Annotated in this window: 51 protein-coding genes, 3 pseudogenes and 1 riboswitch (1 of these 55 cut by a window edge); of the genes and pseudogenes, 31 read left to right on the forward strand and 23 right to left on the reverse strand. The window is 62.5% G+C overall.

Annotated features, from left to right (window positions below):
* A partial coding sequence (locus ACF8FG_RS18500; protein ID WP_064491417.1) for an acetolactate synthase large subunit occupies positions 1-1,244 on the reverse strand: 1,244 nt, incomplete at its 3' end.
* Positions 1,245-1,429: 185 nt separating this feature from the next.
* Between ACF8FG_RS18500 and ACF8FG_RS18505 the strand changes: the two genes are divergently transcribed.
* Positions 1,430-2,311, forward strand: coding sequence for a LysR family transcriptional regulator (locus ACF8FG_RS18505; protein WP_004374921.1), 882 nt, complete (start codon positions 1,430-1,432; stop codon positions 2,309-2,311).
* Here the strand turns inward: ACF8FG_RS18505 and ACF8FG_RS18510 are convergent.
* Complete coding sequence (locus ACF8FG_RS18510) at positions 2,296-2,955, reverse strand: alpha/beta hydrolase (RefSeq protein WP_014590870.1); 660 nt, start codon at positions 2,953-2,955, stop codon at positions 2,296-2,298. The two genes, ACF8FG_RS18505 and ACF8FG_RS18510, sit on opposite strands and share 16 nt — an antisense overlap.
* 263 nt (positions 2,956-3,218) lie before the next feature.
* Between ACF8FG_RS18510 and ACF8FG_RS18515 the strand changes: the two genes are divergently transcribed.
* From ACF8FG_RS18515 to ACF8FG_RS18525, 3 genes are all read left to right on the forward strand, one after another.
* Complete coding sequence (locus tag ACF8FG_RS18515; RefSeq protein ID WP_318080677.1) at positions 3,219-4,403, forward strand: MFS transporter; 1,185 nt, start codon at positions 3,219-3,221, stop codon at positions 4,401-4,403.
* Positions 4,404-4,465: 62 nt separating this feature from the next.
* Complete coding sequence (locus ACF8FG_RS18520; RefSeq protein WP_004374928.1) at positions 4,466-5,317, forward strand: LysR family transcriptional regulator; 852 nt, start codon at positions 4,466-4,468, stop codon at positions 5,315-5,317.
* 96 nt (positions 5,318-5,413) lie between these two features.
* A complete protein-coding gene (locus ACF8FG_RS18525; protein ID WP_318080676.1) occupies positions 5,414-6,409 on the forward strand; it encodes an aldo/keto reductase in 996 nt (331 codons plus the stop codon).
* On the opposite strand, the gene ACF8FG_RS18530 is transcribed toward ACF8FG_RS18525, so the two are convergent.
* Together ACF8FG_RS18530 and ACF8FG_RS18535 are read right to left on the reverse strand one after the other, a co-directional pair.
* Complete coding sequence (locus ACF8FG_RS18530; protein ID WP_318080675.1) at positions 6,402-7,673, reverse strand: ATP-binding protein; 1,272 nt, start codon at positions 7,671-7,673, stop codon at positions 6,402-6,404. The two genes, ACF8FG_RS18525 and ACF8FG_RS18530, sit on opposite strands and share 8 nt — an antisense overlap.
* On the reverse strand, positions 7,670-8,371 hold the full coding sequence (locus tag ACF8FG_RS18535) for a response regulator transcription factor (RefSeq protein ID WP_190869196.1): 702 nt from the start codon (positions 8,369-8,371) through the stop codon (positions 7,670-7,672). Before ACF8FG_RS18535 ends, ACF8FG_RS18530 begins: the two co-directional genes overlap by 4 nt.
* 197 nt (positions 8,372-8,568) lie before the next feature.
* On the opposite strand from ACF8FG_RS18535, the gene bamA reads away from it, so the two are divergent.
* The 3 genes from bamA (at position 8,569) to ACF8FG_RS18550 (ending at position 12,423) form a co-directional block, all read left to right on the forward strand.
* Positions 8,569-10,932, forward strand: coding sequence for an outer membrane protein assembly factor BamA (gene bamA, locus ACF8FG_RS18540; RefSeq protein ID WP_392519111.1), 2,364 nt, complete (start codon positions 8,569-8,571; stop codon positions 10,930-10,932).
* Positions 10,933-11,059: 127 nt separating this feature from the next.
* The gene (locus ACF8FG_RS18545; RefSeq protein ID WP_014590863.1) at positions 11,060-11,443 is read left to right on the forward strand and encodes a hypothetical protein; all 384 of its coding nucleotides are present in this window, start codon (positions 11,060-11,062) and stop codon (positions 11,441-11,443) included.
* A gap of 14 nt (positions 11,444-11,457) precedes the next feature.
* Complete coding sequence (locus ACF8FG_RS18550; RefSeq protein ID WP_014590862.1) at positions 11,458-12,423, forward strand: endonuclease; 966 nt, start codon at positions 11,458-11,460, stop codon at positions 12,421-12,423.
* A gap of 42 nt (positions 12,424-12,465) precedes the next feature.
* Here ACF8FG_RS18550 and ACF8FG_RS18555 read toward each other — a convergent pair whose 3' ends face one another.
* From ACF8FG_RS18555 to ACF8FG_RS18590, 8 genes are all read right to left on the reverse strand, one after another.
* Positions 12,466-13,428 (reverse strand): D-glycerate dehydrogenase, encoded by a 963-nt coding sequence (locus tag ACF8FG_RS18555; protein ID WP_014590861.1) that lies wholly within the window; start codon positions 13,426-13,428, stop codon positions 12,466-12,468.
* Between the two features lie 10 nt (positions 13,429-13,438).
* The gene (locus tag ACF8FG_RS18560; protein WP_010954250.1) at positions 13,439-14,731 is read right to left on the reverse strand and encodes an MFS transporter; all 1,293 of its coding nucleotides are present in this window, start codon (positions 14,729-14,731) and stop codon (positions 13,439-13,441) included.
* A gap of 55 nt (positions 14,732-14,786) precedes the next feature.
* Positions 14,787-15,737 carry a sugar kinase gene (locus tag ACF8FG_RS18565; protein WP_019437542.1) on the reverse strand — a complete coding sequence of 317 codons (951 nt, stop codon included), beginning with the start codon at positions 15,735-15,737 and terminating at the stop codon, positions 14,787-14,789.
* Complete coding sequence (locus tag ACF8FG_RS18570) at positions 15,730-16,509, reverse strand: sugar phosphate isomerase/epimerase (RefSeq protein WP_014590859.1); 780 nt, start codon at positions 16,507-16,509, stop codon at positions 15,730-15,732. The genes ACF8FG_RS18565 and ACF8FG_RS18570 overlap by 8 nt, the downstream gene beginning before the upstream one ends.
* A gap of 64 nt (positions 16,510-16,573) precedes the next feature.
* Positions 16,574-17,593 carry a transcriptional regulator PtxS gene (gene ptxS / locus ACF8FG_RS18575; RefSeq protein WP_014590858.1) on the reverse strand — a complete coding sequence of 340 codons (1,020 nt, stop codon included), beginning with the start codon at positions 17,591-17,593 and terminating at the stop codon, positions 16,574-16,576.
* 265 nt (positions 17,594-17,858) lie between these two features.
* Positions 17,859-19,106, reverse strand: coding sequence for a cytochrome c (locus ACF8FG_RS18580; protein ID WP_019437540.1), 1,248 nt, complete (start codon positions 19,104-19,106; stop codon positions 17,859-17,861).
* A 12-nt stretch (positions 19,107-19,118) separates the two neighbouring features.
* A complete protein-coding gene (locus ACF8FG_RS18585; protein ID WP_041166960.1) occupies positions 19,119-20,903 on the reverse strand; it encodes a GMC family oxidoreductase in 1,785 nt (594 codons plus the stop codon).
* Positions 20,904-20,906: 3 nt separating this feature from the next.
* Positions 20,907-21,647 (reverse strand): gluconate 2-dehydrogenase subunit 3 family protein, encoded by a 741-nt coding sequence (locus tag ACF8FG_RS18590; RefSeq protein WP_318077750.1) that lies wholly within the window; start codon positions 21,645-21,647, stop codon positions 20,907-20,909.
* Between the two features lie 258 nt (positions 21,648-21,905).
* Between ACF8FG_RS18590 and ACF8FG_RS18595 the strand changes: the two are divergent.
* The 9 genes and pseudogenes from ACF8FG_RS18595 to ACF8FG_RS18635 all read left to right on the forward strand — a co-directional run.
* A pseudogene (locus ACF8FG_RS18595) lies at positions 21,906-22,106 on the forward strand (histidine phosphatase family protein); the annotation flags it as partial.
* A gap of 2 nt (positions 22,107-22,108) precedes the next feature.
* Positions 22,109-22,684, forward strand: a pseudogene (locus ACF8FG_RS18600) (PAP2 family protein); the annotation flags it as partial.
* 226 nt (positions 22,685-22,910) lie between these two features.
* Positions 22,911-24,239 carry a hypothetical protein gene (locus ACF8FG_RS18605; RefSeq protein ID WP_318077751.1) on the forward strand — a complete coding sequence of 443 codons (1,329 nt, stop codon included), beginning with the start codon at positions 22,911-22,913 and terminating at the stop codon, positions 24,237-24,239.
* A gap of 32 nt (positions 24,240-24,271) precedes the next feature.
* Entirely contained in the window at positions 24,272-26,503 is a 2,232-nt protein-coding gene (locus tag ACF8FG_RS18610) for an Ig-like domain-containing protein (RefSeq protein ID WP_318077752.1), read from the forward strand.
* A gap of 15 nt (positions 26,504-26,518) precedes the next feature.
* The gene (locus ACF8FG_RS18615) at positions 26,519-26,992 is read left to right on the forward strand and encodes a curlin (RefSeq protein ID WP_019437535.1); all 474 of its coding nucleotides are present in this window, start codon (positions 26,519-26,521) and stop codon (positions 26,990-26,992) included.
* Between the two features lie 16 nt (positions 26,993-27,008).
* The gene (locus ACF8FG_RS18620; protein ID WP_019437534.1) at positions 27,009-28,454 is read left to right on the forward strand and encodes a curlin; all 1,446 of its coding nucleotides are present in this window, start codon (positions 27,009-27,011) and stop codon (positions 28,452-28,454) included.
* Between the two features lie 146 nt (positions 28,455-28,600).
* Positions 28,601-29,260 (forward strand): DNA oxidative demethylase AlkB, encoded by a 660-nt coding sequence (gene alkB, locus ACF8FG_RS18625; RefSeq protein ID WP_019437533.1) that lies wholly within the window; start codon positions 28,601-28,603, stop codon positions 29,258-29,260.
* Positions 29,261-29,429: 169 nt separating this feature from the next.
* A complete protein-coding gene (locus ACF8FG_RS18630; protein WP_003253801.1) occupies positions 29,430-29,717 on the forward strand; it encodes a hypothetical protein in 288 nt (95 codons plus the stop codon).
* An 85-nt stretch (positions 29,718-29,802) separates the two neighbouring features.
* Entirely contained in the window at positions 29,803-30,417 is a 615-nt protein-coding gene (locus tag ACF8FG_RS18635; RefSeq protein WP_318077759.1) for a Yip1 family protein, read from the forward strand.
* A gap of 20 nt (positions 30,418-30,437) precedes the next feature.
* Here ACF8FG_RS18635 and ACF8FG_RS18640 read toward each other — a convergent pair whose 3' ends face one another.
* From ACF8FG_RS18640 to ACF8FG_RS18655, 4 genes are all read right to left on the reverse strand, one after another.
* Positions 30,438-30,698 carry a DUF1652 domain-containing protein gene (locus ACF8FG_RS18640; protein WP_012052201.1) on the reverse strand — a complete coding sequence of 87 codons (261 nt, stop codon included), beginning with the start codon at positions 30,696-30,698 and terminating at the stop codon, positions 30,438-30,440.
* 297 nt (positions 30,699-30,995) lie between these two features.
* Positions 30,996-31,883, reverse strand: a complete 888-nt coding sequence (locus ACF8FG_RS18645) for a pirin family protein (RefSeq protein ID WP_014590845.1) — start codon at positions 31,881-31,883, stop codon at positions 30,996-30,998.
* Positions 31,884-31,979: 96 nt separating this feature from the next.
* Positions 31,980-32,852, reverse strand: coding sequence for an alpha/beta fold hydrolase (locus tag ACF8FG_RS18650; protein WP_014590844.1), 873 nt, complete (start codon positions 32,850-32,852; stop codon positions 31,980-31,982).
* Positions 32,853-32,873: 21 nt separating this feature from the next.
* Positions 32,874-33,503 carry a LysE family translocator gene (locus ACF8FG_RS18655; RefSeq protein WP_392519116.1) on the reverse strand — a complete coding sequence of 210 codons (630 nt, stop codon included), beginning with the start codon at positions 33,501-33,503 and terminating at the stop codon, positions 32,874-32,876.
* Positions 33,504-33,627: 124 nt separating this feature from the next.
* On the opposite strand from ACF8FG_RS18655, the gene ACF8FG_RS18660 reads away from it, so the two are divergent.
* The 8 genes from ACF8FG_RS18660 (at position 33,628) to ACF8FG_RS18695 (ending at position 41,041) form a co-directional block, all read left to right on the forward strand.
* On the forward strand, positions 33,628-34,107 hold the full coding sequence (locus ACF8FG_RS18660) for a GNAT family N-acetyltransferase (protein ID WP_014590843.1): 480 nt from the start codon (positions 33,628-33,630) through the stop codon (positions 34,105-34,107).
* Between the two features lie 121 nt (positions 34,108-34,228).
* Positions 34,229-34,452, forward strand: a riboswitch (cobalamin riboswitch).
* 92 nt (positions 34,453-34,544) lie between these two features.
* Positions 34,545-34,733, forward strand: coding sequence for a CbtB domain-containing protein (locus tag ACF8FG_RS18665; RefSeq protein WP_014590842.1), 189 nt, complete (start codon positions 34,545-34,547; stop codon positions 34,731-34,733).
* Between the two features lie 9 nt (positions 34,734-34,742).
* On the forward strand, positions 34,743-35,429 hold the full coding sequence (locus ACF8FG_RS18670) for a CbtA family protein (protein WP_014590841.1): 687 nt from the start codon (positions 34,743-34,745) through the stop codon (positions 35,427-35,429).
* Positions 35,429-35,815: a cobalamin biosynthesis protein gene (locus tag ACF8FG_RS18675; RefSeq protein WP_019437529.1), complete on the forward strand. Its 387-nt coding sequence runs from the start codon at positions 35,429-35,431 to the stop codon at positions 35,813-35,815. The genes ACF8FG_RS18670 and ACF8FG_RS18675 overlap by 1 nt, the downstream gene beginning before the upstream one ends.
* Positions 35,816-35,849: 34 nt before the next feature.
* Positions 35,850-36,602 carry a precorrin-4 C(11)-methyltransferase gene (gene cobM / locus ACF8FG_RS18680; RefSeq protein ID WP_076403122.1) on the forward strand — a complete coding sequence of 251 codons (753 nt, stop codon included), beginning with the start codon at positions 35,850-35,852 and terminating at the stop codon, positions 36,600-36,602.
* Between the two features lie 66 nt (positions 36,603-36,668).
* Positions 36,669-36,911: a DUF1272 domain-containing protein gene (locus ACF8FG_RS18685; protein WP_019437528.1), complete on the forward strand. Its 243-nt coding sequence runs from the start codon at positions 36,669-36,671 to the stop codon at positions 36,909-36,911.
* A 220-nt stretch (positions 36,912-37,131) separates the two neighbouring features.
* Positions 37,132-37,746, forward strand: coding sequence for a response regulator transcription factor (locus tag ACF8FG_RS18690; protein ID WP_014590838.1), 615 nt, complete (start codon positions 37,132-37,134; stop codon positions 37,744-37,746).
* Between the two features lie 13 nt (positions 37,747-37,759).
* Complete coding sequence (locus tag ACF8FG_RS18695) at positions 37,760-41,041, forward strand: transporter substrate-binding domain-containing protein (RefSeq protein WP_392519119.1); 3,282 nt, start codon at positions 37,760-37,762, stop codon at positions 41,039-41,041.
* Here the strand turns inward: ACF8FG_RS18695 and ACF8FG_RS18700 are convergent.
* The 3 genes and pseudogenes from ACF8FG_RS18700 to ACF8FG_RS18710 all read right to left on the reverse strand — a co-directional run bounded on the left by ACF8FG_RS18700 (position 41,007) and on the right by ACF8FG_RS18710 (position 43,582).
* Positions 41,007-41,501: a methyl-accepting chemotaxis protein gene (locus tag ACF8FG_RS18700; RefSeq protein ID WP_371923980.1), complete on the reverse strand. Its 495-nt coding sequence runs from the start codon at positions 41,499-41,501 to the stop codon at positions 41,007-41,009. The genes ACF8FG_RS18695 and ACF8FG_RS18700 overlap by 35 nt on opposite strands.
* Before the next feature lie 42 nt (positions 41,502-41,543).
* Positions 41,544-42,326: pseudogene (locus ACF8FG_RS18705) on the reverse strand (PAS domain-containing protein); the annotation flags it as partial.
* Between the two features lie 236 nt (positions 42,327-42,562).
* Positions 42,563-43,582 carry a LacI family DNA-binding transcriptional regulator gene (locus tag ACF8FG_RS18710; RefSeq protein WP_014590835.1) on the reverse strand — a complete coding sequence of 340 codons (1,020 nt, stop codon included), beginning with the start codon at positions 43,580-43,582 and terminating at the stop codon, positions 42,563-42,565.
* Positions 43,583-43,788: 206 nt separating this feature from the next.
* On the opposite strand from ACF8FG_RS18710, the gene ACF8FG_RS18715 reads away from it, so the two are divergent.
* The 3 genes from ACF8FG_RS18715 (at position 43,789) to ACF8FG_RS18725 (ending at position 46,182) form a co-directional block, all read left to right on the forward strand.
* Positions 43,789-44,328, forward strand: a complete 540-nt coding sequence (locus ACF8FG_RS18715; protein WP_076403124.1) for a gluconokinase — start codon at positions 43,789-43,791, stop codon at positions 44,326-44,328.
* Positions 44,329-44,439: 111 nt separating this feature from the next.
* Positions 44,440-45,792, forward strand: coding sequence for a GntP family permease (locus ACF8FG_RS18720; protein WP_318077765.1), 1,353 nt, complete (start codon positions 44,440-44,442; stop codon positions 45,790-45,792).
* Positions 45,793-45,879: 87 nt separating this feature from the next.
* Positions 45,880-46,182 (forward strand): hypothetical protein, encoded by a 303-nt coding sequence (locus ACF8FG_RS18725; protein ID WP_014590832.1) that lies wholly within the window; start codon positions 45,880-45,882, stop codon positions 46,180-46,182.
* Positions 46,183-46,196: 14 nt separating this feature from the next.
* On the opposite strand, the gene ACF8FG_RS18730 is transcribed toward ACF8FG_RS18725, so the two are convergent.
* The 4 genes from ACF8FG_RS18730 to ACF8FG_RS18745 all read right to left on the reverse strand — a co-directional run bounded on the left by ACF8FG_RS18730 (position 46,197) and on the right by ACF8FG_RS18745 (position 51,612).
* Entirely contained in the window at positions 46,197-47,624 is a 1,428-nt protein-coding gene (locus tag ACF8FG_RS18730) for a sigma-54 dependent transcriptional regulator (RefSeq protein WP_014590831.1), read from the reverse strand.
* Positions 47,593-49,086 carry a HAMP domain-containing sensor histidine kinase gene (locus ACF8FG_RS18735; protein ID WP_318077769.1) on the reverse strand — a complete coding sequence of 498 codons (1,494 nt, stop codon included), beginning with the start codon at positions 49,084-49,086 and terminating at the stop codon, positions 47,593-47,595. The genes ACF8FG_RS18730 and ACF8FG_RS18735 overlap by 32 nt, the downstream gene beginning before the upstream one ends.
* A gap of 306 nt (positions 49,087-49,392) precedes the next feature.
* Positions 49,393-50,844, reverse strand: a complete 1,452-nt coding sequence (locus tag ACF8FG_RS18740) for a HAMP domain-containing sensor histidine kinase (RefSeq protein WP_014590829.1) — start codon at positions 50,842-50,844, stop codon at positions 49,393-49,395.
* Positions 50,845-51,018: 174 nt separating this feature from the next.
* Entirely contained in the window at positions 51,019-51,612 is a 594-nt protein-coding gene (locus tag ACF8FG_RS18745; RefSeq protein ID WP_014590828.1) for a lytic transglycosylase domain-containing protein, read from the reverse strand.
* A 185-nt stretch (positions 51,613-51,797) separates the two neighbouring features.
* Between ACF8FG_RS18745 and gspG the strand changes: the two genes are divergently transcribed.
* The 4 genes from gspG to ACF8FG_RS18765 all read left to right on the forward strand — a co-directional run.
* Positions 51,798-52,223, forward strand: coding sequence for a type II secretion system major pseudopilin GspG (gene gspG / locus ACF8FG_RS18750; protein WP_003253843.1), 426 nt, complete (start codon positions 51,798-51,800; stop codon positions 52,221-52,223).
* Positions 52,224-52,234: 11 nt separating this feature from the next.
* Positions 52,235-53,425 carry a type II secretion system F family protein gene (locus ACF8FG_RS18755; protein ID WP_019437524.1) on the forward strand — a complete coding sequence of 397 codons (1,191 nt, stop codon included), beginning with the start codon at positions 52,235-52,237 and terminating at the stop codon, positions 53,423-53,425.
* A 191-nt stretch (positions 53,426-53,616) separates the two neighbouring features.
* A complete protein-coding gene (gene mexE, locus ACF8FG_RS18760) occupies positions 53,617-54,858 on the forward strand; it encodes a multidrug efflux RND transporter periplasmic adaptor subunit MexE (protein ID WP_003253847.1) in 1,242 nt (413 codons plus the stop codon).
* A gap of 12 nt (positions 54,859-54,870) precedes the next feature.
* Positions 54,871-56,203, forward strand: the start of a protein-coding gene (locus ACF8FG_RS18765; RefSeq protein WP_003253849.1) for an efflux RND transporter permease subunit. Its footprint extends 1,847 nt past the window's final position; the window shows 1,333 of its 3,180 coding nt (coding positions 1-1,333); its start codon is at positions 54,871-54,873; its stop codon lies off the right edge, out of view.

A 56,203-nucleotide genomic window follows, 5' to 3' on the forward strand; every position in this document is an offset into this window, starting at 1 on the left:
GCCGATGGCAGGCCGGCGCCCATGGTCGCCAGGGCGTTGTCCAGCAGCACGGTGTTTGGCTTGTGCGCTTTGTAGTTGCGGGCGAACCAGATCTTGTAGATGCCGTTGTCCAGGGCGACGATGCCTTCGGACGGCAGTACACGACGGATGTCAGCCACCATGCGCTGTGGGTAGACCGGGAAGCGGTCGTCGTCGGCGCCTTCGGCGATCTGTGCTTCGTTGGCTTCACGGATGGCCATCAGGCGGGTGAAGTCCCAGTGCGACGTGTCGTTCAGCGCTTCACTGATCTGCCATACGGCGTTGGCGATGTCGCCGATCACTTCTACTTGCGGGAAGTACACGGCATCGACTTCGGCAGAGCGGAAGTTGATGTGGATGACTTCGGTGCCGCCACGGACCATGAAGAACGGTGGCTTCTCGATCACATCGTGGCCGATGTTGATGATCAGGTCAGCGGCTTCGACGGCGCGGTGAACGAAGTCGCCCGACGACAGCGCAGCGTTGCCGAGGAAGCGCGGGTGGCGCTCGTCGACCACGCCTTTACCCATTTGGGTGGTGATGAACGGGATGCCGGTCTTGTCGATCAGTTGCTTGAGGACCTTGGCGGTCATCTTGCGGTTGGCACCGGCACCGATCACCAGAATCGGGTTACGCGCGTTCTGCAGTTTCTCGACGGCAGCTTCGATGGCCACATGCTCGGCCAGCGGGCGGCGGTGCAGGCTGCGCGGGATCGGCAGCGCGTCGGTCTGCTCGGCGGCGATGTCTTCCGGCAGCTCCAGGTGCACCGCACCCGGCTTTTCTTCTTCGGCCAGGCGGAAGGCTTCGCGCATGCGCGCCGGGATGTTGTCGGCCGAGGCGAACTGGTGGGTGTACTTGGTGATGGGGTCCATCATGCCGCACACGTCAATGATCTGGAAGCGACCCTGCTTGGACTTCTTGATCGGCTTCTGCCCGGTGATCATCATCATCGGCATGCCGCCCAGGTAGGCGTAGGCACTGGCAGTCACCAGGTTGGTGGCACCAGGGCCGAGGGTCGACAGGCTGACGCCGGTCTTGCCGGTCAGACGACCGTAGGTGGCAGCCATGAAACCTGCAGACTGCTCGTGACGGGTCAGTACCAGCTTGATCTTCGACTTGCGCAGGGATTCGAGCAGGTCGAGGTTTTCCTCACCGGGAATGCCGAATACATACTCGACACCTTCGTTTTCCAGGCATTGCACAACGACATCGGCGGCCTTGGCCATTTGGGGTACTACCTCAAAATCTTTGTGGGATTGCAGATTTATTAAGCTGCGTGACTGAGATGTTGCAGGATGTCTCAGTGGCGCGCATCGTAGGCCCTCTGGTTAATAATAATAAATATATTGTTATGATGCTTAGCATCACAGTTCGTTATGAATGCATCTCGCATGAAAGGTAGCACCCCTCAATGAACCTCAAGGCATTGCGCTGCTGTGTCGAAATCGTCCGCCAAGGCAGCTTCACCAAGGCCGCGCAGCACCTGCACATCGCCCAGCCCGCGCTGAGCATGGCCGTTACCCGGCTGGAAGAAGAACTGGGGGTAACCCTGTTCAACCGCACCACGCGCAAAGTGATCCTCACGGCAGAAGGCGAGCAGTTCTTGCCGCGCATTGCCTCAGCCCTGCGCGAAATGGACGTTGCCCGGCAAGAGCTGCGCGACATGGCCGACCTCAAGCGCGGTGAAGTGCGCCTGGGTATCCCGCCGATGTTCGGCCTGCACTACGTCCCCGGGTTGATGAACGCCTTCCGCAAGTCGTACCCGGGCATTGCCATGACCGTGTTCGAAGGCAGTGCCGAAGACATTGGTCATCGCCTGGAGCAACGGGAAATCGACCTGGCGCTGCTGGAGTCCCGGCGTGTACCGCCCGACAAGGAGTCGATCCTGCTGGGCAGCGACGAGATGCTGGCGTGCATGCACCCTGATCACCCCTATGCCGGCAAGGCCTACCTCACCGCCGAAGACCTGCGCAATACCGACATGGTGGTGTTCGATCGCACCTTCGTTCAACGCCATCTTCTGGATGCGTTCTTCGCCGAACATGGCATCACTTACCAAGTGGCGCTACAGAGCAACTTCGTCTCGCTGGTAGTGCAGGCCGCGCTGGACAACATGGGGGTGGCGACCCTGCTGCGCTCGGTGCAGCAACGCACGCCAGGCATCGTCGGAGTGCCGTTCCGGCCAGCACAACAGATGAGTTTCCGCTTGTGCTGGCGCTCGGGGGAATACCTGTCGCTGGCCAGCAAGCGGTTCATCGACTTTGCTGCACAGACGCATTACCTGGAGCGGTGAGGGCCAGTCTTCTGGGCGAGATGAGCAATCACCTGCTCCGCGGCACGCCCCAGGCAGCCTTTGAAAAAGTGATTGGCACCGGCGTATACCGACACTGCCCGTTGTTCAGGGCCAGCCCATTGCAGCAGGTTGGCCAGCGGTGCCATTTCATCCTGTTCACCCTGCAGTAACAGGCAATCCCCAGGCAGCGGCAATGGCTCGTAATAGCGCCCTCCCGGTACATCCCCCACCGGCAGCCCCATCAATGCGACTGCCTGCAACTGCCCTTCCAGCGCACAGGCAACCCGGGCGAACACGTAGGCCCCAAAGGAAAACCCGACCAGGGCTACCGGCAGCTCGGGCTGTTGCTGGTTGAAGTGACGGATGACCGTGATGCAGTCCTCGGCTTCACCGATGCCCTGGTCGTGCGCGCCTTGGGTCTGCCCCACCCCACGAAAGCTCGGCCGTACCACTTGCCAGCCGGCTGCACGTAGCTGCCGTGCCAGGGTCAGCGGCACGATATGCCGTGGGCTACCGCCCAGCAGCGGTTGCGGATGGCTGACCAGCACCAACCCTTTGGGTGGTCCGTCGGGGTAGTCGATCAACAGCTCGATCTGGCCGACGGCCCCATCGATAAGCAGCGGGTTGCGCGGGGTATCTGACATTGCAGTTGTCCTTGTGAACCGAGTGTGTGGCGCGTGTACACCGTTTGCCGAGCGTTGGCGCGTCACCGCCCGCAGTCTAAAAGAGCAGGCATACCCGCTGCCACAGGATCCAGCCACTTCCGCCAGGGCGTAGCAAGAGCGCCCGCACTGAGCAGGAAACGGGCTGACAGGCGAGGAAGCCGGGGCAGCATCCTCGACGTTGCAGCCATCGATTGACTATTATCCCGCCTTGAACGTTTCAGCATGTTTCAATAGGGATACAGATGTCAGTCCAGGAACGCCCCCCGCTACCCAGTAAAAACACCGTCGCCAAGATGGAAGCCGCCATGGCACTGGGCAGCTTTGCCATCGGCACCGGCGAATTCGCCATCATGGGCCTGATGCCCGACATTGCCAGCAATTTGCAGTTGAGCGAACCACAGGTGGGCCATGCCATCAGCGCGTATGCGCTGGGGGTAATGGTTGGCGCCCCGACACTGGCCATTCTCGGTGCCAAACTGCTGCGCAAGCACATGCTGCTGCTGTTGATGCTGCTGTATGCCGTGGGCAACCTGGCCACTGCCTTTGCTCCCTCATTCGGTGGCCTGGTCGCATTTCGTTTCATCAGCGGCCTGCCCCACGGCGCCTACTTCGGCATTGCCGCAGTGGTGGCCTCGAGCATGGTGGCCAAGGATCAGCGCGCGGGGGCCGTTGCCCGGGTGATGATGGGCCTGACCTTGGCCATGTTGCTCGGCAACCCGGTTGCCACCTTCCTGGGCCAGTACTTCGGCTGGCGTTCGGCATTCGTGCTGGTCGGCGCGATCGCCCTGTGCACCATCGCCCTGGTCTGGCGTTTCGTGCCCCAGCGCCACGACGAAACACGCAGCGACCCGCGCAAGGAGCTCCAGGCCTTTGCCCTCCCACAGGTATGGATGGCGCTGGCCATCGCTTCGATCGGTTTTGCCGGCATGTTCTGCGTGTTCAGCTACCTGGCACCGACCATGCTGCAAGTGACCCAGGTGTCGCCACAGTGGATTCCGTTCGGTCTGGCGGCGTTCGGCGTGGGCGGTATCGTCGGCAACATCGCTGGCGGCAAGCTGTTCGACCGCCTGCAGTTCCGCGCCGTGGGCTTGGTACTGATGTGGTCGGTCGCCGTGCTGCTGTTCTTTACCTTCGCCGCCCAGGCGCTGTGGAGCCTGCTGCTGGGCATCGGCCTGGTGGGCACCATGATCGCCCTGGCGGCACCGCTACAGATTCGCCTCATGGACATTGCCCATGAGGCACCTAGCCTGGCAGCGGCGTCGAACCATGCGGCGTTCAACCTGGCCAATGCCCTGGGGCCATGTCTGGGAGGCATGGCGATCACTGCAGGCATGGGCTGGACCAGCACCGGGTACATTGGCGCCGCGACTGCGCTGGTTGGTTTGGGCATTTACCTGGTGGCGCGGCGGATGAAAGGCGGGCATTGAAGCCGGCATGGTCATAAAGGGTTACCCTACCCCTTCATGCACCCGCCACTGCCGAGTCATTCATGTTCGATTGGGAAGACCTGCGCCATTTCTCCGCCTTCAGCTCGGCCGGCTCGCTGTCGGCCGCTGCCAAGACCCTGGGTGTCGACCACGCCACCGTGGCCCGGCGCATCGCCTCGCTCGAAGCTTCGCTCAAGCTCAAGCTGGTCGACCGACGTCCCCGCGCCTATGCCCTCACCCACGAAGGCCAACGCGTTGCAGAACTCGCCGAGCAGATGGCCATGTCCTCTTTTGCCCTGGCGCATTTCGCCAGCGCCGGCCAACAGACAGTGGAAGGCGAAGTGGTGCTCTCGGCACCACCGGCGCTGCTGGGCAGCATCGTCGCCCGGCGCCTGGGCGAGCTGTACCAGCGCTACCCACAGCTGCGCCTGAAGCTGGTGGGCAGCAAATCCAAGGCATCCTTGGTCCGCCGCGAAGCTGACATCAGCATCGCCCTGGCCAGGCCGACAGAGCCAACTCTGGTGGTCAGCCTGCTGGGACACCTGGATTACCGGCTGTATGCCTCGCCCGGTTACCTGGCCAGCGCAACGGTCAGGCGCTACATCGGCTACGACGAGTCTCAGGCCCGTTCCCCACAACAGCAATGGCTCAACCTCCAGGCCGGCCAGCAGCCGTTCGCATTGCACAGCAATGACCTGCGCATCCAGGCCCAAGCCTGTGCCGGCGGCATCGGCATCGCCTGCCTGCCCGCGTTCATGGCACAGGAACACGGTCTGAAAGAGGCAGGCAGCGCCCAACAGACAATGAGCATCGAAATCTGGCTGGCCGTGCATGAAGACGTGCGCGCCACACCGCGGATCAAGGCGGTTACCGACTTCCTTCAGCAACAGGTGCGGCCGCTGCTACGCTTGTGAATTTTTGCAGATGGCGCATGCATCAATACGGAATTTTCGCACAACCCTGCCCGCGTTAGGCTAACTCCATCACTCACGCCCTTGAAGGAGACGACGATGCAGTACGTAAAGCTGGGTAGCACTGGGCTGGACATTTCAAGGCTGTGCCTGGGCTGCATGACCTTCGGTGCCCCCGACGCCGGCACTCATCCCTGGACCTTGGGCGAAGACGCCAGCCGGCCGATCATCCGCCATGCCGTCGAGCAAGGCATCAACTTCTTCGACACTGCCAACAGCTATTCCGCCGGCACCTCGGAAATCATCCTCGGCAAACTCCTGAGGGAGTTTACCCGCCGCGAAGAAACCGTGATCGCCACCAAGGTGTTCTTCCCTGCCAACATGTGGGAAGGCGCCAGCCGGCCCAATGAGCAAGGCTTGTCACGCAAGGCGATCATGGCCAACATCGACGCCAGCCTCAGCCGCCTGGGCACAGACTACGTCGACCTTTACCAGATCCACCGCTGGGACTACCACACCCCCATCGAGGAAACCATGGAAGCTCTGCATGATGTGGTCAAGGCCGGCAAGGCGCGCTACATCGGTGCATCGTCGATGTATGCCTGGCAGTTCGCCAAGGCGCAGCAGGTAGCCGCCAGCCATGGCTGGAGCCGCTTCGTGTCGATGCAAAACTACCTCAACCTGATCTACCGCGAAGAAGAGCGAGAGATGATCCCGCTGTGCCTGGATCAAGGCGTCGGCCTGATGCCCTGGAGCCCGATGGCGCGGGGCCGCCTGACACGACCGCAGGGGCAGCAAACCCAACGCACGCGCACCGATGTGTCCGGGCAGTCGTTCTATGAAAAGACCGAGGTGGAGGACGGCCGGGTAATCGATGTGGTCGAGCAGATCGCCAGCGAACGGGGGGTGCCGATGGCCCAGGTTGCGCTGGCCTGGGTGCTGGGTAGGGCCGGCGTTAGCGCCCCTATCGTCGGCGCCTCGAAGCCCGCCCACCTGGACGATGCCCTGGGCGCACTGTCACTGCAGCTGAGCGAGGACGAGGTGGCGCGCTTGCAGGCCCCTTACGTTCCCCACGCGGTCACCGGCTTCAAGTAGCAATGGCTTGCGGCAGTTCGATGTGCACCCGCAAGCCCCCTGTGGCGGCGGCCAGCGCGGTGATGCTGCCACCGTGCAAGGCGATGGCACGCTGGGCGATCGCCAGCCCCAGGCCGAAGCCGTCGCTGCTGTCGCTGCTGTCGCTGCCACGGTCGAACGGTTCGAAGATGCGCTGCAGGCGCGCCGGGTCGACGCCCGGGCCATGGTCGCTGACGCACACCTGCAACCATTGCCCACCTGGTGCCGGTGCGGCCTCCACCAATACCGCCGTGCCGGGCTTGGTGTAGCGCACGGCATTGCGGATGACGTTCTCGAAGGCCCGGTACAGGAGTTCTTCATGGCCATGCATGAGAAACGCACCCTGAGCCAGCAAGGACACTTGGCACTGCTTCATGCCTGCCTCGAAACGGGCATCCTCGACGATCTGCGCCAGCAGTTCGACCACATCCACGCTGGCGAAGTCATTGTTGCCTTGACGGGACTGGGCACGGGCCAGGGTCAGCAGTTGCTCGATCAGGTCGTCCATGCGCCGCGACTCGCGCTCGACCCGCTCCAGCATGTCGGGCCGGTCGGGTTGCTGGCGCATCAGGCCAATGGCGGCATGCATGCGGGTAAGCGGTGAGCGCAGCTCATGGGAAATATCATGCAGCAGGTTCTGCTGGGCCTGCACCAGGGCCTTGAGCTGGCCGGCCATGCGGTCACAGTCCTCGGCCAGGTCGACGATTTCGTCACGGCGCTTGCCCAGCCGCGGCCTGACCCGCACATCGAAACGGCCTTGGGCAACCTGGCCCATGGCCTCGCGCAGCCAGGTCAGCGGCCGGGTCAGGTAAAAGCTGCACAACAGCGCGAACAGCGCGCTCATCACCGCCCCGGTCACGAACGGGCCAAGGTTGCGTGGGCGCGGTGCCATACCGACACGGGTGGCCACCGAAGCGCGCAGCACCAGCGGGCGGCCGTCACGGTCGAGCAGTGCCTGCTCGAAACGCGCCACGTGCACCGTTTGGCCAGCCAGCAAGCGGCCTTGATCGTCGTAAAGGCCTACTTGCACATCCTGCGGCTGTGGCGACACGTCCAGCAACTGGCGGCCGGCCCGCTCGCCATGCCGTTCGAGCAATTGCAGCTCGGTGGCCAGCAGCGAACGCAGCCCGGGGGTATCGCCGCGCAGTTCATTGAGCATGAAGGCCCCCGCCCCCACCAGGAAGGTCAGGGTGTTGGCCAGCCAGAACGCCAGGAACAGCTTCCAGAACAGACGCCGGCGCATCATTCGACGATCAGCATGTAGCCCATGCCGCGCACGCTCTGGATCCAGCTGCTGCCATCGGCACGCGGGCCAAGTTTTTGCCGGATGCTGCTGACGTGCACGTCGATGCGTCGGTCATAACGGGTCAGCGGCCGGCCCAGGGCATTGAGCGACAGGTCCTGCTTGCTGACCAGCTGACCGGCCTGGCGCGCCAGGGCTTCGAGCAGGCTGAACTCGGAGCCGGTCAGTTCCAGCGTGGCTGCGCCCCAGCGTGCCTCGCGCCGCCCCGGCCACATTTTCAATGCGCCGCTGCGTACCTGTTCAGGTACCTCAGGCGCACTGGTATCACCCATCAGGTGTGGCTTCACGCGGCGCAGTATCGCCCGCAGGCGCGCCACCAGCTCGCCAGGAGAGCTGGGCTTGGGTACATAGTCGTCGGCACCCAGCTCCAGGCCGGCGATGCGGTCGATGTTGTCGCCACGGGCAGTCAGCAGCAGTACCGGCACCTGGCTGCGCGCGCGCACGCGGCGTAACACTTCGATGCCCGAAATGCCGGGCAGCATGACGTCCAGTACCACCACCTGGAAGTTACCGGACAACGCCTGGGTCTCGCCTTCTTCGCCGGTGTCCACGGCCATTGCCTGGAAGCCTTCGCGCGCCAGGTACAAAGAGAGCATTTCGGTCAGTTCGCGGTCGTCGTCGACCAGCAGCACAGGGATCATCAGGGCCAGATATCGCAATTGCAGGGGGGGTAATGATCGCCCTACGCGCCGGCACTGTCACCGCCGGCCGGTCGGACTTTACACATCTTTACCCTCGGCTAACCGCGCCGTACACAGCCCGCCCGTATCCTCATCGCCCGCTGCTTGCGGGTTGCCCGCGCTCGCCTCCCTCCAAATCCGCTTGTCTGGAACCCCCGATGAACTACCCGCGCCTGTTGCTCTCCATCCTGCTGCTGAAAGCCACGCTGGCCCAGGCCTCACCGTTCAGGATCGCCGACATTCGCGTCAACGGCCTGCAGCGGGTTTCCGCTGGCAGTGTGTTCGGTGCCTTGCCGCTGAACGTTGGCGACCAGGCCGACGACCGCCGCCTGGTGGACTCGACGCGTTCCTTGTTCAAGACCGGGTTCTTCCAGGACATCCAGTTGAGCCGCGATGGCAATGTGCTGATCATCAACGTGGTCGAGCGCCCGTCGGTGTCGAGCATCGAGATTGAAGGCAACAAGGCGATCAGCACCGAAGACCTGATGAAGGGCCTGAAACAATCGGGCCTGGCCGAAGGCGAGATCTTCCAGCGTGCCACCCTCGAAGGTGTGCGTAACGAGCTGCAGCGCCAGTACGTGGCCCAGGGGCGCTACTCGGCCGAGGTCGACGCCGAAGTGGTGCCGCAGCCGCGCAACCGTGTGGCGCTGAAGATCAAGATCAACGAAGGCACCGTCGCCGCCATCCAGCACATCAACATCGTTGGCAACAACGTAATCGATGACGAGACCCTGGGGCAGCTTTTCGAACTGAAGACCACCAACTGGTTGTCGTTCTTCAAGAACGACGACAAGTACGCCCGTGAAAAACTCTCCGGTGACCTGGAGCGCCTGCGTTCCTACTACCTGGACCGCGGCTACATCAACATGGACATCGCCTCCACCCAGGTGTCCATCACGCCGGACAAGAAGCACGTCTACATCACCGTCAACATCAACGAAGGCGAGAAATACACCGTTCGCGACGTGAAGCTGTCCGGTGACCTCAAGGTGCCGGAAGACCAGGTCAAGTCGCTGCTGCTGGTGCAGCCGGGGCAGGTATTCTCGCGCAAGGTGATGACCACCACGTCCGAGCTGATCACCCGCCGCCTGGGTAACGAAGGCTACACCTTCGCCAACGTCAACGGCGTGCCGCAACCAAACGACCAGGACCACACCGTCGACATCATGTTCGTGGTCGACCCGGGCAAGCGTGCCTACGTCAACCGCATCAACTACCGCGGCAACACCAAGACCGAAGACGAAGTGCTGCGTCGCGAAATGCGCCAGATGGAAGGTGGCTGGGCGTCGACCTACCTGATCGACCAGTCCAAGACCCGCCTGGAGCGCCTGGGCTTCTTCAAGGAAGTCAACGTCGAGACCCCGCAGGTGCCTGGCACCGACGACCAGGTCGACGTCAACTACAGCGTCGAAGAGCAGGCCTCGGGTTCGATCACCGCCAGCGTCGGTTTCGCCCAGAGCGCCGGCCTGATCCTGGGGGGGTCGATCAGCCAGAGCAACTTCCTCGGCACCGGTAACAAGGTGTCCATCGGCCTGACCCGTTCGGAATACCAGACCAAGTACAACTTCGGCTTCGTCGACCCCTACTTCACCGCCGACGGCGTGAGCCTGGGCTACAACCTGTTCTACAACAGCACCGACTACAGCGATTACTACGACGATGGGGTTTCGTATTATGCAATCAACAGCTACGGCGCCGGGGTCAGCTTCGGCTACCCGATCAACGAAACCTCGCGCCTGACCTACGGCCTGACCCTGCAGCACGACGACATTTCGCCCGGCACCTACAGCGCTGACGAGATCTACGATTTCATCTCCCGCGAAGGCAAAAGCTTCAACAACCTCAAGGCGTCGATCGGTTGGTCGGAATCTACCCTCAACAAAGGCGTGCTAGCCACCCGGGGCCACTCGCAGAGCCTGACGCTGATGGCCACCACCCCTGGCAGCGACCTGTCGTTCTACAAGCTTGACTACAACGGCCAGGCTTTCCTGCCGGTCACCAGCAACACCACGCTGCGCCTGCACACCAACCTGGGCTACGGCAACGGCTATGGCTCCACCGACGGCTTGCCGTTCTATGAAAGCTACAACGCCGGTGGGCAGGGGTCGGTACGCGGGTTCAAGGACGGCACCCTCGGCCCGCGCAGCACGCCGGCTACCGGGGCCTATTCCAGCGCTGGGCAGGCTTACTATTCCGACCGCGACACCGATGTGCTGGGGGGTAATATCCTGATTACCGGCGGTGCCGAGTACCTGTTCCCGCTGCCCTTCGTGCAGGACCAGAGCCAGCTGCGCAGCTCGGTGTTTGTCGATGCCGGCAACGTATATGCCGACACCTGCTACCTGTCCACCACTCAAGGCTGCGGCAGCGTCGACCTGGCGCAGATGGCTGTGTCGCTGGGGGTTGGCGTGACCTGGTACAGCCCGATGGGGCCGCTGAGTTTCAGCCTGGCGGTGCCATTGAAGAAGCCGGATAACGCCGAAACCCAAGTGTTCCAGTTCTCGTTGGGGCAGACCTTCTGAGGCTGCTCTTGAAATGAACCGCGCAGCGGGGCTGAGCATTACCCGCTTTTACCCCCGCTTTACCCAAGTTGACAGTCACCTTGCCTAAGCTGGCCAGCACTCGAACCCCGCCCAGCAGGACACCCTCATGCCTCCGTTCACACCCTGTTTCCCTACATCACTGCGCGAAAATGAAATACCCCTCGCCCTGCTCGATCTGGTGCGGGAACGCCTGGCCGCCCTGCTTGGCCCACGCTTCACGGTGGTACTGGGCGGTAGCGGCAACGGCGATGGTGTCAGTCATTACCACCTCGCAATCCAGCACAACCAGAGCGGGGTATCCCTGGAGGACTACGGTGACATCGGTGCCGGTTTCGTCGAGCACCTGCTGCGCATGGGCACCCAAGTGCGGGACATGCTCGACTCAGCCACATTCAGCCGTATGGGCAGCGACGACCCTGGCCGACCATTGGTATGGCTCCGTGAGCTGGTCAGCCCCGGGGAAACCATTACAATGCCCGGCCCAACCTGAAATATGTTTTCCCCATGAAATCACTGCTTTACGCCATAACCTTATTATTTTCCTTTACCCTCCCCGCTCTGGCCAATCCGCCGGCCACCTTCACCGAAGCCAAGGTGGTGGCCAAGCAGAAGGTCTACCTGGACCAGGCCAGCAGTGCCATGGGCGACTTGTACTGCGGTTGCAAATGGACCTGGGTGGGCAAGTCTGGCGGACGCATCGATGCCGCCTCGTGTGGTTACCAGACGCGCAAGCAGCAGAACCGTGCCGAACGCACCGAGTGGGAACACATCGTGCCCGCCCACACCTTCGGCAACCAGCGCCAGTGCTGGAAGAACGGCGGCCGTGAGCACTGCGTGGACAACGACCCGGTGTTCCGCGCCATGGAGGCCGACCTGTTCAACCTTTACCCGGCCGTGGGTGAGGTCAACGGTGACCGCAGTAACTTCAACTACGGCATGGTCACTGGCAATGCCGGCGAATACGGCCAATGCACCACCAAGGTCGATTTCGTCCAGCGCACCGCCGAACCGCGTGACGAAGTCAAAGGGCTGGTGGCCCGCACCACGTTCTACATGTTCGACCGCTACAAGCTGAACATGTCGCGCCAACAGCAACAGCTGCTGATGGCCTGGGACAAGCAACACCCGGTGTCGGCCTGGGAGAAAGAACGCGACCGGCGCATTGCCGCGATCATGGGCCATGCCAACCCGTTCGTAAGCGGCGAACGCAAGTGGACCGCCGGCTACAAGCCGGTTGGCAGCGGCGTGGTACAGGCGGTGCCGGTAAAAGCGGCCAAGCCAGAGGCCAAACCAAGCCTTGCCAGTGCCGGTTCGGTCGGCGCCGTGCTTGGCAACCGCAACAGCCACGTCTATCACTTGTCAGTCGGCTGCCCGGGCTACAACCAGGTTGCAGCGAAGAACCAGGTTACCTTCGCAAACGAAGGTGAAGCGCAGGCAGCGGGGTATCGCAAGGCAGGCAACTGCCGCTGATCGTTTCAAAGGCTGCGCGGCCCCTGTGGGAACGGGGGCGCGTCAGCCGTTGACCAGGTTTACCGGCCGTTCACCGGCCAGCGCGCTGAGCAGGTTGTCCACCGCGCAACGCGCCATGGCCTGGCGGGTTTCCTCGGTCGCCGAGCCGATATGCGGGGTCGCTACCACGTTATCCAGCTGCAACAGCGGCGAATCGGTCGGCAGCGGCTCGTGCACGAACACGTCCAGCCCCGCACCTCGGATGCGCCTGGCCCGCAGCGCTTCGATCAGCGCCTGCTCATCCACCACACGCCCGCGTGAGATGTTCACCAGGATTGCCTCAGGCTTCATCAACGCGAGTTCCCGTGCGCCTATCAGGCCTTCGGTGCTGGCGCTCAATGGCACCGTCAGGCAAACGAAATCTGCCTGCTGCAACAGCTCATCCAGGCTGCACTGGCATGCGGCATAGCGTGCTTCCACCTCGGGCTTGGCACGCTGGCTGTGATACAGCACGCGCATGCCAAAACCAGCGGCCGCGCGCCGGGCCAGGGCCTCGCCAATGCGGCCCATGCCGACGATGCCTAGCGTCTTGCCGTGCACATCACTGCCAAAATGCGCCGGCCCCAGGTTGGCCTGCCAACGGCCGTCACGCACCCAGTTCGCCAGCTCCACCACCCGCCTGGCGGTAGCCAGGATCAAGGCAAAGCCTGTGTCGGCCGTAGTTTCGGTCAACACGTCGGGCGTGTTGGTGAGCATCACACCACGCCTGCTGAGTTCAGCAATGTCGTAGTTGTCCACGCCTACCGAAACGCTCGACACCACTTCCAGTTGCGGGGCAAGGTCGAGCAGGCTGGCATCCAGGCGCAGGCTGGCCCCCAGTAACCCATGCGCCCCCGGTAATGCATCGCGCAGGCGGGCCAGGCCATCGGGCTGGGTGGTATCCACCCAGGTCACCTCGACGCGATCTTGCAGGCGTGCCATCAGGTCTTCGGACAGGCGTTTATACAGGACGATTCGCTTCTTCATTGCAGGTTTCCTAATGGTTCATGGCCAGGCGCGAACTATCGCGCTTTGCCCGGCCAGAGGTCTGGGAAGTATTGAGCGCAGCGGTAAGCGCCACTGCCGTCAGCAGCGCACCGCACATGAACAGATAAGAGGCGCCGGGCCCGCCCGTAGCCCCATTGAGGTAGCCCACCAGCCACGAACCGCCAAACGAGCCCAGCGCCCCCATGCTGTTGATCAGCGCCATGGCGCCGCCTGCGACGTTGGCCGGCAGGATCTCGGGCACGATCGCGAAGAATGGGCCATAGGGTGCGTACATACAGGCGCCAGCAACCACCAGCAATGCATACGACAGCCAGAAATGCTCGCTGCCCAAGGCGTAGGAACCATAGAACGCCAACGCGGCAATCAGCAGCGGCGGCCAGACGAAGCGCTTGCGCTTTTGCAGGCGGTCGGACGCCCAGGACACGCCCACCATCGCCAGCACCGCCGCCAGGTAGGGCACCGAGGCCAGCCAGCCGGCCTGCACGATATCGACATTCGCCGCCTGCTTGAGGATCGACGGCAGCCACAGCACGAAGCCATACACGCCGATGCTCCAGCAGAAGTACTGCAGCGCCAGGATGATCACTTGCGGCGAGCGGAACGCTTCGCGGTAGTTCTTTACAGGCTTGATACCCTGCTGCTCGGCAGCCAGTGCCTGCGCCAAGGCGGCCTTTTCCTGCTCGCTCAGCCAAGCCACCTGGGCCGGGCGGTCATCCACCAGGCGCCACCAGAAGAACGCCCAGATCACGGCGGGCAGGCCTTCGATGATGAACATCCAGCGCCAGTCGTAATGCTTGATCAGGTAACCGGACACCACCGACATCCACAGAATGGTCACCGGGTTGCCCAGCATCAGGAATGTATTGGCGCGCGAACGCTCGGCCCGGGTGAACCAATGGCACAGGTACACCAGCATGGCCGGCATGACCGCAGCCTCCACCACCCCGAGCAGGAAGCGGATACCGATCAGCATGTAGACGTTGCTGACCATGCCGGTAAGCGTGGCAAGGCCGCCCCACAGGATCAGGCAGACGAAGATGAGCTTCTTCACGCTGCGCTTTTCAGCGTAGATGGCGCCGGGCACCTGGAAGAAGAAGTAACCGAGAAAGAACAGCGCACCCAACAACGAAGACAGCACCGGGGTGATGTGCAGGTCTTCGGCCATGCCGGAGGCGGCGGCGAAGCCGTAGTTGGCGCGGTCCAGGTACGCCAGGCTGTAGGTGACGAACACAATCGGGATGATGTACCACCAGCGGCGAGGTGCCAGGCTTTGGCTTTGCATGGATTGTTTCTCCTGAGCTTGTTGTTTTTGTTGCAACAGGTGATTCGGGATCGGCTCATGCGCTTCTGCGCAGGTCGTAGGCCTCCAGTTCATCGCGCAGCGGCAGCCCTTCCATGTCGCCCCGCGACTGCACGGCACGGCTGCCGCACCAGTTGCCGCGCGCTACCGCCTCGGCTACCGGACGGCCCTCCAGTAGCGCGCTGAGCACACCGACGGCAAAGGCATCACCTGCACCGACGGTGTCCACCACGCGGCTGACTGGCACGGGGGCTACCTGCCCTTCGCCCTTGGCGCTGCGGAAGTAGGCGCCAGCGTCGCCCAGCTTGATCACCACCAGTTCCACCCCTTGGTCCAGGTAGAACGCGGCGATATCGGCCGGGGTGTGCTGACCAGTCAGCAACCGCCCCTCTTCCAACCCCGGTAAAACCCAGTCGGCCTTGGCCGCCAGGGCATTGATTTCACGCACCATGCTGCTTTGATCGGGCCACAGCGAGGGGCGCAGGTTAGGGTCGAACGATATGCTGCGCCCGGCTGCGCGCATTGCATCCAGCAGCGTGTGGGACAGCGCCCGCGAGCTGTCCGACAGCGCCAGCGGAATACCGGTAGCGTGCACGTGCCGAGCCTGCAGCCAAACGGGGCTCACCATCGCAGGTGACAGCCTGCTGGCCGCCGAACCGCGGCGAAAGTACTCCACTGCCGGGTCGCTGCCATCATCGCTGCGGGCCTTGAGCTGAAAACCCGTCGGGTAGTTGGCATCCACCTCGACGCCGGAACAGTCAAGGCCTTCGCCGCGCAAGCTGTCGAGAACGAAACGGCCCAGCGAATCGTCACCTACCCGGCTCAGCCAGCGCACCTTGAAACCCAGCCGCGCCAGGCCAATCGCCACGTTGCTGTCGGCGCCGGCGATGCGTTTGCCGAACTGTCCGACACCGGCCAGGTCACCGGCTTGCTCTGCAACGAACATGGCCATGGTCTCGCCGAAACACAGCACGTCATGTTCATGCATGGTCCAGCTCCTGCGCCGCGCCCAGTGCAGAAAGGTGACGCACCTGGGCCCGCGTCAGCGCCAACAGGTCTTCGCCCACCAGGGGGTACTCGACGGCGCGCACCACGCCCGGTGCGAACTCGGCCATCAGCGCTGCCCACTCCTGCAGGTCCGCAGCCTGCGGCGGTATGGCCACCAGACGGCCATCGGCCCGGCGCTGCACAGCCTTGCAATGCACATAGCGCACCCAACGGCCTAGCTGCCTTGCAGCTTGCCGCGCAGGCTCGCCTTGCCACTGCCAGTTACCGATATCGAACGTCATGCCCAGGCGCAGCCCAAGCGGGTCGACACGCTGGAAAAACTGCAGCATCGGTTCGATCCTGCCACCTTGTGCGGTCTGATCGTTTTCCACCAGCAACAGAGGCCCCTGCGCAGGCAGCAGCGACGCCAGGGCCGTCACATCGCAGTGCTCATCGAAGTGCCCCAAGGAAACCTTCAGCGCCACCGCGCCAAGCGCCCGGGCAATTTCCAGCTTCTGCACCAGCAGCGGGTCGGGCACGCCTTGAGCGGTCCACAGTTCAAGGGGGGTGGAGTACAGGCATTCCAGGCGCAGCGCGGCAATGACCCTACCGAGCGCAGCTGCGTCCGGTGCGCTGGCGAACAATTCTTCGCGCAATTCGACGCGGCTGACGCCAGCGGCTGCCAGCAGGTCCAGAAACTGCTCCTGGCCACGTTGGCGCACAAAGTCGGCGCCGTAGCTGGAGAGACTGATGGAAACGGGGTTCGCTTGCATTGTTCTTGTCCTTATGAAACCGGTTTCATTTTTGATCAGCAGCAGGCACAAGCCTGCCGTTTTCTTACTGGGGTTGGGTTGAACCGCGGATGATCAGGTTGGCTTTGAAGTCGATGCGCCGGGCTGCGCCGCTGTCGCCGCGCAAACGACCGAGCAGGCTTTCGAATGCCGCCACGCCGATACGCTCGGTGGGCTGGGCCAGTGCGGTGATGCCTTTGCCGACCAAGGGGTACCAGTCGAGGTCGTCAAGGGCGATCAGCCCGACATCGGCAACCAGGTTGCGCCCGGCCTCGAGCAGGGCCCGGGTCACCGCCAAGGTGGCAACGCCGTTGAAGGTGAAGATGGCTTGCGGACCATGACCTCTGTGGGCAAGAAACGAAGCCAATTGGCCCTGCAGCCCGGCGCCGATTTCGAGTACCTGCTGACGCATGCCTGGCCGACGGCTGATCGATGCGCCGAACGCCTGCACCCGCTCCAGGCGTGAACTGGTGCCATCGAGGGGTTCGCTGACCGCCAGGATGTCGCGGTAGCCCTGGGCCTGCAGGTGGTCCAGGGCCTGCTCGACTGCATCAGCATTGTCCAGGCCGACAAGGTCCACATTCAGCTCGGGCAATTGGCGGTCGACCAGCACCATGGGGATGTCACGCTGCAGGTTGAGCAGTTCGCCGGGGTGGTGACCGAGCGTGTTCACGATCAACCCTTCGACGTTGTAGCTCTGCAGGGCCACCAGGTGGTGACGCTCCTGCTCGTCGTCGCGGTTGGTGTTGCAAACTACCAGGCTGTAACCATGCTGACGGCAGGCGGTTTCCACGCCGTGCATCACGGCCACTGAATAGGGGTTGAGGATATCGGCCACCAGCATGCCGATCAGTCGCGTCTGGCCGCGCTTGAGGCCGCGAGCCATCTGGTTGGGACGATAACCAAGGCGTTCGATGACCTCTTCCAGCCGCTTGGCCGTGGCTTCGGCCAGCAATTGGCGGTCGCCACCGATGTAACGGGAGACGGTGGCTTTGGAAACGCCAGCAACACGCGCCACTTCGCTGATGGTGACCCGTTCGCGGGTATGGGCAGGCGCGTCGGTCATGGGTTTTCCTTATGATTGTTTTAATAGTGATGAAACCGGTTTCAATACAGCAAAAATGCGCGGGTTCGTCAACAGGCCGTTGGTCGGACACGGAGACATAAAATGTTAAATCGCATTAAGAATATTGCATAGATAATTGATATTAATAGATTTATATCTGTCGGCAGGGCTTGTCCTGGAATCTGATTACGTTAGGGGATGGCACGGGCTTCGCCCGTGTTCGCGGGTAAACCCGCTCCTACGGGCGAGGGCGCAGAAATACATGTCAGCGAAGCGACTTCACATCACCGGCCGTGACCGCACTGCCCTGGTTACCCCAGCTGCTGCGAATGAAATTCACCACCTCGGCAACCTCCTGGTCACTCAGACGCCAGCCGAAAGCCGGCATGGTGAAGTTCGACGGCGCACTGTGCGTTGCCGGTACCGTGCCACCGGCGAGCACCACATGGATCAGCGACGTGGCATCCGCAGTCTGCACCACCGGGTTGCCGGCCAAGGCCGGGAACACGCGGGTGTAACCCTGCCCGTCGGTGCGGTGGCAGGCCGCGCAGTTGTCGATGTACACCGCCGCCCCAGGCTTGCTGTCGTCACCCTTCCATAGCGCATCCGCGACCTGCTTGTCGTATACATGCGGCTGGTCATCCGGATTACTTGGCGGCAGGGTTTTCAGGTAGCGGGCGATAGCGGTCAAGTCAGCATCACTCATGTGCTGCATGCTGTGCTCGACCACATCGCTCATGCCGCCGAACACGGCGCTGCGATCACTGCGCCCAGTCTTGAGGAACTGCACCAACTGCGCTTCGCTCCAGCTGCCCAGGCCGTCTTTGTGATCGCCACGCAGGTTCTTGGCAATCCAGCCTTCCAGCGGCGCGCTGCCGGCCAGAAACTGCTCGCCATCAGCAGCGCTCAGGGCCTTTTCCTGCATGGTCAGCGCCCGCGGCGTATGACAAGCGCCACAATGCCCAAGGCCCTCGACCAGGTACGCACCGCGGTTCACCACAGGGTCAGCTGTCGCCGATGCCTGCCAGGGCTTGGCCTCTGGTGCGAACAGGCCGCGCCAGATTGCCAGTGGCCAGCGCATGCTCAGCGGCCAAGGAATGTCAGAGGCCTTGTTCGCCTGCTCGACAGGCGCCACGCCCTTCATGAAATAGGCGTACAGCGCCTGCATGTCCTGCTCGCTGACCCGCGCATACGACGGGTATGGCATGGCCGGATAGAGCGTACTGCCGTCCTTGCCGATACCCCTGCGCACGGCCTGGTCGAAGTCTTCGAAGCTGTACTGGCCAATGCCACTGGCCGCCGGGGTGATGTTGGTGGAGTACACCGTGCCAATCGGCGTTTCCATCGGCAACCCACCGGCAAAGGGTTTGCCGTCTTTGGCGGTATGGCAGGCCACGCAGTCACCGGCGCGGGCCAGGTACTCGCCCAGGCGTACCTGCGCATCGTCATTCGCTACGGCCTGTGCAGCCGCGCCGGCACCCAGCACCAAGGTTGCGATCAACAGTGTCTTCATGCTCATCGCTCCTCAAGCCTGGACCAACGGACCGGGGTTTTTCAGGTACTGCTCACGGATGGCGCGAGCCGACCAGTACGTGAGTGCGGCCACCAGCCCGGTCGGGTTGTAACCCAGCCCCTGCGGGAACGCCGAAGCCCCCGGAACGAACACGTTGTGTACGTCCCAGCTTTGCAGGTAGCGGTTCAGTGCACTGGTCTTGGGGTCGGTGCCCATGATCGCCCCGCCGTTCAGGTGGGTGGTCTGGTAACTGGTAGTGTTGAAGTGGTCCTTGACCTGCTTGCCCAGCACAGCAATGGCCTTGGGGTTCATCGCCTGGGCGATCTTGCTCAGCTTGTCGACCATGAACTGGTTCATCTTGATGTCGTTTTCCTGCCAGTCGAACGTCATGCGCAGCAGCGGCTGACCGTAGGCATCGCGGTAGGTGGGGTCCAGGTCCAGGTAATTGCCACGGTAGGACTGATGGGCGCCGTGGGCGTCCATCGACACCTGGTGGGTGTAGTAGTCGGCCGTGGCTTTTTTCCAGGCACTGCCCCAGGCCGGTGTGCCCGGCGGGTTGGAGGTACCGGCAATCGGCCGGCTGCCGGCCTGGTTCACCCACATTGGCGAACCGCCGACGAAGCCGTGCGGGCCATGGTCGAAGTTGTCGGCGTTGAAATCGTCGATGGCAATGCCATTGCCACCTGCGCCGATGAAGTTGTTGGTGTAGGTGTCCTTGTCGAAGAACGCCTTGACTGTCCCCATGTTCTGATAGGCGAAGTTACGCCCGACCACACCCTCGTTCTTCACCGGATCGTAAGGTTTGCCAATGCCGGAAAGCAGCATCAGACGCACGTTGTTGAACTGGAAAGCCGCCAGAATCACCAGCTCTGCCGGCTGCTCCACCTCGCGCCCCTGGGCATCGATGTAGGTCACGCCGGTGGCCTTGCGCTTGCTGTCGTCCAGGTTCACCCGCAGTACATGGGCATTGGGCCGCAACTCGAAGTTGGGCACCTGGCGCAGCGCCGGCAGGATATTCACGTTGGGCGAGGCTTTGGAGTACATGTAACACACGTAGCCGCTGCAGAAACCGCAGAAGTTGCACGGCCCCATCTGCGCCCCGTAGGGGTTGGTGTATGGCCCCGAGGTGTTGGCCGACGGCAGGTTGTAAGGTTTGTAGCCCAGGCTGGTGGCAGCCTTTTCGAACAGCCTTGCCGATACAACGTTCTTCTGCGCAGGCAGCGGGAACGGGTTGGAACGGTCCGGCGCATAGGGGTTGCCGCCCTTCCCTTCACCGACCACCTGGCCTTTGACGGTCCAGGCCTGGCCTGAAGTGCCAAAGACCTTTTCGGCAAAGTCGAAATAGGGCTCCAGCTCTTCGTAACTGACGCCGAAGTCCTGGATGGTCATGCCTTCGGGAATGAACGTGCGCCCGTAGCGCTCTTCATAGTGGCTGCGCAGGCGCAACTCGACGGGGTCGACCCGGAAGTGCACACCCGACCAGTGCAGGCCCGCGCCCCCCACGCCCTTGCCCGGCAGGAATGCGCCCAACTGGCGATTGGGCAATGCCACATCATTCACGCTATGGCGGACAGTGACGGTTTCTTTCGATACATCGACGAACAGCTTCTTGCGCACGCTGTAGGTCAGCTCATCAATCACCTGTGGGTAGCTGCCTTCGGGGTAGGTATCCTGCATCGGCCCCCGCTCCAGGGCTACCACGTGCAGCCCGGCCTCGGTCAGCTCTTTGGCCATGATCGCACCGGCCCAGCCGAAGCCGACGATCACCGCATCCACTTTGTTCAACACAGTCGCCATGCCTCAGGCCCTCTCACCACGGATCGATACAGCCGGGAACGGGTAAGGCTCATTGCGCTCGACCCAGTCCATGAAGTCGGCGCGGGCGCCGGGGAAGCCGATCTGGGTCCAGCCGACCATGCCTTTGTTGCCGCCATGAATCGGGTCGCAGAAGAACCCTTCACGCGTGTTTTGCACCAGCAGGCTGAAGACCACCTTGGCCGGAACGGTGTCGAAAACCAGCTCTCCTGCCTCCAACTTGCTGAGAATGAGGTCCCGGGTAGCGCTATCTTGCGCAGCAAAAACCTGTCCGCTATTGGCCTTGCACCAGCCGTCCACGGCAGCGATGCCCAGGCGGTAGATTTGTTGCGGGCTGAGCTGCAGCTGGTAGCCCAGCTCGGGCGCGGCGTCGGCGTTGAACGGCCCTTGCATGTACCACTGTGCGCCAGTCGCGTACGGGGTGTTCATTTGCCGGTCGATAAATTCGGCAGCGCCAGCTTCGAGTGCCCCTGGGCCAAGCTCATCGGCCGGGATGATGCGCGACACGGCGGCTTGTACAAAAGCCCATTCTTCGGCGCTGAAGAATGTCGGTTGATAATTGCCCGCAGGTGGCGTGGCGGGCACGTTCGGTGGCTGTTGCGGGGCCGCAAGCAGCTGGCTGGCGCCAGCGCCAAGCCCCGTGCTGGCCACGGTAACGACAGGGATCAGGGTCAAGGTCTTGCGCAGAAAATCCCTGCGCGGGTTGTCTGGGGCATGCTCAGGCATTGCGAATCCTCATCGGCTGTGGGGGTGGCCTTGATAAGCGCCATCTGATTTTCAATTGAGAGGTGATCTTGATAGGCCACCAAGAAGACAGCCGAATAATCTAGCGCGTTCAGACATGTTTTGAAACCGGTTTCATTTCTGCCTTCTTACCTGGCTTGACCTCCACTGCACGCCTAACGGCCAAGGCTTTTTCCATACCAGCCTCACCCTCTGCCTGCGCCATGCCGAACGCTGCGACCGCTCCAGTGATGCCTGCCTGAAGGCCACACCCTCGTGCTGGTCAGCCACAGTGGCTGCATGGAACAACTGGAGCAGGCGCTCAAAGCGCCTTCTAGCGCAACAGCGAACAGCTATGCCAGCGCCCTGTTCATTACGCGTGGCAACGATGGCAAGACGAAGGTGCTCGGCCAGATGGCGGCCAATGAATGGCACACACTCATTGATGCCAAGGAACTCTGAGCATTCCCTCCCGCGCCACCTTCTACCGCAACAACCTGCTGCTGCCGCTATTGCTGGCCGCCATTGTGTTCATGGCCTTCGACCTCACAGACTTCGATCGCTGGATCAGCAACCTGCTGCTTGACCCGGCCACTGGCCAGTTCCCGCTGCTGCACAACCCGTTATTCGAGAGAATCACCCACAAATGGCCACGCATCCTGCCGAACTGGACCGGTGAACTGGCCGTCATAGGCAGTTTGCTGTCGTTCATCTGGCCGCGCTTGGCCAACCGCCTCCAATTGGGCCTTGCCCAGGCGCTGGAAAAGGTCCGTATTGCACCGGTACTGCGCTTTGCCACCCAACACCGACGCGACCTGTTGTTCGTGGTGGTAGCGTTCGCACTGAGCACCACCGTGATTCACTACCTGAAAAGCCATACCAGCGTGTATTGCCCTGTGGAAACCACGTTGTATGGCGGTTCGCAGCCCCGGGTCGAATGGTTCGAAAACTTCTCTTTATGGAGCAAGCCCGGCGATGGCCGTTGCTGGCCGGGTGGCCATGCATCCAGCGGGTTTACGCTGCTGGCGCTGTATTTCGTTCAGAACTCGGCTCTGCATCGAAAACCGGGTTGAAATTACCGGCCCCCAATCCCCAACCTTGGGGGAACGCTGCCCACCGCCAGCCGCTGGCATAAAGCCCTACTGAAAATCTGAACCCCCTGCCCCACAAGGCCTGCACAGCATTTTTCAGGGTTTGGCACAGGTCTTGCCGATCTCCTCCCAGACGCCCCAAGTCCATGGGCCCGTTTGCAGGAGGAATTGACTCATGCACCGACCGATACCCCACCCGCTGGCAGTGGCGATTTTCGCCGGCATTCTCCAGCTTCCCGCGCAGGCCGCCTTGAACGCTGTCGATCCAGGCGCTTACGTCCCAGCCAATGGCGGCTTCCCCGCCTGGTACCAGGACAGCCACGGTCGTACCCTCGACCTGTGCCTGACCAAGGCGGTCAGCTCCCGGGTCGCCGGCGCGCCCGGCGCACCTTCATACATGTGCACGCTGCTGCCCACGCCTGGTGTGTTCGACGATACCCAACCCATCGTCTTCCCCACCAACTTCCCTGACGAAGCGTTCTGGTTCACTGCTGACGCTGCCATCGTCGACGCCGCCAGTGGCATCGACCTCAGCTACGGTACCGCGATCGAAGCGGCATTCGCCGCCGAAGAACCTGTCGAGGGTGACCAAGTCAGCTTCGCCCGGGTCCGTATCCGGGTCGACGTACCCACCGCGGGCACCTACGTGGTCACCCACCCCTATGGTGTTGAAGTGTTCGATGTGCCCGTTGCAGGGCGCCGGGCGATCAACATGACCCGCGACATCGGCATCGCCGGCGCAGGCGACTTCACCGGCGCACTCAAGGGCGATGTCGGGCCGTTCCTGCGCAGTGTCAACGGCCCCTACACCGAAGGCAACGAGCGCTTCATCGGTGACCCGAACCTGGAAGAACGGGTGACGGGCAGCCCATTCAACACAAACTACGTACGCATCGAAGGCCCTGGTGGCATCGACCTGCGCACCGAGCTCTTCGCTGTCTCGGGCAAGCTTTCCGAAGTGGCCCTGCCCACCCCGCTGATGCCACAACGCAGCACTTACTCACGCCATACCGAGAACGGCGACCTGATCGCCCAGCAAGACATCTTCGTGTTGGCCCCGCCGCCACCGGCAAGCGTCACCCTGACCAGCCAGACCCCCAACCTGAGCCTCACCGAGGCCAACGGCACCGGCGCCTGGTACGCCCAGTCAGCCCTCAACCCGGCGGCCGGAACCATCGTGACACTGTCCGCTGACAACAGCGTGGCAATCCCGACCAGCAGCCTGACCACCAGCAACGTTCCCCTGACCGACCTGGTCACCATCACGCAAGCCCAGTACCGCCTGTCCACCGGCGAGCTGACCCTGGTGGCCAGCACCAGTGACGAAACAACACCTCCAGTACTTACCGCACATACCGGCAACGGCACACTGATCGGCAACCTGGGCGGTACCGGCGCCGTGAAGACGTTGAGCATGACCCTCTCGCCCATTCCGCCGGCCAAGGTGCAGGTCACCAGCGCCAACGGTGGTAGCGACACCGAAGACGTGGTGCTGGTGCCATGAACAGACAAAGGCTCAGCCTTCAAGGAGGCAGCATGAACACTTGGTCGCGCCGTGCGCTGTTGGCCGCCGGTTTCTCTCTTACCGTTACCAGCGCCGCGTTCGCCGCGCTGTCTGATGTCGATCCGGGGCCCTACACTTTCGCCACAGGTGGCTATCCGATGTGGTACAAGGACAGCCTCGACCAATCCCTGGAGCTGTGCCAGTCGCGTGCCACCAGCACCCGTGCGCCAGGCGCACCAGGGGCGCCCGCCTACATGTGCACCTTGTTGCCCGAGCCCGGGGTCTATGACGATGCCCTGCCGCTGGTATTTCCAGATAACTGGCCACCCGAGATGTTCTGGTTCCTGGCCGAAACCTCGATACCACAAGTGGGTAACAGCGGATATGAACTGGAGGTCTACGTTGCCGGTATAGAGGCAGCCTTCGCTGCTGAAAACCCGGTAGACGGTGATCAGCAAAGTTTCGCCCGCATCCGTATCCGCGCATCGGTCCCACGCACCGGTACCTACACCATCACGCACCCTTATGGGGTGGAGACGGTCAACGTCACCACGGCAGGTCGTCGCGCGATCAACATCACCCGGGACATCGGTATCGGTGCTCCGGGCAACTTCCAGGGGGCGCTGGGGGGGGCGATCGGCCCTTGGCTGAAGGGGGTTGGCGGGCCATATACCGAGGTCAATCCTGACACGGGCACCACCGAAACCTACATCGGCGACCCCAATATCACCGAAGCGGTCACGGGTAGCCCCTTCAATACCAACTTCGTGCGCATCGAAGGGCCCGCGGGCGCCATTCAGACCAACACGTTCACCGTGTCTGGCAAGGTGCTGGACCAGCGAGCACAAACCCCGGTCACCCTGGAGCGCGCCACCTATTCGCGCAACGGCAGCGGCACCCGCGTGGAAGTGTTCGCCAAGGCCCCGAGTGAGGCCAGCTTGTGCATGCGCAATGGCCTGGCACTGATCGGCACGCCGCCTTCGCCTTGTCAGTTCACCCTGACTTCGGACAACAACGGTTTGTTCTTCAGCCAGCAGTTCAACCAGTCGGTGCCGCCAGCGGTGGTGGTTGTCACCGCCAGCAACGCAGTCGGCGGCACCCAGCCGACTGCGCTCTCGAGCAAGCTCAGCGACGTGGTCAAAGTCAGCACCGCACGCTATGACTGGGCCAACAAACGTCTGTTGATCGAGGCCAGCTCCAGCGACGAAGTAACGGTCCCCGACCTGCTCGCCCAAGGCTACGGCCGCATGTCGAAATCGGGCACGCTGCAAAGCATCACGGTCAACGATTTGGCTCAACCGCCCGCTACCGTTACGGTCAAGTCTGCCCATGGCGGTAGTGATGTGGAGCCGGTGATCGTGGTTGGCAGCGCCCCGGTCGAGGCCGCCAACCAGCCACCGCTGGCCCAGGCCGATGTCGGCAGCACCAGTGTCGGTGTACCGATCACACTCAACCTGTTGCTGAACGACAGCGACCCGGATGGCGACGTGCCGCTGACCATCAGCGACCTGACCCAACCCGGGACCGGCCTTGGCGGCGTCGTGCTGAACGGCACCACCTCGGTTACCTACACACCGCCGACCGGGGCCACACAACCGCTGGTAGCCAACTTCAGCTACCGGGCGGTGGATGCCAAGGGCGTGAAGTCGGAACCGGCCACGGTCACCATCAACGTCGCACCTAACCAGGCACCGACTGCCAACCCGGAAACCGTCGCCACCTTGGGCGTGCCATTGACCATCAACGTGCTGGCCAACGACACCGATCCAGAAGGCAACGTACCGCTGAGTGTGGCCAACATCACCCAGCCGGCCGCCGGCCGTGGCACGGTCAGCACCGACGGCACAACCGTGACCTATACCCCACCGGCCACTGTAACCACAGCCTTCACCACCACCTTCACCTACCAGGCACGTGACTCGCTGGGGGGGCTGTCCACCCCAAGTACGGTCACCGTCAACGTGTCGCCTCGGCCTGCCGCTGAAACCTTCGCCGTCACGACAGCCACGGTCACGGCGCGCTCCAACAACCGTTACAACTGGGACATCAGTGGCACCTCGTCGGTGACCACCGGCAATACCGTAACCGTGCAGGTAACCACTACCACGGGCGTCCAGACCTTGGGGACGGCCACGGTAGCGCTGACCGGCCGCTGGCGCCTGGTGGTAAGCAATAGCACCACGATCATCCCGACTGCGGCACCGACGGCGACGATCACCACCAGCCAAGGCACCACGCGCACCGTCAACGTAGTCGTGCAGTAAAAGCCGGAGGCTTCGATGAAACGGCTGTACTCCCTGTTGCTCTGCCTGGCCCTGGTGGGCCAGGCCTGCTGGGCAGAGGACCTGATGGACAATGCCGACCTTGCACCCGGCAACGACCTCGGTGAACCAGTGATCATCCGCCTGCTGCCGGCCGGTGCCGGCCAGGCTGCGGTGATCGAGCAGCAAGGGTCAGGCAACCGCGCCGCCCTCGACCAGAACGGACAGGCCCTGCTGGGCCGTATCGTCCAGTCCGGCGGTGCCCAGGAAGCGCACATCTTGCAGGAAGGCAGTGACCTGATGGCCATCATCAGCCAACAGGGAAATGGCAACAGTGCGTCGATTCGCCAGAGCGGCAGCAGCAACAACGCCGCCATCGAGCAGATCGGCAACGACAACAGCGCCAGCATCGTGCAGTCCGGCTCAGGGCTCAACAGCTCCGTGACCCAGGCTGGCAATGGCCAGCATGTTCAGATCACCCAATACCGATAGACCTGGAGGCACCACCATGTACAAGCTCGCTCCGTTAAGTGCCGCTATCGTCCTGGCCCTCGCAGGTCAGGCCATGGCTGCTGACAGCACCTCGTCCCAGACCCAGGACGGCAAGGAAAACATCGCCGAGGTCTCTCAGACCCAGGCATCCTTCGCCTCGGCCACCCAGAACCAGACTGGCAAGGGCCACAACCACCTCGCCGTGCAGGCCGAAAGCACCAGCGATATACACCAGAGTGCCACCGGCCAGTACAACGCTGGCTACGCTGAGCAACTGTTCGAGAACGGCAGCCAGATCACCCAGCAGGCGGGAGGCAGCTACAACGATGCCTTCGCCAGCCAGTCGATAGGGTCGAATAACGAATCGCTGCAAACCCAACAAGGCGTCGGCAATAAATCCACCGTGTGGCAGGACAGCCAGGAAGGCAGCAAAGCCACCAGCTTGCAATCCGGCCAGCGCAACGAGGCGTTCATCGAACAGACCTTCGGTGGCAGCAACAATCGCAGCACCGTCAACCAGACCGGCCAGGACAACTACGCCACCGCCGAGCACCTGAACCAGGTCGATGGCGATATCCAGGTCTATCAGGATGGCCACGGCAACTGGGCCTATGGCGACCAGCGCGAAGGCACAGGTGGCACCATTGCCATTGGCCAGTACGGGGGCGGCAACTCCGTGGAAGTGTGGCAGGACACACAGATCGGTAGCCAGGCCTCCGTGGTCCAGACCGGCCAGTCGAACGAAGGCTATATCGACCAGAGCTTCGGCGTCAGCAACAAGGTCAGCCTGTCGCAGCAAGGCAATGCCAACGCCAGTTGGTCGGACCAGTTCGAGACCAACAACTCGACCACCACCATTACCCAGACCGGCAACAACAACCTGCATTTCACCTATCAGAATGGTGAGAACCTCAACCTGACCATCAACACCCAAGGCAATGGCAACAGCATCACCGCCAGTAACTGGAAAGGCGCCAAGATGGGTGGCCAGTTCGGCACCAACCAGAACGCCACCATCAACCAGACGGGCAATGGCAACGGCGTCAATCTGACCCAGAAGGGCGCTGACCAGCAGGCCACGCTGAGCCAGACGGGTACAGGCAACCAGATGTCGACCAAGCAGGATGACGTCAGCAACGAGCTGTACTTCGAACAAAACGGCACTGACAACATTCTGATCGCCGACCAGCGTGGTACCGACAACTATGCCTACGGCAGCAGCCAGGGCACCGGCAACACCATCACGCTCGACCAGTCCGGCTATAGCAACCAGAGCTACACCAACCAACTCTACGGAAGCGGAAACGAAGCCACCATCAAACAGACCGACAGCATCAACGTCGCCTACGTGACCCAGGGGGGCCAAAGCAACAAGGCGTTCGTCGACCAGAGTGGTGTCGCCCAATCCGCCACCATCACCCAGCTGGGCAGCGCGAACCTGGCCACTGTGACCCAGCAGTAAGCCGCTCCCCCTTGAACCGCGGTGCTTCTCTCCCTGGTGCCGCGGTTCCTTTTTCTGTTATCCCGCCCTCTGCCATCATTCGATCCGGCCGGCGTGTGCAATCCCCTGACGTGTATCTGTCGGGTACAATGGCAAACCGCTCGAAGATGTGCAGCAGCATGATCCAGTCCGACCTCGACCTGTTCGGCACCCAGCCGCAACGCCTGGCCAGCCACACCGTGCTGCTGCCCGGCTTCGCCCTGGCCGAAACCGAGGCGCTGCTCGATGCCCTGCGTCCGGTGCTGCGTGCTGCGCCGTTCCGGCACATGTACACCCCTGGAGGTCTGCGCATGGCAGTGGCCCTGACCAACTGCGGTACGCTGGGGTGGGTGAGTGATCAACATGGCTACCGCTACAGCCCCACCGACCCACTCAGTGGCCAGCCCTGGCCCGCCCTGCCCCCGGTTTTGCTCGCCTTGGCCTCCCGCGCTGCAGCCATGGCCGGGTTTGACGGTTTCGTGCCGGATGCCTGCCTGGTCAACCATTACCTGCCGGGCACACGCCTGAGTCTGCACCAGGACCGCGACGAGCAGGATTTCGGCCAGCCGATCGTGTCGGTGTCGCTGGGCTTGCCGGCGGTGTTCCTGTTCGGCGGCCTGCAGCGTGCCGACAAGGCTCAGCGCATTGCGCTGAGCCACGGCGATGTGCTGGTCTGGGGCGGCGAAGACCGCTTGCGCTTCCACGGCGTGCTACCGATCAAACCCGGTGTGCATCCGCGCCTGGGCGAACGGCGGATCAACCTGACCTTGCGCAAGGCGGGTGCCTGAACAGAGGCCGTCATCTGCCATCCAGCGCAAAACAAGATGAACGCACATGAAACACATTGAACATCTTGGCCAGGCAAGCTTCGAATGATAAGCCGCCTTTCTTTTGTCTGGAGCCTGCCATGCCCAACCCGCCTGGTTCTTCGAGCCGTTGCAACGGAGCCATGTACCGATGAAGATGCCTGGCCGCGCACCCAATGCTTCGCTGCAGCTCGATTACGTACGCGACACCCTGTTCGGCCCGGTGGCGCAACGAGTGGAATGCCAATGCCAACTCGCCGCCCTCAACCTGCAGGGTCGCCCAGGGCTGCGCCTGCACGTTTGCCCCCCACTGCCTGACAAGATCGACCGAGCTCACAGTGTGGCCTTCGTCTGGGATGGGCGGAGTTACCACGGCGTGGTTCGCGAGAAGGGAAAGTGCGGCGACGGTGGCCTGAACCTGCTGCTGGAACTGCAATAAGCCGATCAACGGCGGCCATCCAGGCTGAACTGGCTGACAGCCGCGTGTCTCCATAGCAAAAGGCTCTTGCCTACCGGAGAACGCTATGAACAGTCCGTTATTCAAGCTCTTCACCCACCCCGCCGACGCCTGGCTGGACATCCGCCGGGCCGAGGAAGACAACCCACAGCAATACCTGCCACGCCTGCTAGCCTTGGCGCTGATACCCGCCGTGTGCCTCCTCGTCGGCACTACCACCTTCGGCTGGAGCTTGGCGGCCGAGGAGCGGGTACGCCTTAGCATCGGCAGCGCCGCGCAATTGGCAGGCCTGCTGTATACCACCACTGTGATAGGTGTGATGCTGATGGGAGTGATGATCCGCTGGATGTCACGAGGGTTCGATACACAGCCCAGTCTGAACCAGTGTATCGGTTTTGCCGCCTATTGCGCCACGCCGTGGTTCTTTGCCGGAGTGGTTGGTCTGATGCCAATTCGTTGGCTCGCCTTTGCCGCGCTAATGGCTGCCTCTGTGTATGCCAGCGTGTTGCTGTTTGGCGGGTTGCAGACTTTCATGCGGCTGAAGAAAGAGCAGGCGTTATTGTTTGCAACGTGCGTTTGGGGGGTAGGGTTGCTACTGCTGGTGACCATCCTTGTGGCAATGATCCTGTTCTGGTTCAACGGCCTGATGCCGGAATACGTACGCCCGGCCAGCCTGGACTGACCGGGGCACGACAGGCGCGTTCAGGCGATCGCCTTGAGCGGCGCCGGGTGGTTGTCACGCAGCGCATGCAGCTGGTCCACCAGGTTGACCAGATCACGGCAACTGTTGAGGTTTTGCAGCGCGACCCCGCTGAGCGTCACGCCCTGATCGAGATCCTGGCCCTGACCCAGGCGGATGGTCAGGTGGGCGCCGTCCGGGCAGCTGACTTCACAGCGGTCTGGCAAGCAGGCCTGCTCGATCAGTTGCCGCATCTCTAGTATCGAAACGCCTATCAACGACATGGTACGACCCTCTCTGTGGGATGGCCTGTTGTTTGGGAGTACGCCTTTGTCGGGCGGGGCGCCAATTGATATTGCGCATGCTCGGCCAGCTGTCCATGCGCCCGGGCAATGAGCTTGCGGGGGATCCTTTAGCACCTTAGTGGAAGATTCTCCGCGGGGGCCGAGTGTTCGACTGCATTAGCAGACTTGACGACGAGTGGTCTTGGTCAGCAACGCGTTGACCAATGTACAGCCGGGTCGCCGTGGGAGAAGACCTGCCAGCGACAGGGGCCGGAGCAGGCCAACAAATTAACAGGATCAGTGCGCGGCGCCTCCCCTCTCGTCCTGCATCTGTCCAAACCGCCCGGCATGAAAATCATCGAACGACTCGGCAATCTCTGCCTGGCTGTTCATCACGAACGGGCCGTAGCCGACGATCGGCTCATCGATTGGCTCACCGCTGAGCAGCAGCACACTTGCATCGTCCAGCGCCTCGACAGCTACGTCTACACCCTCCCGGTCGAGCAGCACCAGGCTCGACGGGCCTGCTTCGCGCTCGCTATTGATTCGAACGTTACCACGCATCACCACCAGCGCCGCATTGCGACCGGCAGCAACCGGCAACTGCAAGGCCGCGCCGGCGTTGAGCCGCAAATCCCACACGTCCATCGCGGTGAAGGTTCGAGCCGGCCCCTGGTGGCCGTGATAGTCACCGGCAATCACCCGCAAGCTCCCGGCATCACCGTCGAGCGCTACCACCGGAATGTCGCCGGCCAACAGCGTCTGGTAGCCGGCCGCTGCACGCTTGTGCCGCGCCGGCAGGTTCACCCACAGCTGGACCATTTCCAGCGTGCCGCCACTGCGTGCAAAGTCGGGGGAATGAAACTCTTCATGAATGATGCCGTTGGCCGCCGTCATCCACTGCACGTCACCTGGGCCGATCAAGCCGCCAGCACCGGTGGAGTCACGGTGCTCCAGTTCACCTTGGTAGACGATGGTCACGGTCTCGAAGCCGCGATGCGGATGCTGGCCTACACCGCGTCGTGCTTGGGTAGGGGCGAAATCATGCGGGCCAGCGTAATCCAGCAGCAGGAACGGGCTGATCCGGCTGGCCAGGTTGTCGTAGGTGAACAGGCTGCGCACCGGGAAACCATCACCCACCCAATGGGCGTGGGGGCTTCGGTGAATACCCAGAATCGTTTTCATGAGAAGGCTCCTCTCTTGGCTGAGATAACCTTATCAATGATGTTAATCACGCGGTAGATGGCTAAAATGGCATGCATCGTCCCACCTGCGGAACAGTCAACCCTGCAAGAAATCGAGCACTTGCTCGGCCGCCATGGCCGGGTCTTCCTGCATGAAACAGTGCCCACCGGGAACTTGCCGTGCGGTCACATTGCGGTTGAGCAGCGCCAGGCGATTCACCGAGTGTGGCACGAAGGGATAGGTGTCTTCTCCGTACAACACTCGTGTCGGCGTCCTGATTGCGGCCAGACTGGCCCACATGCGTTTAGGGAACGAACTGAAGATCTCCACTTCACGGCTGGGCCGGCACTTGAGCACTACGGCCTCGCCACACTCACCGATGGCATGCTCGACATAGGCCTGCAGTGCCGCATGGGTCCAGCCTTTGAAGATGCCGCGCCCTTCCAGCGAGGCCAACGCCGACTCGCGATCGGGCCAGTGGCTGCGGCGGCTGGCAGCCTTGCGAGCCAGGGCGTGGCGCTGATGCAGGCCGACCAGGGCTGCCGCCCCCATCACGCCGATCATGCGTCGGCTGAACAGTACCGGGTCGAGCAGCACGGCACGTGCGAACAGTTGCGGCTCACTGCCCAGGATCAGCCCCGTGAGCACGCCACCAAAGCTGTGCCCTGCGGCAAACCGCTGAACGTCGCCATACTCGCCACGTCCACCCTGAAAGGCCTCCACCGCCAAGGCAGCAGTGCGGTTCCAGCCGCGAAACACCCCGCCATGATCACTGTCCCCATGGCCCTGAACGTCGCAAAGCCACAGGTCGAAATGCTCGCCCAGGCGCATCAGCAACGGTTGGTAGGCCAGGCAACAGAAGCCGTTGCCATGCAGAAAGTGCAGCAGCGGTTTGCCACTGGCCGGAGTTCGCCAGCCACGCAGGGTGAAACCTTCGGCGCATTCGTGGGACCAGGGAATCAACTGCATCGGCTTACTGTACTCTCGGGGTCAGGAAAACGCTGATTCTACAAACAGCAGCGGGTACAGGGAAATCACCAGCAACAGGGCCATCACGACATTGAACAGCATCAGCCAGGGCGAATTTTGCAACAGGTTGCGCAGGGCGCTGCCGAACATCACCCATACCCCCACGCTGGGCAAGTTGACCAAAGCGAACAAGGCCGCAATGACGATCACGTTGGTTACATAGCCTTGCGCTGGCGTGTAGGTGGTAATCGCCCCCACCGCCATCACCCAAGCCTTGGGGTTGACCCACTGGAACGCCGCCGCACCCAAGAAGCCCAGCGGTTTGCGGGCACTGGACGAGGCCGTGCCGACCGGCCCGGAAGTGGCGATCTTCCAGGCCAGGTACAGCAGATAGGCGGCGCCAGCGTAGCGCAGCACCGTGTACAGTGGTGGCCAGGCCTTGAATACCTCCCCCAGCCCCAGGCCGACAGCCAGCACCATCATCATGAAACCGAAACTGATACCCAAGGCATGAGGAACCGAGCGGCGCACGCCGAAGTTCACCCCCGAGGCCAGCAACATGGTGTTGTTGGGGCCAGGCGTGATGGAAGATACGAAGGCAAACAGCACAAAGGCGGTCAGCAGGTCGGCAGAGGCAAGCATGGCGGGCATTCCACTTTCTTTATAGGTGCTGTCACACTACCGGAGTCGCCTCTCCCAGCGACCGTTACAGTTTGATTAAATTATGCAGATACAAATCACTGTATCGCCAATCCGGACCAAGGAAGCCGTCACCATGAGCCTCACCTTTCGCCCTGCCGTGCGTACCGATGCCGAGCAGATCCTCACCTTCATCACCGAACTCGCCGAGTACGAACGCGCCCGCCACGAGGTGGTCGCCACCCTTGCCGACATCGAGCACAGCCTGTTCGACGAAGGCAGCACTGTGCACGCCCTGATGTGCGAGCGTGATGGCCGTGCAATCGGCTTTGCCGTGTACTTCTACAGCTACTCGACCTGGCTCGGGCGCAATGGCATCTATCTGGAAGACCTGTACGTAACCCCCGAACAACGCGGCGATGGTGCCGGCCGGCAGTTGTTGCAGCACATTGCCCGCGAAGCGGTGGCGAACAACTGTGGGCGTCTGGAATGGAGTGTGCTGGACTGGAACGAGCCAGCGATCGGCTTCTACCAGAAGCTGGGGGCCGAGGCGCAGGATGAGTGGGTGCGCTACCGGCTGGATGGCGACAAGCTGGCGGCATTCGCCCGCGGGTGATCGCCCGGTTTCTGCACTTCTGCCTGCTGGAAGAAGACTGCAGGCCTGAGAGCCTGTCGTACCTGCTGTTCGACGGCCTCGCGCGCTGTATGACATTGACGCCAAGCCCGCCCCATGCTCTCCTTATGCCTCGCGTTCAGGTGCCCCTCAGGGGGTGAAACGGGAAACCGGTGCGTCCCAGGCCCTTCAGCAGGGCCGGACAATGCCGGTGCTGCCCCCGCAACGGTAAGCGAGTGAAGCGTCTGTACCACTGTGCCTCGTAGTACGGCATGGGAAGGTGACGCGTTCCAGGAGCCCAGCTCTTCCTCGCAAGCCCGGAGACCGGCCTGGCGTTCATGAACACCCCGCGGTGGGCGGGCGCTGTTGCATTCCCTTGGGCGACCACGTCCGGGGCTGCCGCGCTCGCCCATTGCCCACAAAAAGCAGAGGATCGCGTCATGCCCGTCACCAGCGCCAAACAACACAGCCTTGCTACCCCCGTTACGCTCAGCCAGCGTGTAACCATCGCCGTCGGTGCCAGCTTGTTGGGTCTGTGCCTGGTCTACTTTGCCGGGTTCTCGCACATCGAGGCCGTGCACAACGCCGCCCACGACACCCGTCACAGCGCCGCCTTCCCCTGCCACTGAGTACGCCTGATGATCACGCGCATTGCCCGTACTGCGGGCTTCAGCGGGCTCCTTGCAGCCCTGTTGCTGACCTTGCTGCAAAGCTTCTGGGTGGCTCCGCTGATTCTGGAGGCGGAAACCTACGAGTCCTCGGCCCCGGCCGCACACCACGAACACGTTGGCGAAGTCGCCGCTCATGAACACAGCGCCGAAGCCTGGTCGCCGGAAGACGGCTGGCAGCGCGTGCTGTCCACCACAGGCGGCAACCTGGTGGTCGCGGTCGGCTTCGCCCTGATCCTCGCCGCCCTGTACAGCCTTCGCGAGCCCAAACGCGCCGCCACCGGCGCACTGTGGGGGTTGGCTGGCTTCGCCGTTTTCTGCCTGGCCCCAACCCTGGGCTTGCCACCAGAACTGCCGGGTACGGCGGCCGCCGACCTGGGGCAACGCCAAACCTGGTGGGTCGGTACAGCCAGTGCCACAGCGCTGGGCCTGGCCTTGCTGGTGTTCGCCCGGCACTGGCTGCTGAAGGCGCTGGGCGCCGTGCTGCTGGTCATTCCTCATGTGATCGGTGCACCGCAACCCGAGGTGCACGAAAGCCTGGCCCCGGAAGCGTTGGAAACCCAGTTCAAGGTAGCCTCCTGGCTCACCAACGCCGCCTTCTGGCTGGCCTTGGGCCTGCTCAGCGCCTGGCTGTTCCGCCGTTCCAGCCAGGCTTGATGCCTGCCTTCTATGCCGGTTTTGGCTGCCGCCGGGGTTGCCCGGCGGATACCTTGCAACGCTTGCTGTGCCAGGCCCTGGACAAACAGGGCCTGGCATTGGCTGACCTGCGCGGCATCGCAAGCATCAGCCTGAAGGCAGACGAGCCCGGCTTGTTGCAACTGGCAGAGCACCTCGGTTTGCCGTTGGTGCTGTACCATGGCGCGCAACTGCAACCCTATGAACCACTGCTCAGCCACCGTTCCGCCGCTACCCACCGGCACAGTGGCTGCTGGGGCGTAGCCGAGAGCGCGGCACTGGCCCTGGCCAACCAGCGGCAGGGTACGGCCAGGCTGCTGCTGACGCGCCAGGTACTGGGCCCGGCGACGCTCGCCCTGGCCTGCTGAGCGTTTCGCCCCCTCATTCTTGCCAGGACTTTGCATGACCATCTACTTTATCGGTGCCGGCCCCGGCGACCCGGAGCTGATCACGGTCAAGGGCCAACGGCTGATTCGTCAGTGCCCGGTGATCATTTATGCCGGTTCACTGGTACCCGCCGCCGTGCTCGAAGGCCACCAGGCCGAAACCGTGATCAACAGCGCCGAACTGCACCTGGAACAGATCATCGCCGCCATGCGCAGCGCACACGAAAAAGGTCAGGATGTGGCCCGGGTGCACAGCGGCGACCCCAGCCTGTACGGCGCCATCGGTGAGCAGATTCGCCACCTGCAGGCGCTGGGCATCGGTTACCAGATCATCCCCGGTGTTACCGCCACGGCAGCGAGCGCCGCCCTGCTCGGCTGCGAGCTGACCTTGCCTCAAGTGGCGCAGACGGTGATCCTTACTCGCTATGGTGACAGCTCGCCCATGCCGCCGGGTGAGCAGTTGGGCGACCTGGCGCGCCATGGCAGTACGCTGGCAATTCACCTAGGGGTCAAGCACCTGTCGCGCATTGTCGATGAGTTGATGCCGCACTACGGCGCGCACTGCCCTGTTGCGGTGGTGCATCGGGCCACCTGGCCAGACCAGGATTGGGTGCGCGGCAACCTCGGCGATATCGTCGAACGCGTAGCGGCCAAGGATTTCCGGCGCACGGCGCTGATCCTGGTAGGCCACGTGCTGGGTGACACACCGTTCGCTGAATCGGCGTTGTACCGTGCCGGGCATGCCCACCTGTACCGCCCTGGCGACTGAACATTGCCAGCCTTGCCTCGGGCGTAGCAGACTCCGGGTTCCCGCCTGCGAACAGGAGTCATGCCCATGCTGGAACTACGCCCCAACTGCGAGTGCTGTGATGCCGACCTGCCGGGTGACAGCCCCGACGTTATGATCTGCTCCTTCGAATGCACGTTCTGCCGTGCCTGTGCCGAAACCCGCTTCCAAGGCCGCTGCCCGAATTGTACCGGGCAGTTGGTAGCCCGCCCGACGCGGGTCGGGCAGGCATTGACCAACAACCCTGCCTCCACGCTGCGGATACACAAACCGCACGCTGCCTGCGCCTGAACAACTGCAAAGACCGGCATCACCGCTTTTTCAGGGTGATGTCTTTCCTGTTTCTTGTAGGACTTTTCAACAATATGCCCTGAGGATTTCAACACTTCTATACTCGGCATTACCAAATTTCGGGAATGGTCGTATCGTGCAGCGCTTCCGATAACCCCACTTACAGACGTATTCCTGAGTGTTCCAGGAAGCGGACCACATCCCTACAGGAGTTTTCCTCATGACAACCGTGCTGATCGTCGACGACCACCCTATTGTCCGGCTGTCGTTGCGCCTACTGCTCGAGCGCGAGCGCTTCCATGTCATCGGCGAGGTCGGCAATGGCAGTGAAGTGGCTCAGGTAGCCCGCGAACTGCGCCCGGACGTAGTCATTCTCGACATCGGCCTGCCCGGCCTGGACGGCATGGAAGTCATCAAGCGATTGCAGAGCCTTGAGCCGGTACCGAAGATCATGGTGCTGACCGGCCAGGCCACCGATCTGTATGTGCGTCGCTGCCTGGATGCCGGAATAGGCGCCTTCGTCACCAAGGAAGAGGACCACGAGGCCCTGCTGTTCGCCCTCAAGGCGCTGATCAAAGGTTATTCGACCTTTCCGCAAATGTCGGTCAACAGCAACTCGCTGGAGAGCGAGCCAGTGCGCCTGGCCAGTCTCTCCAACCGAGAAATGGAAGTGCTGCGGCGCCTCGCGCGCGGCGAGAACAACAAGAACATCGGCACTTGCATGAACCTCAGCGCCAAGACCATCAGCACCTACCGGGGCCGTATCATGGAGAAGCTCAAGACCGAGTCGCTGGTGGAAATGGTCGACCTGGCCAAGCGCAACAGCGTCTATTGAGCGCTCGGCTGCCATGAAACAGTTGCTGGCGAGCGTCCTTCTGGCTATCGGCCTGGCCAACTCCCCGGAACTGCAGGCCAGCAGTGAACCACGCCACCTGCTGGCGCGCTCGATCAGTGCCGCTGCCCCGCTGACGTTATCCGGCGATGATCGCCACTGGCTGAAACAACGCCAACGCCTGGTACTGGGCAGTGCGCGCCCCGACTACCCCCCGTTCGAAATCAATGTCAGCCAGCATGACTATGAGGGGCTGAGCGCAGACTACGCCGGCATCATCGGCGAACAGCTGGACATCCCCATTGAAGTACGTCGTTTTGACAGCCGTCACGAGGCCATCACTGCCCTGCGTGATGGCCGTATCGACTTGTTGGGTAGCTCCAACGCCTTCGAGGCGGCGGACGCCGAGCTAAGCCTCAGCACCCCCTATGCCGACGACCTGCCAGTGATCGTCACCCGTGAAGGGCGCAGCTTGAAAAGTACGCCCGAGCTCGCCGGCCTGCGCCTGGCGATGGTCGATCACTACCTGCCGGCCGTCAGCGTTCGCACACTGTACCCCAAGGCGCAACTGAGCCTGTACCGCTCGACCCTGGCCGGGCTCGCTGCCGTGGCGCTGGGCGAGGCAGACGCCTATCTGGGCGATGCCATCAGCACTGACTACATGATCGGCAAAAGCTTTCAGGGCACGTTGAAAATCGACCATTTCTCTCAATTGGCCCCAGAGGCTTTTGCCTTCGCCATCGCCAGCGACAACCCGCGCCTGCATCGGCTGGTGGACAAGGCGCTGTCACGCATAAGCGAAAGTGAACGCCTGAACATTCTGCGCCGCTGGAGCAGTGGTAACACCAGCCTGCTGCTGCAGCGCCACCTCACAGCCTTGAGCGAAGAAGAAGAATCCTGGATCACCGCCCACCCCACTATCAGCGTACTGGTCAATACCTCGTTGGCACCGTTGACGTTCAACGATGCCCAGCACCGCCCTAGCGGTATCACCCTGGACCTGCTCAAGCAGATCTCGCTGCGCACGGGGCTGCAGTTCAAACCCGTCGAGAGTGCTTCATCGCAGGCCATGATCGACCGCCTGGTGCGGGGCGAGGCACAGATGATCGGGGCGCTGGGCTATGGTGCCGACCGCTTGAAGCAACTGCGCTATACCCGCCCCTACCTGGTCAGCCCGCGCGTGCTTGTTACCCGCAACGACGGTGAATCACCTGCACAGGCCAAGGCCCTGGATGGCAAGCGCATCGCCTTGGTGCGCGGCTCACCGCAGCAGGCCGTTTTGCAACAGCGATACCCGCAGGCCGAGATAGTCGAAGTTGACAACCCACTGGGCCAGATGGAGGCCGTGGCCAACGGTGTTGCCGACGCGGCCCTGAGCAGCCATATCAATGCTGCCTATTACATCAGCCATGTGTTCAAGGACCGTTTGCGCATCGCCAACATGCTCGACGACGCCCCGGCCATTGCCGCCTTTGCCGTAGCCGCCGACCAGCCCCAACTGCAGGCCATTCTCGACAAGGCGCTGCTAAGCATTCCACCTGAAGAACTGGACCAGTTGATCAACCGCTGGCGCACCAGCACACTGGTGAGCGACAGTCCCTGGCGCGACTACCGCACCCTGGCTTTGCAGGTGCTGGTGCTGTCGGCCCTGCTGCTGGCCGGGGTGGTGTTCTGGAACAGCTACCTGCGCAAGCTGATCAACCAGCGAACCGAGGCACAGCACGCGCTGCAGGCACAGCTCGCGCTGAGCCGCGGGCTGCTGGAACAGTTACGCCAGGCCAAGGACGATGCCGAACAGGCCAGCCAGACCAAAAGCACCTTCCTGGCCACCATGAGCCATGAGATCCGCACCCCGATGAATGCCGTGATCGATCTGCTGGAACTGGCCCTGGAAGATAGCCGCAGCGGCCGCAGCGACGCCCAGACCTTGCAGACCGCGCATGATTCGGCCATTGGCCTGCTTGAGCTGATTGGCGATATTCTCGACATTTCCCGCATCGAATCCGGGCACATCAGCCTGCAGCCAGTGCCTACCAATCTGGTCGAACTGGTGCGCGCCACGCTGCGGGTGTTCGAAGGCAATGCCCGGGCCAAAGGGTTGCATCTACACGGCGAGCTGCCCGCAGAGCCGGTATGGGTGCTGGCTGATCCACTGCGACTCAAGCAAATTCTGTCCAACCTGATCAGCAACGCCATCAAGTTCACCGACCGTGGTGAAGTGCAGGCATGCCTGCTGCTGCCCAAAGTTGCCGGCCACGGCATTCTGGCTATCGAGCTGGATGTGCGCGACACCGGCATCGGCATCAGCCCCGCCGACCAGGCCAGGCTGTTCAGTGCCTTCGTTCAGGTCGATGGCCCAAGGGCACGTCAAGGGGCAGGCCTGGGGTTGGTCATCAGCCGTACCCTGGCCGAACTGATGGGCGGCGCCCTGAGCCTTCAGAGCGTCGAGGGCGTTGGCACCCGGGTACAAGTCAGCCTGCGGTTACCCGTCTGCGAAGCACCGGCACAAGCGGACCCACAACTCACCACACATGAAAGTAACAGCGGCCCGCTCAATATCTTGGTGGTCGACGACTACCCGGCCAACCTGCTTTTGCTGGAACGGCAACTGCAAACCCTGGGGCACCATGTGACACTGGCGGAGAATGGCGAGATCGCCCTTGCACGCTGGCAGGAAGCGCGCTTCGACCTGGTGATCACCGATTGCAGCATGCCGGTCATGGACGGGCATGAGCTCACCCGGCGCATTCGCAGCCTGGAGGGCGAGCGCGGCCTGCCAGCAGGCCGTATTCTTGGCGTGACCGCCAACGCCCAGGCCGAGGAGCGTACTCGCTGCCTGGCCAGCGGCATGGACGAATGCCTGTTCAAGCCAATTGGTCTGCGCACGCTCAAGATCCATCTGCCCCAGGTGCGCCCTCAGCAGCCGTCGCCGGAGCCTTTCCATAGTGGATTCGACCTGGCCGAACTGCGTCACCTGACCCAGGACGACGAACAGTTGACGCGGCATTTGCTGGAGCAACTGTCGATAAGCGTCGGTGAAGACCTGGCCGCCCTGCGTGCCTTGGCAACAGACGCCCCTGATGAAACCGTGCGCGCCCTCGCCCATCGCATCAAGGGTGGCGCCAAAATGATCAGGGTGCGCACTGTGGTCAAAGACTGTGAAGCTATCGAACACGCCCACGCAAAAGGGCTGCCGACCGTCGAACAACGCGCGCAACTGCAACTGAGCCTGCAGGCACTGCTTGACGAGATGCGCGAGGCGCTCAATGCAATTGCAGCGTCGAAGTTATCTGGCTGATGGCGTCCACGACGTGCCGTGAGCCTTGCTGGATTTCCATGATCACCGTTCCCGCCTCATTGGCCAGCGCCACGCCGTGACCGGTGCGGTTGAGGCTCGATTGCATGCTGGCCACTGCCAATAGCGACAGGTCGTGGTTCTGCCGCACCACATCGACGATTTCCAGGGTGGCCTTGCTGGTTCGCGCGGCCAGATTGCGCACCTCATCGGCCACCACGGCAAAGCCGCGCCCGTGCTCGCCGGCACGCGCTGCCTCGATGGCTGCATTAAGGGCCAACAGGTTGGTCTGGTCGGCGATGCCCCGAATGGTCAGCACAATCTGCCCGATCACATCCGACTGCTTGTTTACCGCGTCGATGCTGCGCGCAGCGTCGTTAAGCTCCTGGGAAATCTGCTCGATTACCTGCACCGCCTGCTGCACCACTTCGGTACCCTTGCGCGCGCAGGCATCGGTCTGCACCGAGCTGGCATGGGCGGCATGGGCGGCGCTTTGCTGGGTGCAGACCTGGTGGGTGATGTCGCTGGCAAACTTGACCACTTTGCACAGGCGGCCCTTGCTGTCGAAGATCGGGTTGTAGGAGGCTTCCAGAAAAACGGTCTGCCCTTGCTTGTTGACGCGTTCGAAGCGGTGCGAGTGGTATTCGCCACGGTTCAGCGAAGCCCAGAACTCTCGGTACTGGGCCGATTCGCGTTCATGCGCCAGGCAGAACAGCCCGTGGTGGCGGCCAACCACTTCATCGAGGCGGTAGCCCATGGTGTCGAGAAAATTCTGGTTGGCCTTGATCACCCGGCCTTGGGGGGTGAACTCGATCACCGCCATGGAGCGGCTGATGGCCTTGAGCAGGCTTTCGCTCTCGTGCTCCAGCACCACCCGCTGGGTGATGTCCGACGCCACCTTGATTACGCTGGTGACTTGCCGATGCTCGTCCAGCACGGGCATGTAGCTGGCTTCCAGCCAGACCTCGCGCCCCGCCTTGTCGATACGCTCGAACGTACCGCTGATAGCCTTGCCCTGCCCCAACTCGCGCCACAGTTGCTGGTACTCGGCGCTTTTTGCATAGTCCGGCTCACAGAACAACCGGTGGTGCTCGCCACGCAGCTCGTCGGCGCTGTAGCCCATGGCCTGGCAGAAGCGCTCGTTGGCGTCGAGAATAGTACCGTCAGGGGCGAACTCGATCATCGCCATGGAACGGCCGATTGCGGACAGTTTGGCTTGCGCATTGGCCAACGCCTGGCGGCTGCGCTGGATTTCTGCCAAATCAGACTTGCGGTGGAAATCGAACATGACGCGGGGCTCCCTATGCGCGGTTTTCTGAGCATAGATCGCCGTTGGCAAGTCGTGGCATCTACAGCGCCTGTCTTGAACCAGCGCGCCCCCCCGTAGGAGCGGGTTCACCCGCGAACACCGGCACAGCCGGTGCCATGCCCCGCAACGCACGCTTCGCAGGTAAACCCGCTACACCTTCGTTTCGGGCCAATCATTCCTGTGGGATTCGCGCGAGAAGGCCTTGGCGGGCACTCTCAGGTGCTCTCCCGCACCATCAGCTCAAAGCCCAGATCCTGCTGCGCATTCGTCACCCGCTTGCCATCCAGCAACGCCAGCAGCGCCTGTGCTGCGCCCCGACCCACCGCGGCCCGCGGTGTGCGAATGGAGGTCAGCCGCGGGACCATATGCGCCGACGCAGGCAAATCGTTGAAACCGACCATCGCCACCTGGCGTGGCACCTCCACACCTTGACGCAAGGCCTGCAGCACCGCGCCCTGGGCCAGGTCGTCGTTACAGAAGAAGATGCCGTCGACATCCGGCGCCTGCTGCATCAGTTGACTGAACAGCGCGCTGCCCAGGGCAATCGACGATGGCTCCGGGGCCAACACCTCCAGCTCGGCGGCCTGCAAACCGGCCTCTGCCAATGCCTGACGGAAACCCTCGGCACGCTGCATCACCCTCGGGTCCAGCTGCGCGGCAATGAATGCAAGGCGCTTGCGCCCGCGCTCGATCAGGTGCCGTGCAGCAGCACGCCCGGCCTGATGCTGCGAGAAGCCGACCGACAAAGCCCCTGGCTCGCCATTGAGCTCCATCATGTGCACACACGGCACGCCGCTGGCAGCCAGCATCTGCCGGGCAGCATCGCTACGCTCAAAGCCGGTCAGCAAAATGCCGCAGGGCTGATAGGCCAGGTAATTGCGGATCAGGTTCTCTTCTTCGGCAAGGTCGTAGTGATAGTTGCCGATCAGCACCTCTAGCCCACGAGGGCGCATGACCTCGTGAATGGCCTCCAGGGTGTCGATGAACAGTTGGTTGGACAACGACGGGATCAACACCACCACCGACTGGCTGCGTGCCGACGCCAGCGCCCGGGCCGCCGGGTTGGCCACATAACCAAGGTTCGCCGCTGCGGCGATGACCTTTTCCACCAGGTCAGGCGCAACGGTGCTGACCCCGCGCAAGGCACGCGAAGCGGTGATCGGGGAAACCCCGGAAAGTCTGGCAACTTCAGCCAGGGTGGGACGACCTGTAGTTCGGGAGCCGGTGCGGGACATGAATGTTGTAATTTTACTACTTGCAAGGAGAGGGAACGGCCACTAAGGTAGCGCTGTCTCAGGATGCAGGCAATGTAATCTTTGGTAGCAGCCACCACGCGCTCGCCACCAGGCGTCCATACTGCGTAAGGACAAGACCAATAACACCGGGGAGGTGGCTGTTCGTCATCGGCGAGACAGCGCTATCTCACCCGCAGGAGGTACTGATGAATTCTCCCCTGTCCGCCATTGTAGTGATGGGCGTGGCCGGTTGTGGCAAAAGCTGCATCGGCGCCGCCATCGCTGCCAGAAGCGGCGGCCGCCTGATTGAAGGCGACGCTTTCCACCCTGCCGAAAACATCCGCAAGATGAGCGCTGGCATCCCGCTGGACGATAGCGACCGTGCCGGTTGGCTGGTACGCCTTGGTGAAGAGTTGCAAACCACCACCCAGGCCGGGGAACGCCCGATCCTGACCTGCTCGGCACTCAAGCGCCGCTACCGCGACACCCTGCGCGAGGCCATGCCCGGGCTGGTGTTCGTGTTCCTCGAACTGTCGCCTGCCGAGGCCGAAAAACGCGTACTGGCTCGCCCAGGGCACTTCATGCCGGCCAGCCTCATCGACAGCCAGTTCGCTGCCCTGGAATCGCCACGCGGCGAGCCACTAACGCTTGCACTGGACGCCACCCAACCGATCGAAGCACTGGCCGAAGCGGTGGACCACTGGCTAAAGCACTGCGGTGAGCCGGGCCTGGCACAAACCGCCTGACCTCGGCGGCATTTCCGTCTCACCAAAGACAGCGCTACCCCAACCCGTAAACGCGGCAAAGACTCCAAAAAGCTACGCCCAAAACAACGATAAGACCGAGGCCTTCAAACCATGTTCGGACTGGCTACTGATACCTTCCTGCTGCTCGACGCGCTGGTTACCATCGTCGGGCTGATCCTGCTGATCACCCATTTCAAGGTTCACCCCTTCGTCGCCCTCACCCTCGCGGCCGGCTTCCTGGGCCTGACTTCCGGCATGCCGGTGGACAAGGTCATGAAATCGTTCCAGGACGGTTTTGGCGGCGTACTCGGCTTCGTCGGTATCGTGCTCGCCCTGGGCACCATGCTCGGCAAGCTGATGGCCGACTCCGGTGGTGCCGACCAGATCGCACAAACCCTCATCCGCGCCTTCGGCAAGAAGAACGTGCATTGGGCGATGATGTTCGCCGCCTTCCTGGTGGGCATCCCGCTGTTCTTCGAAATCGGCTTTGTGCTGCTGATTCCCCTGGTGTTCATCGTCGCCCGGCGCTCGGGCGTCTCGTTGGTGAAAATCGGCATTCCGCTGCTGGCCGGCCTGTCGGTGGTGCACGGCCTGGTACCACCACACCCGGGCCCCTTGCTGGCGATCGGCATTTTCCAAGCGGACATTGGCAAGACCATCTTCTACGGCCTGATCGTCGCACTGCCCACCGCGATCATCGCCGGCCCTCTGTTCGGTAACTTCATTTCCCGCTACATCCCAGGCAACCCGTCCCAGGAGCTGATGGACCAGATCGCCAAGGACTCCGATCAGGGCAACCTGCCAAGCTTCAGCATCACCCTGATCACCGTACTGCTGCCGGTCGCGTTGATGCTGCTGAAAACGTTCGCCGACGTGGTGCTGCCTGCCGAGCACATCGTGCGCCAGTGGATGGACCTGATCGGCCACCCGATCACCGCCCTGCTCGCCGCCCTGCTACTGGCCTTCTACACCTTCGGTTCGGCCCGCGGCTTCAACCGCCAGCAGATCATGAAGATGCTTGACCAGAGCCTGGCACCGACTGCCGCCATCGTGTTGATCGTCGGCGCTGGCGGTGGCTTCAAGCAAATGCTGGTGGACACCGGCGTAGGCAACGTGATCGGGCAGATGGCGGTGCAGGCAGAAATTTCGCCGATCATGCTGGCATGGCTGGTGGCGGCGGTGATCCGCATCGCGACCGGCTCCGCCACGGTCGCCACCATCACCGGCGCAGGTATCGTGGCACCGGTGATCGACCTGGTGCCGGGGGTGAACCGTGAGCTGTTGGTACTGGCCACCGGTGCCGGCTCGCTGATCCTGTCGCATGTGAACGACGCCGGCTTCTGGCTGGTGAAGCAGTACTTCAACATGACCGTGGCAGAAACCTTCAAGACCTGGAGCATGATGGAGACGATCCTGTCCATCGTCGGCATCATTTTCATCATGTTGCTGTCGCTGGTGGTGTGACCGTTGATCGGGGTAATGGCACCTTGACGTTCCGGGTAAGGCCGAAGAGAAGTATGAGCCTTACCCATACAGCAAAAGGAGCCTGCCATGCCCCGCTCAATCATCCTGTCGATTGCCCTGCTCGCCTCGCCGCTGGCCTTTGCTGTCGGCACAGGTCCGACCTACCCCGACGACCCGCACAATACGGCGCCACAGCCAGGCGTGGACAGCACCCTCAACCCGATCGAGAAGCCTTTGCCGCGGGACACCGACCCGCGCATACAGGGCAACGAACCGCAAAGCCCGCCGGCGAAGCAGAATGACAACCGCGATCTGCCGGGGATGGATGGCAGTGGGTCGGAAGGTACCGGCCGGCAAGGAGAAGGCAGCTCGGGCACAGGTAACCCCTGACGACACGGCCTGTACTACCACTGACGCTTGTCAGGCCGGGTCAGCCCCAGCTTCTCGATCCGGTAACGCAACATATCCCGCGACAACCCAAGCATCCGCGCCGACTTGGTCACGTTCCAGTCGGTGCGGTCCAGGGTCTTGCAGACGAGGTCGCGCTCCATGTCAGGCAGGCTTGTACCCGGTTCTGGCTCGTGCCGCGGCAGTTCGAACATGGCCGCCATCGGCTGTTGCGCCAACGGCTCGTCAACCAAGGTCATGCACAGGTTCAACTGATGCGCCTGCACCACCTCGTTCGGCGCCAGCAACACAGTCTGCTCCAGCATGTTGCGCAATTCACGCACATTGCCAGGCCAGCTATAACCGAGCAGCAGGCTTTCAGCCTCGGCCGAAAAGCGCAGGTTCGGCTTGCCATAGCGCCGGCTATGGTGGGCAAGGAAATGCCGCGCCAGTAGCAGGATGTCCTGCCCACGCGAATAAAGGCGCGGCACCTTCAGGGCGATAATGCGAAGGCGGAAGAACAGGTCACGCCTGAATTTGCCCTGCTGCACCATTTGCTCCAGGTTACAGTTGGTGGCGCTGATCACTCGCAGATCCACCTTACGTTCCTTCACGGCACCAATCCGGCGGATGCTGCGGTCTTCCAGCAACTTGAGCAGCTTGGCCTGCAGCACCAGGTCCATTTCGCCAATCTCGTCAAGGAACAAGGTACCGCCATCGGCAGCCTCCACCAGGCCTACGCGGCGCTCCTTGGCATCGGTGAACGCGCCCTTCTCGTGGCCAAACAGTTCGGCCTCAAGCAGGTTGGCAGGGATCGAAGCGCAATTGAACTCGATGAACGGCCCCTTACTGCGCGAACCATCGAAATGCAGGGCACGGGCCACCAGTTCCTTGCCAGTACCGGTCTCGCCTTCGATCAGCACCGGTGGCAGGTCGTCACTGGCCATGCGCCGTTCGGCATCGAGTACCTGGCGCAGGGTGTGCTTGAGGGTGAGCATCACTGGCGACTCGCCGATCAAAGCCTGCAACCCGGACTTCTGCGCCTCGCGCTCCTGGTAGAACGACAGCGTGCGCTCCATGCGCTCGGTAGCCAGGGCTTTGTCCAGGGTCAGTTTGAGCTCGGCCAGTACCACCGGCTTGGTCAGGTAATGAAACGCGCCCTCCTTCATCGCCTGCACGGCATCTTCGACATTGCCGTAGCCGGTCATCATGATCACTTTCAGGTCCGGCGCCTGGGCCACCAGGGTACGTAGCAGGTCGTGCCCGCTCATGCCTGGCAACGAGTTGTCGGTCAGCACCGCGTCAGGTTGCGCCCGCTTTATGTGCTCCAGCGCCAGCTCCGCGCTATGGCACACGATGACTTCGTAGCCCTTGAGGCTGAGGTAGGTGCGAATGTTGTCGGCAAGGATTTCATCATCCTCGACGACCAGGATGCTGTGGTCCATGTTCCCCTCCCGCTGCAATATTGAATGTAAGGCTGACGCGGGTTCCTTCCTCTTCGCGGCTGCTCAGGCTGACCGAGCCGCCAAAACGTTCCATGATGCGTTTGACCAGGGCCAGGCCTACACCGAGGCCACCCTGCTTGGTCGTGAAGAACGGTTTGAACACCATCCGTTCCTGCTGTTGGCTCATGCCTTTGCCAGTGTCGGTCAGCACGAACTCGGCACGCAGGCCTTCTTGCACATTGACCTGGGCATTGAGCATCCCGCCAGCGGGCATGGCCTCCAGGGCGTTGGAAAACAGGCTGTTGAGAATCTGCGTGAGCTGCAGCGGCTGGCTGACCACCCATTGCACGTCAGGCCCTTCGAAATGGAAGCGCACGCCGTTGCGTTCGATCTGCCGGGCAAAGGCAAGGTGTGTGTCCTCGATGGCCGCTATCAGGTCCACGGCCTCGGGTTTGTCGCTGGCCGGGCGCAACGACACCAGCAGGTCGCGCACCCAGCGCGACATGCGGTCGACCTGGCTGATGATGTCAGTGATGTTCTTCTGCGCAGCAGCGTTGGCGGTTTCCTGGGCAAGTTCGGCGCTGGAGCGTATGTTGGCCAGCGGGTTACGCATGCTGTGAGCCACGGCCGACGACATTTCTCCCAGCGCCACGTAGGTTTCGCTTGCCACCAGCCGCTCCTGCTGCAGATGCAGCATGTGCGCCGCACGGCGCACGATCCAGAACAGGCCGAAGTAAATCAACGCCCCACCCACCAGTGTCGAGGCCCAGATCAGCACATAGCCGCGCTGGATGCGCCGGATGAGGTCCTGCGGCTCCTTGTAGATTTCCACCATAGCCAGTACCTGCTTACCCTGGCTGTCGAACAGCGGGATGTAGTTCTCGATGAACAGGTAGCGTGGTGCGCGCTGGAACTTCTGCTCTTCGCGATCCTCGGCGGCCTTGTGATAACTGGCCGACACCGCCTTGCGCGAGCGGAAGGCCCGCTCAAGATCGCCATCAACTTCTATCCGCTTGCCGATCAGCTCTACGTTGGTGGACCAGACAATGGTGCGGTCGCGGGCATAGACGTTGGCCAGCAAGGTGTCCGGCAGGTGCTCGACATGATCGAGGAACTCGATACGGGTCGATTCGGCCATGGCCGGGGTGAACTGCAAGTGCTGCTGGTCCAGCCGCGGGTCCAGCAAATCGCCCATGGTGCTGCCAGGCGGCAATTGCGAATGCCGCACTTCGGCCTGGGCCATTGCCTGAATGAACTGCGCGGTAAGCATGGCATCGCGCTCCACGCTATCGCGCACCACGAAGCGCGTCGACACATAACCAAGCCCACCTGCCACCGAGGCAATGATCAACAGGCTGATCACCGAAAACCAGCGCAGCAGGTTGAATTCACGCAAGGGTACGGCCCGTCCGCTGGCGGTCGCATTGGCCTTGTCGGGCGCTTCGTCTTCCAGCATCTGCATCGCGTGGTTCCCGCGCAGGGTATACGTTCAGAACTGCATCAAGGCCAATGGCAGCAGCCACTGGGTAGCAATCCACCTGGGCAGTCGCAGCTGCCATTTGTCGCGTGTCGCGCTTCACAAACTTCGCTGCAAAAACTTGGCCAGCAGAAAAATGCTAAATTAAAACCTTTATTTTTCAGCAGGTTGCCAGAACTTATTAAACGTGATCAGAGGAAGATCCCCCACATTTGGGTGATTTTCACCCAAAACCGTAAATCCTTTACATATCAACATCTTACTAAACTATATTGATGTCATTTGACGTACTCAGGCCAGTCGGAAGCTTAACGAAACCCTCGTGCCATGGCCTTCGCTGCTGCTGAGCCGGACCGTACCGCCGAAACGTTCCATGATGCGTTTCACCAGCACCAACCCCACCCCCAGTCCACCCTGTTTGGTGGTAAAGAACGGCCGAAAAGCCATACGCTGCTGCTCTTCGTTCATGCCCTTGCCATTGTCGGACAAACGCAAGGTCAAGCTGCGCCGGTTGTGACGTACCACCTCGATACGCAACCGCCCGCCCTGCTCCATCGACTCCAGGGCATTGGCGATCAGGCTACTGAACACCTGGCGCAGCAATACCGGGTGCCCCAACACTTGCACGGCCGGTAACGGTTGCAGGTCCAGGCTTACTCCGCCGCGCGCCAGCGGCACAGCGTAGGTCTGCAGGCTTTCCTGCAACGCCTGCGGCAAGTCCACCGCCAACGCCTCGTCGTTCAGCGGCCGCAGTGACTGCAGCATCTGGCGGATCCACTGCGACATGCGATCGACCTGGCTGATGATATCGTTGACTTGGCGTTGCGCCGGGCCTTCGTCGAACGCCAGGGCCAGTTCGGCACTTGAGCGGATGCTGGCCAGCGGGTTGCGCAGGCTATGGGCCACCGCCGAAGACACCTCACCCAGTGCCACGTAGGTTTCGCTGCTGATCAGGCGTTTCTGCTGCACCGCCAGCAGCCGTGCAGCGCGGTGCATGATGCCGTAAAGGCCGACATAGACCAGTGCAGCGCCGACGGTTATGGCCAACCAGATCAGGACCAGGCCATGCTCGATGCGTGCGATCAGGTCATGGGGCTCTTTATAGATCTCGACCATCGCTGTGACCTGCTCGCCATCGGCATCGAACAGCGGAATATAGTTCTCGATCAATAGCTGCCGGGGCGGGATGATGAACTTCTGCTCGGAGCGGGCCTGTTCGAAATTCTGGTAGCTGGCCGAAACCCGCATCTTGTACTCGAAAGCCCGATTCAAGTCTTCGTCGCCTTCAATCAGCTTGCCGATCAGTGCCGGGTTGGTGGACCAGATCACTGTATGGTCCAAAGCATAAATATTGGCCAGCAGCATATCGGGCAGGTGAGCGATATGGTCAAGGAACTCGCCGCGGGCCTTGCGCCGGGCTTGCGGGTCGACGTCGGGCAAGTTATTGCGGTCTGTGCGCGGGTCGAGCAGTTCGCCCATGGTCCGCACATTGGGGATCGACACATGGCGCACTTCGGCATCGGCGATGGAGGTGATGAACTGTGCGGTGAGTAACGCATCGCGCTCGACGCTCTCGTCGATGATGAAGCGGCTGGAAATCAACCCCAACCCGGCAGCCACCGAGAGGATGATGGCTAAACTGACCCAGGCATACCAGCGCAGCAGGTTGAATGGCTTGCGCGGGGCGGCCAACTCGCTATCGGCAGGCACGTCAATAGTGTCGGAACGAGGGGCGACGTCCATAACGGACACCTCAGCTGGTCACCTTTAGAAGGTTATAGCCCAGGCTTGGGGAAACCATGGTATTAAATTGATGGCATCCGCCGAAGGGTATTTGACCCCTCCTCACTTCGCCTACCCGAAACAGCCTGAAGGTGGTGCAGACCCTGTGGGAATGCGTGAGCTGCAAGCCAGTCGTTACAAAGGCGAATCGTCAGCCAACCCTTGCAACTTGCGATACTCCCGCAACACCGTGGGCACATAGCGCCGGGTCTCGGCAAACGGCGGCACGGCACCGCGCCGCAGCACAGCATCCGGGCCGGCGTTGTAGGCCGCCACGGCCAAGGTGATGTCATTGTCAAACAGGGTGAGCATCTGCTTGAGGTAGCGTGCCCCGCCTTGCACATTGTCTTCCGGGTCGAGGCGGTCTTGCACCCCCATCTCGCGGGCGGTGTCCGGCATCAGTTGCATCAACCCCACTGCACCCGCCCGCGAACGGGCTTTGGGGTTGTAGCCGGACTCGGCTTTGATCACTGCATGCAGCAGCGCCGGCGGTAGGTTGTGGACACGCGCAGCCGTGGCGACTACCTCGGCGTAAGGGCGGCCGGTGATCATCTGCGCTTTGACCGGCCCACCCTGGGCCAGCGGCTCGTTGATCACCTTCTCGTAGTGTCGCCCGGGTCGATGGACATTGGTCAGTACGTAGCCACCCTTGGCATCGATTGAGATGTACACATCGGCCTGGGCAGCACCTGCCGCCAGCCAGATCAAACCAAGGATGAGTCCACGCATGCCGGTCGCCTCTTCGTCGTGGCCCCCGATGTGGGGGAAATGCCCCGGAAAACCCGAGGACAGTCACCACGACGCAAGCACTGTGCCGCTTCCTGTGCCGCATGACGCAAGGCCCCGAGGCAGACGTGCACGGCTGTTGCATGGTGCCTGTCAACGCTTGTTCCCATGCAGTGGAGGGTTTCACCATGCAGCGCAGAACCAACCCGCAACGTGGCTTCACTCTGCTTGAACTCCTGGTGGTCCTGGTGGTACTCGGCCTGCTGGCCGGCATCGTCGCACCCAAGTACTTCAGTCAGCTCGGCCGCTCCGAGGCCAAGGTAGCGCGGGCGCAGATCGAGGGGCTGAGCAAGGCCCTGGACTTGTATCGTCTGGAGGTCGGCCACTACCCCAACAGCGAACAAGGCTTGCAGGCGCTGGTGGTCGCGCCCAGTGGCGAGGCTCGCTGGACCGGCCCGTACCTGCAGAAGGCCGTGCCGCAAGATCCGTGGGGCCGCCCTTATATCTACCGGCAACCCGGTGAGAACGGCGGTGAGTACGACCTGCTGTCGATGGGCAAGGACGGCCAGCCGGGCGGCGATGGCGAAAACGCCGAAATCACCAGTTGGCAGTAAGGAGAGCGGCCATGCGCTACAGCCTCAAGGCCCTGGGTAGGCAGGGCGTGGTGCAGTTGCAGATCGACGCCGAGGACGCCGACCAGGCCCGCCGCCAGGCCGAAGACCAAGGCCTGCGTGTGCTCAGCCTGCGCAGCAGCAGCGGCGCCCTGCGCGGCATGGCCTGGCGCCGTGAGGCGGCATTCGACCTGGTGTTGTTCAGCCAGGAACTGTCAACCTTGCTCAATGCCGGCCTGCCGCTGATCGACGCACTGGAAAGCCTGGCGGAGAAGAGCCCGGCCGCGACAGCGCGCAAGGTGCTCGCCGAGCTGGTGCGCCAGCTGTACGAGGGCCGCTCGCTGTCCCAGGCGCTGGGCCAGCAACCGCGGGTTTTCCCGCCGTTGTATGTAGCGCTGGTGCAGTCCAGCGAACGCACCGGTGCTCTGGGCGACGCCCTCACCCGCTATATCAGCTATCGTCAGCGCCTGGACCTGGTCCGGCAGAAGCTGGTGGGTGCCTCGGTCTACCCGTTACTGCTGTTGCTGGTGGGAGGCGGTGTGGTGCTGTTCCTGCTCGGCTACGTGGTGCCGCGTTTCAGCCAGGTGTTCGAGGGCATGGGCACCGAGCTACCCTGGCTGTCACGGGTGCTGATGCAGGTCGGCCTGTTTCTGCATGCCCAGCAAGCGCCACTGGCGCTGGGCACCGTCGGTGGGGTCGCGGCGCTTTGGCTGCTACGCCGGCACCCGCGTGTACGCTATTGGGCCTCCTGCCAACTGCGGCGTCTGCCCGCACTGCACCAGCGCCTGATGATGTACGAGCTGGCGCGTTTCTATCGCTCGCTGGGCATTCTGCTGCAAGGCGGCATCCCCATCCTCACCGCCATGGGCATGGCCCGCGGCCTGCTCGGCAACGCAGCAGCGCAGGGCCTGGAGCAGGCCAGCCAGCGCGTGGGCGAAGGGCTGCCCCTTTCCGATGCACTGGCCGCTGGGCACCTGGTGACGCCGGTATCCCTGCGCCTGCTGCGCGCTGGCGAGCAGTCTGGCAACCTGGGCGAGATGCTGGAGCGCTGCGCCGACTTCCATGACCAGGAAATCGGCCGCTGGGTGGAATGGTTCGTCAAACTGTTCGAACCGCTGCTGATGACCTTCATCGGCCTGCTGATCGGCCTGATCGTGATCCTTATGTACATGCCGATATTCGAGCTGGCCTCAAGTATTCACTGAATGGCCAGGCCCAGGCTTTCGCGTAACCCGGAGCCCGCGCAGGCGGTGTTCTGCGCCCAACCCTGGCCGCCATCGATAGTTGATCCCCACTTATCATTCAGCGTGATATTAACCTTCGTCCCGTTCGATTCGTGCCTCGCGCGCAACACACTCACACTCCGCCCACTACTAATACTTTGGCGGAGTTCTCCATGGAACAATCACTCAAACCTTTGCGCTTCCCCCTCGCTGCCCTGGCAGTGGTGGTGATCAGCGCTTGCGGTCGAACCCCCGACGCCGTGCAGGCTCCCGCCGCGCCCAAGGTAAGTGTGGCTAAGGTGATCGAACAACCGATCACCGAATGGGACGAGTTCACCGGCCGCCTCGAAGCCCCGGAAACCGTCGAAGTGCGCCCGCGGGTCTCCGGCCAGATCGACCAGGTCGCCTTCACCGAAGGCGCCCAGGTCAAGAAAGGCGACCTGCTGTTCCAGATCGACCCGCGCCCGTTCCAGGCTGAAGTCCGCCGCCTCGAAGCCCAACTGCAACAGGCCAAGGCCACCGCCATCCGCAGCGCCAACGAAGCCCGCCGTGGCGAGCGCCTGCGTGATAGCAACGCCATCTCCGCCGAACTGGCCGAATCGCGCAGCAGTGCCGCCGCCGAAGCCCGTGCCGGCGTCGATGCGATCCAGGCCCAGCTCGACCTGGCACGCCTGAACCTCAGCTTCACCCGCGTCACCGCGCCCATCAGCGGCCGTGTCAGCCGCGCCGAGTTCACCGCCGGCAACATCGTTACCGCCGATGTCACCCCGCTGACCAGTGTGGTGTCCACCGACAAGGTCTACGCCTACTTCGACGCCGACGAGCGCGTGTACCTCAAGTACACCCAGCTGGCCCGTGAAGGCCAGCGGAGCCAGAGCACCCCGGTATACCTGGGCCTGACCAACGAAAGCGGCAACCCGCATCTGGGCCAGATGAACTTCGTCGACAACCAGGTCAACCCGCGCACCGGCACCATCCGCGGCCGCGCGGTATTCGACAACAGCAACGGCCAGTTCACCCCGGGCCTGTATGCGCGCCTGAAGCTGGTCGGCAGCGCCCAGTACGACGCCATGCTGATCAACGACGAAGCCGTGGGTACCGACCTTGGCAAGAAGTTTGTGCTGGTCATGGACAAGGACAACAAAGCCACCTATCGCGCCGTGGAACTGGGGCCAAAGCTGGAAGGCTTGCGCATCGTGCGCAGCGGCCTGGGCAAGGACGACCGCATCGTGGTCAAGGGCCTGCAGCGCGTGCGCCCTGGTTCGCCGGTAACCCCGGAAGAAACACAGATGGCCAGCGAGCAAACCCTCGCCGCCCTCGCCCAGCAGCGTCAGGCCCTGGAGGCCAGCAACCCGGCGCCGAAGGTGGCGGGCAACAACGTGAAAGTCGCCAGCGCCCAGGCGCCACGCGGTTAAGGGACCCTACCGATGAACTTCTCGAAATTCTTCATTACCCGGCCGATCTTCGCCGCGGTGCTGTCGCTGGTGCTGCTGATCGCGGGTTCTATCTCGCTGTTCCAGCTGCCGATCAGCGAATACCCCGAAGTGGTACCGCCCACCGTGGTGGTGCGCGCCAACTTCCCCGGCGCCAACCCCAAGGTCATCGGTGAAACCGTTGCCGCGCCACTGGAGCAGGCCATTACCGGTGTGGAGAACATGCTGTACATGTCCTCCCAATCCACTGCGGACGGCAAGCTGACGCTGACTATCACCTTCGCCCTGGGTACCGATCTGGACAACGCCCAGGTGCAGGTGCAGAACCGCGTGACCCGCACCCAGCCCAAGCTGCCCGAGGAAGTGACCCGTATCGGTATCACCGTCGACAAGGCCTCGCCTGACCTGACCATGGTCGTGCACCTGACCTCGCCGGACAACCGCTACGACATGCTCTACCTGTCCAACTACGCCATCCTCAACATCAAGGACGAACTGGCGCGCCTGGGCGGCGTAGGCGACGTGCAGCTGTTTGGCATGGGCGACTACTCGCTGCGCGTCTGGCTGGACCCGAACAAGACCGCTTCGCGCAACCTGACGGCCAGTGATGTGGTCGCGGCAATCCGCGAGCAGAACCGCCAGGTGGCGGCCGGCCAGCTGGGCGCGCCGCCTGCCCCAGGCTCGACCAGTTTCCAGCTGTCGATCAATACCCAGGGCCGTCTGGTCAACGAGGAAGAGTTCGAAAACATCATCATCCGCGCCGGTGCCGATGGCGAGATCACCCGCCTGAAAGATATCGCCCGGGTCGAACTCGGCTCCAGCCAGTACGCCCTGCGCTCGCTGCTGAACAACCAGCCGGCGGTGGCCATCCCGATCTTCCAGCGCCCAGGCTCCAACGCCATCGAGATCTCCGACGAAGTGCGGGCGAAAATGGCTGAGCTGAAAAAGGACTTCCCGGAAGGGATGGACTACAGCATCGTCTATGACCCGACCATCTTCGTGCGCGGCTCCATCGAAGCGGTGGTGCACACCCTGTTCGAAGCCCTGGTGCTGGTGGTGCTGGTGGTGATCCTGTTCCTGCAGACCTGGCGCGCCTCGATCATCCCGCTGCTGGCTGTGCCGGTCTCGCTGATCGGTACCTTCGCGGTCATGCACCTGTTCGGTTTTTCACTCAACGCGCTGTCGTTATTCGGGCTGGTGCTTGCCATCGGTATCGTGGTGGACGATGCCATCGTCGTGGTGGAGAACGTCGAACGTAACATCGGGCTGGGCCTCAAACCGCTGGAAGCCACGCAAAAAGCCATGAGCGAAGTGACCGGGCCGATCA

The sequence above is a fragment of the Pseudomonas sp. YQ_6 genome (assembly GCF_043103245.1).
Taxonomy (GTDB): domain Bacteria; phylum Pseudomonadota; class Gammaproteobacteria; order Pseudomonadales; family Pseudomonadaceae; genus Aquipseudomonas; species Aquipseudomonas alloputida.

What these genes read in the sequence shown, in the direction of transcription:
- ACF8FG_RS18585 (WP_041166960.1), bottom strand. Translation starts at nt 20,903, where the DNA reads ATGGCGACTGTGTTGAACAAAGTGGATGCGGTGATCGTCGGCTTCGGC.
- ACF8FG_RS18725 (WP_014590832.1), top strand. Translation starts at nt 45,880, where the DNA reads ATGCCCCGCTCAATCATCCTGTCGATTGCCCTGCTCGCCTCGCCGCTG.
- alkB (WP_019437533.1), top strand. Translation starts at nt 28,601, where the DNA reads ATGTGCAGCAGCATGATCCAGTCCGACCTCGACCTGTTCGGCACCCAG.
- ACF8FG_RS18630 (WP_003253801.1), top strand. Translation starts at nt 29,430, where the DNA reads ATGAAGATGCCTGGCCGCGCACCCAATGCTTCGCTGCAGCTCGATTAC.
- ACF8FG_RS18670 (WP_014590841.1), top strand. Translation starts at nt 34,743, where the DNA reads ATGATCACGCGCATTGCCCGTACTGCGGGCTTCAGCGGGCTCCTTGCA.
- ACF8FG_RS18655 (WP_392519116.1), bottom strand. Translation starts at nt 33,503, where the DNA reads ATGCCCGCCATGCTTGCCTCTGCCGACCTGCTGACCGCCTTTGTGCTG.
- ACF8FG_RS18525 (WP_318080676.1), top strand. Translation starts at nt 5,414, where the DNA reads ATGCAGTACGTAAAGCTGGGTAGCACTGGGCTGGACATTTCAAGGCTG.
- ACF8FG_RS18690 (WP_014590838.1), top strand. Translation starts at nt 37,132, where the DNA reads ATGACAACCGTGCTGATCGTCGACGACCACCCTATTGTCCGGCTGTCG.
- ACF8FG_RS18520 (WP_004374928.1), top strand. Translation starts at nt 4,466, where the DNA reads ATGTTCGATTGGGAAGACCTGCGCCATTTCTCCGCCTTCAGCTCGGCC.
- ACF8FG_RS18645 (WP_014590845.1), bottom strand. Translation starts at nt 31,883, where the DNA reads ATGAAAACGATTCTGGGTATTCACCGAAGCCCCCACGCCCATTGGGTG.
- ACF8FG_RS18640 (WP_012052201.1), bottom strand. Translation starts at nt 30,698, where the DNA reads ATGTCGTTGATAGGCGTTTCGATACTAGAGATGCGGCAACTGATCGAG.
- ACF8FG_RS18615 (WP_019437535.1), top strand. Translation starts at nt 26,519, where the DNA reads ATGAAACGGCTGTACTCCCTGTTGCTCTGCCTGGCCCTGGTGGGCCAG.
- cobM (WP_076403122.1), top strand. Translation starts at nt 35,850, where the DNA reads ATGACCATCTACTTTATCGGTGCCGGCCCCGGCGACCCGGAGCTGATC.
- ACF8FG_RS18510 (WP_014590870.1), bottom strand. Translation starts at nt 2,955, where the DNA reads ATGTCAGATACCCCGCGCAACCCGCTGCTTATCGATGGGGCCGTCGGC.
- ACF8FG_RS18730 (WP_014590831.1), bottom strand. Translation starts at nt 47,624, where the DNA reads ATGGACCACAGCATCCTGGTCGTCGAGGATGATGAAATCCTTGCCGAC.
- mexE (WP_003253847.1), top strand. Translation starts at nt 53,617, where the DNA reads ATGGAACAATCACTCAAACCTTTGCGCTTCCCCCTCGCTGCCCTGGCA.
- ACF8FG_RS18685 (WP_019437528.1), top strand. Translation starts at nt 36,669, where the DNA reads ATGCTGGAACTACGCCCCAACTGCGAGTGCTGTGATGCCGACCTGCCG.
- ACF8FG_RS18635 (WP_318077759.1), top strand. Translation starts at nt 29,803, where the DNA reads ATGAACAGTCCGTTATTCAAGCTCTTCACCCACCCCGCCGACGCCTGG.
- ACF8FG_RS18580 (WP_019437540.1), bottom strand. Translation starts at nt 19,106, where the DNA reads ATGAAGACACTGTTGATCGCAACCTTGGTGCTGGGTGCCGGCGCGGCT.
- ACF8FG_RS18530 (WP_318080675.1), bottom strand. Translation starts at nt 7,673, where the DNA reads ATGATGCGCCGGCGTCTGTTCTGGAAGCTGTTCCTGGCGTTCTGGCTG.
- ACF8FG_RS18735 (WP_318077769.1), bottom strand. Translation starts at nt 49,086, where the DNA reads ATGCAGATGCTGGAAGACGAAGCGCCCGACAAGGCCAATGCGACCGCC.
- ACF8FG_RS18610 (WP_318077752.1), top strand. Translation starts at nt 24,272, where the DNA reads ATGAACACTTGGTCGCGCCGTGCGCTGTTGGCCGCCGGTTTCTCTCTT.
- ACF8FG_RS18665 (WP_014590842.1), top strand. Translation starts at nt 34,545, where the DNA reads ATGCCCGTCACCAGCGCCAAACAACACAGCCTTGCTACCCCCGTTACG.
- ACF8FG_RS18590 (WP_318077750.1), bottom strand. Translation starts at nt 21,647, where the DNA reads ATGCCTGAGCATGCCCCAGACAACCCGCGCAGGGATTTTCTGCGCAAG.
- ACF8FG_RS18550 (WP_014590862.1), top strand. Translation starts at nt 11,458, where the DNA reads ATGAAATCACTGCTTTACGCCATAACCTTATTATTTTCCTTTACCCTC.
- ACF8FG_RS18745 (WP_014590828.1), bottom strand. Translation starts at nt 51,612, where the DNA reads ATGCGTGGACTCATCCTTGGTTTGATCTGGCTGGCGGCAGGTGCTGCC.
- ACF8FG_RS18650 (WP_014590844.1), bottom strand. Translation starts at nt 32,852, where the DNA reads ATGCAGTTGATTCCCTGGTCCCACGAATGCGCCGAAGGTTTCACCCTG.
- ACF8FG_RS18740 (WP_014590829.1), bottom strand. Translation starts at nt 50,844, where the DNA reads ATGGACGTCGCCCCTCGTTCCGACACTATTGACGTGCCTGCCGATAGC.
- ACF8FG_RS18755 (WP_019437524.1), top strand. Translation starts at nt 52,235, where the DNA reads ATGCGCTACAGCCTCAAGGCCCTGGGTAGGCAGGGCGTGGTGCAGTTG.
- ACF8FG_RS18565 (WP_019437542.1), bottom strand. Translation starts at nt 15,737, where the DNA reads ATGCATGAACATGACGTGCTGTGTTTCGGCGAGACCATGGCCATGTTC.
- ACF8FG_RS18545 (WP_014590863.1), top strand. Translation starts at nt 11,060, where the DNA reads ATGCCTCCGTTCACACCCTGTTTCCCTACATCACTGCGCGAAAATGAA.
- ACF8FG_RS18675 (WP_019437529.1), top strand. Translation starts at nt 35,429, where the DNA reads ATGCCTGCCTTCTATGCCGGTTTTGGCTGCCGCCGGGGTTGCCCGGCG.
- ACF8FG_RS18720 (WP_318077765.1), top strand. Translation starts at nt 44,440, where the DNA reads ATGTTCGGACTGGCTACTGATACCTTCCTGCTGCTCGACGCGCTGGTT.
- ACF8FG_RS18660 (WP_014590843.1), top strand. Translation starts at nt 33,628, where the DNA reads ATGAGCCTCACCTTTCGCCCTGCCGTGCGTACCGATGCCGAGCAGATC.
- ACF8FG_RS18715 (WP_076403124.1), top strand. Translation starts at nt 43,789, where the DNA reads ATGAATTCTCCCCTGTCCGCCATTGTAGTGATGGGCGTGGCCGGTTGT.
- ACF8FG_RS18515 (WP_318080677.1), top strand. Translation starts at nt 3,219, where the DNA reads ATGTCAGTCCAGGAACGCCCCCCGCTACCCAGTAAAAACACCGTCGCC.
- gspG (WP_003253843.1), top strand. Translation starts at nt 51,798, where the DNA reads ATGCAGCGCAGAACCAACCCGCAACGTGGCTTCACTCTGCTTGAACTC.
- ACF8FG_RS18605 (WP_318077751.1), top strand. Translation starts at nt 22,911, where the DNA reads ATGCACCGACCGATACCCCACCCGCTGGCAGTGGCGATTTTCGCCGGC.
- ACF8FG_RS18535 (WP_190869196.1), bottom strand. Translation starts at nt 8,371, where the DNA reads ATGATCCCTGTGCTGCTGGTCGACGACGACCGCGAACTGACCGAAATG.
- ACF8FG_RS18560 (WP_010954250.1), bottom strand. Translation starts at nt 14,731, where the DNA reads ATGCAAAGCCAAAGCCTGGCACCTCGCCGCTGGTGGTACATCATCCCG.
- ACF8FG_RS18710 (WP_014590835.1), bottom strand. Translation starts at nt 43,582, where the DNA reads ATGTCCCGCACCGGCTCCCGAACTACAGGTCGTCCCACCCTGGCTGAA.
- ACF8FG_RS18620 (WP_019437534.1), top strand. Translation starts at nt 27,009, where the DNA reads ATGTACAAGCTCGCTCCGTTAAGTGCCGCTATCGTCCTGGCCCTCGCA.
- ACF8FG_RS18505 (WP_004374921.1), top strand. Translation starts at nt 1,430, where the DNA reads ATGAACCTCAAGGCATTGCGCTGCTGTGTCGAAATCGTCCGCCAAGGC.
- bamA (WP_392519111.1), top strand. Translation starts at nt 8,569, where the DNA reads ATGAACTACCCGCGCCTGTTGCTCTCCATCCTGCTGCTGAAAGCCACG.
- ACF8FG_RS18570 (WP_014590859.1), bottom strand. Translation starts at nt 16,509, where the DNA reads ATGCAAGCGAACCCCGTTTCCATCAGTCTCTCCAGCTACGGCGCCGAC.
- ACF8FG_RS18695 (WP_392519119.1), top strand. Translation starts at nt 37,760, where the DNA reads ATGAAACAGTTGCTGGCGAGCGTCCTTCTGGCTATCGGCCTGGCCAAC.
- ACF8FG_RS18555 (WP_014590861.1), bottom strand. Translation starts at nt 13,428, where the DNA reads ATGAAGAAGCGAATCGTCCTGTATAAACGCCTGTCCGAAGACCTGATG.
- ptxS (WP_014590858.1), bottom strand. Translation starts at nt 17,593, where the DNA reads ATGACCGACGCGCCTGCCCATACCCGCGAACGGGTCACCATCAGCGAA.